The 57671-nt window shown below is 74.0% G+C and carries 49 protein-coding genes (2 of these 49 only partly in view); 25 read left to right on the top strand and 24 right to left on the bottom strand.

The features are described from left to right. Positions 1-556, bottom strand: partial view of a cytochrome P450 family protein gene (locus ACY0MR_RS06195; protein ID WP_451059266.1) — the 5' portion only. The gene continues 530 nt to the left of window position 1, outside the view; only the first 556 of its 1086 coding nucleotides appear in the window; it begins with the start codon at positions 554-556; its stop codon lies off the left edge, out of view. Positions 557-952: 396 nt separating this feature from the next. On the opposite strand from ACY0MR_RS06195, the gene ACY0MR_RS06190 reads away from it, so the two are divergent. Then, on the top strand, positions 953-2125 hold the full coding sequence (locus ACY0MR_RS06190) for a cytochrome P450 (RefSeq protein ID WP_392863974.1): 1173 nt from the start codon (positions 953-955) through the stop codon (positions 2123-2125). A gap of 139 nt (positions 2126-2264) precedes the next feature. Here the strand turns inward: ACY0MR_RS06190 and ACY0MR_RS06185 are convergent, their stop codons facing one another. Continuing rightward, the gene (locus ACY0MR_RS06185; RefSeq protein WP_392863973.1) at positions 2265-2747 is read right to left on the bottom strand and encodes a hypothetical protein; all 483 of its coding nucleotides are present in this window, start codon (positions 2745-2747) and stop codon (positions 2265-2267) included. 184 nt (positions 2748-2931) lie between these two features. After that, a complete protein-coding gene (gene surE, locus ACY0MR_RS06180) occupies positions 2932-3840 on the bottom strand; it encodes a 5'/3'-nucleotidase SurE (RefSeq protein WP_404078314.1) in 909 nt (302 codons plus the stop codon). Between the two features lie 375 nt (positions 3841-4215). Here surE and ACY0MR_RS06175 point away from each other — a divergent pair, with 375 nt between their 5' ends. Beyond that, a complete protein-coding gene (locus ACY0MR_RS06175) occupies positions 4216-5946 on the top strand; it encodes a right-handed parallel beta-helix repeat-containing protein (protein WP_473559661.1) in 1731 nt (576 codons plus the stop codon). Between the two features lie 514 nt (positions 5947-6460). Here the strand turns inward: ACY0MR_RS06175 and ACY0MR_RS06170 are convergent. The 5 genes from ACY0MR_RS06170 to ACY0MR_RS06150 all read right to left on the bottom strand — a co-directional run bounded on the left by ACY0MR_RS06170 (position 6461) and on the right by ACY0MR_RS06150 (position 13304). Further along, complete coding sequence (locus tag ACY0MR_RS06170; protein ID WP_473559659.1) at positions 6461-7873, bottom strand: UDP-glucose dehydrogenase family protein; 1413 nt, start codon at positions 7871-7873, stop codon at positions 6461-6463. Positions 7874-7937: 64 nt separating this feature from the next. Then, positions 7938-8960 (bottom strand): UDP-glucose 4-epimerase GalE, encoded by a 1023-nt coding sequence (gene galE, locus ACY0MR_RS06165; RefSeq protein ID WP_473559657.1) that lies wholly within the window; start codon positions 8958-8960, stop codon positions 7938-7940. A 36-nt stretch (positions 8961-8996) separates the two neighbouring features. Beyond that, positions 8997-10886, bottom strand: a complete 1890-nt coding sequence (locus ACY0MR_RS06160; RefSeq protein ID WP_404078322.1) for a glycosyltransferase family 2 protein — start codon at positions 10884-10886, stop codon at positions 8997-8999. A gap of 139 nt (positions 10887-11025) precedes the next feature. Continuing rightward, positions 11026-12123: a UDP-glucuronic acid decarboxylase family protein gene (locus ACY0MR_RS06155; protein ID WP_473559655.1), complete on the bottom strand. Its 1098-nt coding sequence runs from the start codon at positions 12121-12123 to the stop codon at positions 11026-11028. Positions 12124-12437: 314 nt separating this feature from the next. Further along, the gene (locus ACY0MR_RS06150; protein WP_473559653.1) at positions 12438-13304 is read right to left on the bottom strand and encodes a glycoside hydrolase family 26 protein; all 867 of its coding nucleotides are present in this window, start codon (positions 13302-13304) and stop codon (positions 12438-12440) included. A gap of 302 nt (positions 13305-13606) precedes the next feature. Between ACY0MR_RS06150 and ACY0MR_RS06145 the strand changes: the two genes are divergently transcribed. Continuing rightward, on the top strand, positions 13607-15022 hold the full coding sequence (locus ACY0MR_RS06145; protein ID WP_473559651.1) for a hypothetical protein: 1416 nt from the start codon (positions 13607-13609) through the stop codon (positions 15020-15022). 18 nt (positions 15023-15040) lie between these two features. Further along, a complete protein-coding gene (locus ACY0MR_RS06140; RefSeq protein WP_361855722.1) occupies positions 15041-15244 on the top strand; it encodes an EF-hand domain-containing protein in 204 nt (67 codons plus the stop codon). A 302-nt stretch (positions 15245-15546) separates the two neighbouring features. On the opposite strand, the gene ACY0MR_RS06135 is transcribed toward ACY0MR_RS06140, so the two are convergent. After that, positions 15547-16551 (bottom strand): hypothetical protein, encoded by a 1005-nt coding sequence (locus ACY0MR_RS06135; protein ID WP_473559649.1) that lies wholly within the window; start codon positions 16549-16551, stop codon positions 15547-15549. A gap of 8 nt (positions 16552-16559) precedes the next feature. Next, positions 16560-21290, bottom strand: coding sequence for a DUF6531 domain-containing protein (locus ACY0MR_RS06130; RefSeq protein WP_473559647.1), 4731 nt, complete (start codon positions 21288-21290; stop codon positions 16560-16562). A gap of 392 nt (positions 21291-21682) precedes the next feature. On the opposite strand from ACY0MR_RS06130, the gene panD reads away from it, so the two are divergent. From panD to ACY0MR_RS06110, 4 genes are all read left to right on the top strand, one after another. Continuing rightward, complete coding sequence (gene panD / locus ACY0MR_RS06125; protein WP_473559645.1) at positions 21683-22126, top strand: aspartate 1-decarboxylase; 444 nt, start codon at positions 21683-21685, stop codon at positions 22124-22126. A 27-nt stretch (positions 22127-22153) separates the two neighbouring features. Then, positions 22154-22498: a GNAT family N-acetyltransferase gene (locus ACY0MR_RS06120; protein WP_473559643.1), complete on the top strand. Its 345-nt coding sequence runs from the start codon at positions 22154-22156 to the stop codon at positions 22496-22498. Further along, positions 22495-23175 (top strand): aspartate/glutamate racemase family protein, encoded by a 681-nt coding sequence (locus tag ACY0MR_RS06115; RefSeq protein ID WP_404078342.1) that lies wholly within the window; start codon positions 22495-22497, stop codon positions 23173-23175. Before ACY0MR_RS06120 ends, ACY0MR_RS06115 begins: the two co-directional genes overlap by 4 nt. 385 nt (positions 23176-23560) lie before the next feature. Next, positions 23561-24952, top strand: coding sequence for a transglycosylase family protein (locus ACY0MR_RS06110; protein ID WP_473559641.1), 1392 nt, complete (start codon positions 23561-23563; stop codon positions 24950-24952). Here ACY0MR_RS06110 and ACY0MR_RS06105 read toward each other — a convergent pair. Then, entirely contained in the window at positions 24833-25837 is a 1005-nt protein-coding gene (locus tag ACY0MR_RS06105; RefSeq protein WP_473559639.1) for a DMT family transporter, read from the bottom strand. The genes ACY0MR_RS06110 and ACY0MR_RS06105 overlap by 120 nt on opposite strands. Positions 25838-26094: 257 nt before the next feature. Between ACY0MR_RS06105 and ACY0MR_RS06100 the strand changes: the two genes are divergently transcribed. The 3 genes from ACY0MR_RS06100 (at position 26095) to ACY0MR_RS06090 (ending at position 28844) form a co-directional block, all read left to right on the top strand. Next, positions 26095-26808 carry a (2Fe-2S)-binding protein gene (locus ACY0MR_RS06100; protein WP_473559635.1) on the top strand — a complete coding sequence of 238 codons (714 nt, stop codon included), beginning with the start codon at positions 26095-26097 and terminating at the stop codon, positions 26806-26808. A gap of 88 nt (positions 26809-26896) precedes the next feature. Next, positions 26897-28381: an SDR family NAD(P)-dependent oxidoreductase gene (locus tag ACY0MR_RS06095; protein WP_388795300.1), complete on the top strand. Its 1485-nt coding sequence runs from the start codon at positions 26897-26899 to the stop codon at positions 28379-28381. Positions 28382-28673: 292 nt separating this feature from the next. Then, on the top strand, positions 28674-28844 hold the full coding sequence (locus ACY0MR_RS06090; RefSeq protein ID WP_361861679.1) for a hypothetical protein: 171 nt from the start codon (positions 28674-28676) through the stop codon (positions 28842-28844). A gap of 93 nt (positions 28845-28937) precedes the next feature. On the opposite strand, the gene ACY0MR_RS06085 is transcribed toward ACY0MR_RS06090, so the two are convergent. Genes ACY0MR_RS06085 through ACY0MR_RS06075 form a run of 3 tightly spaced genes read right to left on the bottom strand, consistent with a single transcriptional unit; the run spans position 28938 to position 31823 of the window. Beyond that, a complete protein-coding gene (locus tag ACY0MR_RS06085; RefSeq protein ID WP_473559633.1) occupies positions 28938-30344 on the bottom strand; it encodes a lipase maturation factor family protein in 1407 nt (468 codons plus the stop codon). 22 nt (positions 30345-30366) lie between these two features. Further along, the gene (locus tag ACY0MR_RS06080) at positions 30367-30918 is read right to left on the bottom strand and encodes a DUF1990 family protein (RefSeq protein WP_473559631.1); all 552 of its coding nucleotides are present in this window, start codon (positions 30916-30918) and stop codon (positions 30367-30369) included. Continuing rightward, a complete protein-coding gene (locus ACY0MR_RS06075; protein ID WP_388796226.1) occupies positions 30915-31823 on the bottom strand; it encodes a YndJ family protein in 909 nt (302 codons plus the stop codon). The genes ACY0MR_RS06080 and ACY0MR_RS06075 overlap by 4 nt, the downstream gene beginning before the upstream one ends. Before the next feature lie 198 nt (positions 31824-32021). Between ACY0MR_RS06075 and ACY0MR_RS06070 the strand changes: the two genes are divergently transcribed. From ACY0MR_RS06070 to ACY0MR_RS06035, 8 genes are all read left to right on the top strand, one after another. Next, positions 32022-33209 carry a DUF6777 domain-containing protein gene (locus ACY0MR_RS06070; RefSeq protein ID WP_473559629.1) on the top strand — a complete coding sequence of 396 codons (1188 nt, stop codon included), beginning with the start codon at positions 32022-32024 and terminating at the stop codon, positions 33207-33209. 160 nt (positions 33210-33369) lie between these two features. Then, positions 33370-35349: a SpoIIE family protein phosphatase gene (locus ACY0MR_RS06065; protein ID WP_473561709.1), complete on the top strand. Its 1980-nt coding sequence runs from the start codon at positions 33370-33372 to the stop codon at positions 35347-35349. Positions 35350-35610: 261 nt separating this feature from the next. Next, entirely contained in the window at positions 35611-36957 is a 1347-nt protein-coding gene (locus ACY0MR_RS06060; RefSeq protein WP_388795286.1) for a wax ester/triacylglycerol synthase family O-acyltransferase, read from the top strand. Positions 36958-37041: 84 nt separating this feature from the next. Further along, positions 37042-37914, top strand: coding sequence for an Fpg/Nei family DNA glycosylase (locus ACY0MR_RS06055; protein WP_388795284.1), 873 nt, complete (start codon positions 37042-37044; stop codon positions 37912-37914). Between the two features lie 39 nt (positions 37915-37953). Further along, positions 37954-38712, top strand: a complete 759-nt coding sequence (locus ACY0MR_RS06050; RefSeq protein WP_404078362.1) for a LytR/AlgR family response regulator transcription factor — start codon at positions 37954-37956, stop codon at positions 38710-38712. 99 nt (positions 38713-38811) lie between these two features. Continuing rightward, positions 38812-39228, top strand: a complete 417-nt coding sequence (locus ACY0MR_RS06045; RefSeq protein ID WP_404078364.1) for a DUF485 domain-containing protein — start codon at positions 38812-38814, stop codon at positions 39226-39228. 101 nt (positions 39229-39329) lie between these two features. Next, complete coding sequence (locus tag ACY0MR_RS06040; RefSeq protein WP_392863959.1) at positions 39330-41069, top strand: sodium/solute symporter; 1740 nt, start codon at positions 39330-39332, stop codon at positions 41067-41069. Then, positions 41066-42265, top strand: coding sequence for a histidine kinase (locus ACY0MR_RS06035; RefSeq protein WP_388795273.1), 1200 nt, complete (start codon positions 41066-41068; stop codon positions 42263-42265). Before ACY0MR_RS06040 ends, ACY0MR_RS06035 begins: the two co-directional genes overlap by 4 nt. 49 nt (positions 42266-42314) lie before the next feature. Here ACY0MR_RS06035 and ACY0MR_RS06030 read toward each other — a convergent pair whose 3' ends face one another. The 3 genes from ACY0MR_RS06030 to ACY0MR_RS06020 all read right to left on the bottom strand — a co-directional run bounded on the left by ACY0MR_RS06030 (position 42315) and on the right by ACY0MR_RS06020 (position 44054). After that, positions 42315-42818, bottom strand: a complete 504-nt coding sequence (locus tag ACY0MR_RS06030) for a hypothetical protein (protein ID WP_388795270.1) — start codon at positions 42816-42818, stop codon at positions 42315-42317. Positions 42819-43078: 260 nt separating this feature from the next. Further along, positions 43079-43492, bottom strand: coding sequence for a PaaI family thioesterase (locus tag ACY0MR_RS06025; RefSeq protein ID WP_388795267.1), 414 nt, complete (start codon positions 43490-43492; stop codon positions 43079-43081). 4 nt (positions 43493-43496) lie between these two features. Then, a complete protein-coding gene (locus tag ACY0MR_RS06020; RefSeq protein WP_388795264.1) occupies positions 43497-44054 on the bottom strand; it encodes a sigma-70 family RNA polymerase sigma factor in 558 nt (185 codons plus the stop codon). Between the two features lie 270 nt (positions 44055-44324). On the opposite strand from ACY0MR_RS06020, the gene ACY0MR_RS06015 reads away from it, so the two are divergent. Next, complete coding sequence (locus ACY0MR_RS06015) at positions 44325-45539, top strand: CapA family protein (RefSeq protein WP_388795261.1); 1215 nt, start codon at positions 44325-44327, stop codon at positions 45537-45539. A 75-nt stretch (positions 45540-45614) separates the two neighbouring features. On the opposite strand, the gene ACY0MR_RS06010 is transcribed toward ACY0MR_RS06015, so the two are convergent. Continuing rightward, positions 45615-46019 carry a universal stress protein gene (locus ACY0MR_RS06010; protein ID WP_473561707.1) on the bottom strand — a complete coding sequence of 135 codons (405 nt, stop codon included), beginning with the start codon at positions 46017-46019 and terminating at the stop codon, positions 45615-45617. Positions 46020-46166: 147 nt separating this feature from the next. Here ACY0MR_RS06010 and ACY0MR_RS06005 point away from each other — a divergent pair, with 147 nt between their 5' ends. Then, entirely contained in the window at positions 46167-47027 is an 861-nt protein-coding gene (locus ACY0MR_RS06005) for a polysaccharide deacetylase family protein (RefSeq protein WP_404078374.1), read from the top strand. A gap of 65 nt (positions 47028-47092) precedes the next feature. On the opposite strand, the gene ACY0MR_RS06000 is transcribed toward ACY0MR_RS06005, so the two are convergent. Beyond that, a complete protein-coding gene (locus ACY0MR_RS06000) occupies positions 47093-47743 on the bottom strand; it encodes a class F sortase (protein ID WP_388795255.1) in 651 nt (216 codons plus the stop codon). A gap of 558 nt (positions 47744-48301) precedes the next feature. Between ACY0MR_RS06000 and ACY0MR_RS05995 the strand changes: the two genes are divergently transcribed. Next, positions 48302-48820, top strand: coding sequence for a hypothetical protein (locus tag ACY0MR_RS05995; RefSeq protein WP_361863308.1), 519 nt, complete (start codon positions 48302-48304; stop codon positions 48818-48820). Positions 48821-48927: 107 nt separating this feature from the next. Here ACY0MR_RS05995 and ACY0MR_RS05990 read toward each other — a convergent pair whose 3' ends face one another. The 3 genes from ACY0MR_RS05990 to ACY0MR_RS05980 form a co-directional block, all read right to left on the bottom strand. Further along, positions 48928-49485 (bottom strand): hypothetical protein, encoded by a 558-nt coding sequence (locus ACY0MR_RS05990; RefSeq protein WP_392038477.1) that lies wholly within the window; start codon positions 49483-49485, stop codon positions 48928-48930. Positions 49486-49652: 167 nt separating this feature from the next. Next, positions 49653-50417 (bottom strand): bestrophin-like domain, encoded by a 765-nt coding sequence (locus ACY0MR_RS05985; protein ID WP_473559623.1) that lies wholly within the window; start codon positions 50415-50417, stop codon positions 49653-49655. A 76-nt stretch (positions 50418-50493) separates the two neighbouring features. Next, complete coding sequence (locus tag ACY0MR_RS05980) at positions 50494-50625, bottom strand: hypothetical protein (protein WP_361860124.1); 132 nt, start codon at positions 50623-50625, stop codon at positions 50494-50496. 25 nt (positions 50626-50650) lie between these two features. Between ACY0MR_RS05980 and ACY0MR_RS05975 the strand changes: the two genes are divergently transcribed. The 3 genes from ACY0MR_RS05975 to ACY0MR_RS05965 all read left to right on the top strand — a co-directional run bounded on the left by ACY0MR_RS05975 (position 50651) and on the right by ACY0MR_RS05965 (position 54777). Beyond that, positions 50651-51016 carry a hypothetical protein gene (locus ACY0MR_RS05975; RefSeq protein WP_473559621.1) on the top strand — a complete coding sequence of 122 codons (366 nt, stop codon included), beginning with the start codon at positions 50651-50653 and terminating at the stop codon, positions 51014-51016. Between the two features lie 786 nt (positions 51017-51802). Further along, positions 51803-52615 (top strand): SAM-dependent methyltransferase, encoded by an 813-nt coding sequence (locus tag ACY0MR_RS05970; protein WP_388795242.1) that lies wholly within the window; start codon positions 51803-51805, stop codon positions 52613-52615. Continuing rightward, positions 52612-54777 carry a putative bifunctional diguanylate cyclase/phosphodiesterase gene (locus ACY0MR_RS05965; RefSeq protein ID WP_388795239.1) on the top strand — a complete coding sequence of 722 codons (2166 nt, stop codon included), beginning with the start codon at positions 52612-52614 and terminating at the stop codon, positions 54775-54777. The genes ACY0MR_RS05970 and ACY0MR_RS05965 overlap by 4 nt, the downstream gene beginning before the upstream one ends. 141 nt (positions 54778-54918) lie before the next feature. Here ACY0MR_RS05965 and ACY0MR_RS05960 read toward each other — a convergent pair whose 3' ends face one another. After that, complete coding sequence (locus ACY0MR_RS05960) at positions 54919-57096, bottom strand: hypothetical protein (RefSeq protein ID WP_473559618.1); 2178 nt, start codon at positions 57094-57096, stop codon at positions 54919-54921. A 129-nt stretch (positions 57097-57225) separates the two neighbouring features. Next, a protein-coding gene (locus tag ACY0MR_RS05955; protein ID WP_404078385.1) for a LysR family transcriptional regulator crosses the window boundary here: on the bottom strand, positions 57226-57671 show its 3' end. The gene runs 466 nt beyond the window's last position; only the last 446 of its 912 coding nucleotides appear in the window; its start codon lies off the right edge, out of view — the gene reads right to left on this strand; the stop codon is at positions 57226-57228.

Genomic DNA, 57671 nt, shown 5'->3' with positions numbered 1-57671 from the left:
TCAGTTCGCGGTCGCTGATCCGCTCCTCGGCCTGCGCGGCGCAGAGCGCGCTCAGCAGGTCGTCCTTCGGGTCGGCCTTGCGCTGTGCGATCAACGGCTCGAAGAACTCCGTGAGTTCGGCGCGCGCTCGGGCACCCTTGGCGAGACGTTCGGGAGTGTTCGGCGGCATGATCAGACCGACGGCGAGACGGGCGAAGTCGGGCTGCCCCTCGGCGGGGATGCCGATGAGCTCGCTGAGGACGGCCATGGGGAGCGGCAGCGCGAACTCGGAGACGAGGTCGGCGGTTCCGCGGGCGGCGAAGGCGTCGATGAAGGCGTCGGTGTGCGCCTGGACGCGGGGTGCCAGCTGCTCCACGCGGCGGAAGGTGAAGGCCTTCGAGACCAGGTTGCGCAGCCGGGTGTGGTCCTCGCCGTCGGCGACGAGCATGCTGGCCATCAGCACGTTGGTGCGCTCCTGGTGGGCCATCTCCTCCTCCAGGCCGGTGACCCCGACGGGGCTGCTGCTGAGCCGCGTGTCGGTCAGCGCGGCCACGGCCTCGTCGTAACCGGTGACCATCCAGACTTCAAGGGTGGGATTCAGCCGGACACGCTGGACGACGCCGTGCTCACGGATGCGCTCGAAGAGCGGGTAGGGGTTGGGCTGTTGCGCAACGTTAACCGGGACATCGTGAACGATTGTCTGCTCTTGACCGGTCATCTTCCGTAACTCCCCGATGATTTGTGAAAGATCTCTGGCAAGTAGTCATACCAGCCACCCCAGTTGCGTGGTAGCGTCACCGGCGCTCGGCTCGGATCGATGTTCGGAGAAGGACCGGCGAACCGCCGGTGACAGATCAGCGAGGCGCCCCGCCCACCGGTGACCGGCGCCCCGTACCGCACGACTCGGTAGCAGCCAAGGCCTCAACCAGGCCCGATGCGCAGGGGGATGTGTTTCGTGGAGCAAGCGGCAGCCGTGGACCCGATTCTGGATCTGGCCCGCCCGTCGGTCCTGCGGAACCCCTACCCCGCGTACGCCCGGATGCGCGAGACCTCTCCCGTCCTCTGGCACGAACTGCTCGGCTCCTGGGTCCTGACCCGGCACGCCGACTGCCTCGCGGTGCTCACCGACAGCAACGGGTTCGCCTCCGACTGGCGGCGTGCGGGGGAGGAGATCCCCGCCCCGCTGCTCAGCGTGCAGACCCTCGATCCGCCGGAGCACACCGCCGTCCGGCACCTGCTGCTCGACGGATTCCGGGCACAGGACCGCCAGGCCCTGCACGACGACCTGGAAGGCCGGATCACCGACCTGCTGGCGGAGTCGGCCCGACGCCCCTCCTTCGATCTCGTCGGCGACCTCGCCGAGCCGATCGCCCTCCGCTTCGTGACCGCGTTCCTCGGTGTGCCGGCCCCCGAGCTGGACTGGTTCGTGCCCATGTCCCGTACCGTCGTCGACGGCATGGACGCAGGCCTCTGGCCGGAGAAGCACGAACCGGCCGTCGCGGCCCGCGCCCGGCTCGCCGAGTACGCGGGCGGCTGGCTGGCCGACCCGCCCAAGGAGGGGCTCATCGCGTACGTCGCCGCGCACGCGGCGGAGAGCGGCGTCGCAGAAACGGTTCTGCGCAACAGTCTGCGGGCCGTCCTCCACGCCGGCTACGAATCCGCGTCCCGGCTCCTCGGCAACGCGGCGGCCGCGCTCCTCACCACCCCCGGCGCGCTCGACGCGTTCCGGGCCGCCCCGGCGACGGCCGTGGACGAACTCATCCGGTACGACGCACCGGTCCAGGCGGACGCCCGGGTCTGCGTCACCGACACCGAACTGGGCGGCGTCGCGATGAAGGCGGGTGATCCGGTCACGCTCTTCCTGGGCGCGGCCAACCACGACCCGCTCCGCTTCGCCCACCCCGCAGAGCTGCGACTCGACCGCGCCCCGAACCCGCACCTCGGGTTCGGCCGCGGGGCCCATGCCTGTCTGGGCGCGTCCATGGCGATCCGGCTCACCGGATCGGTCCTGGGCGCCCTGGCGAGGGAGTACCCCCAGGCGCGGCCGGTCGCGGAACCGGAACACCGGCGCAATCTGACCCTGCGCGGTCTCGACCGCTTCGAGGTCACCCTGCGTCCAGACACGGGGGAGGAGGTACGACCATGAAGTACTGGCACTGAGCCCAGTGAGCGCGGTGCCGTCCGGGGGACGGGCACTACGCCGGTGCACGACACCCGTGCGCCCCGCCGGAGCCCGAGCCCGCTGCACGGCTCGGGCTCCGGCCCTTCCCGGCAGCCGTGCCCGGCTACCGGTCGACGGCCGGCGGGATCCGCGCGTCGTCGACGAGCAGGCCCAGCGCCCCGTCCTCGGGACACCGGAGGCCGACCCGGAGGCGCCGGAAGCGCGCCCCCGGCCCGAGCGTGTACGCGGCGGCCACCTGGAACAGCTCGTGGCCCGCGGGACAGCCGACCATGCCGGCGGCCGCGCCGGCACGCGCTGCGCCGGGCGGCCGGAGCTCCCGCGCCACCGGGCCCCCGCCGCCCTCCACGTCCTCGACGAGCACGTCGAGGGGCAGGCAGCACCCCTCGCAGAAGCACTCGTCCACCACGACCTCGAACCGGTCCCACCGGCAGTACGGACAGGCGAGCGGCCCGGTCACGACGAGCGCCCCGTCCTCCTCCCCGGCACCGACGCCGCCGAGCAACCGCCGCAGTTCCTCGCTCCCGTCGACGCCGTCACCCACCGGCCCCTGGCTCCATGCCCCCATGTTCTCCACGTCGGAGATCATTCCACTGCCGCACCGGGACGGAACGGACGGGGAGGCGCTACCGGGACCGGCGACGAGGAGGGGCCGCCCAGCAGGACGGCCCTGGGACGGGAGCGACGACCGGACTCGCCTGCTGCCGGCCCGTGCCCGCCGGCCCGTGCCCGCCGTCCCGTGCCCGCCGGGTGGTCCGGTTGTGGCGGTGGGGTCACGGGCGCAGGCCGGCCACGAGGAGGGCGATCCTCGTCGCGTCCGCCGTGTCCGTGTTCCAGTCGGGGGAGATCGGGGCGATGGACACCCTGTCCGCCGTGACCGCCTCCGCGTCGCCGCCCCTCCGGTTCGGCGCCGGGGCCAGGGCGACGCCGACCTTCCACGTGCCGTCGCCCGCGTCCGTGTACGTCGCCGCCAGCACGGGCTGAGGGTCCTGGCTGGTGACGGCGGCGCCCCGGGCCGTGCCCCGGCCGTCCGCACCCACCACCGGGTGGTTCACGTTCAGGCCCACGCCCGCCGGGAGGAGCCGGCCGTTCCCGGCCCGCGCCCGCAGCCGGTCGATGAGCTTGACGGTGAAGTCGTTGGTGGGACGCATGGCGTTGAGGATCTGCTCGGGTACCGGGACGGCCAACTCGCCGGTGCTCACGGCGATGGCCGGCACGCCGCGCTCCAGGGCGGCGATCGCGCCGCCGACCGTGCCCGAATGGGTCGCCAGGGCCGCCACGTTGGGCCCGAAGTTCGTACCGGACACCACCAGGTCCGGGGCGCGGTCCCGGAAGACCGCGGCGAGACCGAAGGACACGGAGTCGCCGGGCGTGCCCTCCACGGCCCACACCCGCGGCTCGGGGTGCTCGACCCTGACGGTGCCTCCGCTCGTCAGCCTCGTCCCGGCCCCGCTCTGGTCGGTCAGCGGGGCGACGACGGTGACCTCGTGCCCCGCGGCCGTCAGCCGCTGGAACAGCATGCGCAGGCCCGGCGCGGCGTAGCCGTCGTCGTTGGTCAGCAGGATGCGCAGCGGCCGGGCCGCGTCGCCCGCGCCGGGAGCGGCTCCGGCCGAGGCCGTGCCGGTCAGTGCGGGGGTGCAGAGCAGCAGGGCGGCCAGGGGGAGAACACGCGTGCGTCTCATGAGAGGGCTCCTTCGGGGAACGGCGTACGGGCGCGAAGGGGTGGAACCGGCCTGTGGTTCCAGGGGTCCATCCGGTGTGGTTACACGTGTAACACGCCGTCTGTGGCGGCGTAAACACCTCTGTCGCACATCCGTCGCGGCCGACCCGGCGCCGTCACGGACCGGCGCCCGGTCGCCCGCGCCGCCGCAGGCCGTCGCCCGCCCGCCCGGATCGCCACGGCCCGCCCCGCGCCCCCGAGGCCGCGCCGGGTCGCGTACGGAGCCGTGCGGATGACCCGTATACCGCACCGCCGTCGGCGTTTCGCGCCCGTCCTTCCCGGTGGCCTATGACCCAATATGGGGGCATACCGTGGTGGCGCCGGCACGATCCAAGGGGTGACAGTGAGAGCGGTCAAGCGGAGCCTGACCTCGAAGACCGCCGCGGTGGCCTCGGCCACCGCGCTCCTCCTGCTGACCGGCTGCGACGTGCCGGGCGTCTACCGCCCCGCCCGCCCGGTCACCGGAGGCCCCTTCACCTTCTACGTCAGTCCCGACGGCGACGACGCCAACGACGGCCTGTCGCCGGACCGGCCCTGGCGGAACCTCGACCACGCGAACAGCGTGCGGTTCCAGCCCGGCGACCGGCTCCGCCTCCGGGGCGGCGCACGGTTCCCCGGCAGCCTGACCCTGGACAGGGGCGAGGCCGGCAGCGCCACCGAGCCCGTGATCGTCGAGTCGTACGGCACGGGCCGCGCCGTCGTCGCCCCGCGCGGCACCTCCGCGATCACCGTGCTGAACACCGCCGGGGTCGAGATCCGGAACCTCTCGCTGGTCGGCGACGGAAAGGCCCTGCGCTCGGGGGTCGGCGTCGCCTTCCGCAACACCCTGCCCGGCGGCCGGCGCCTGGAGCACGTCAGGATCACCAACGTCGAGGCCAGGGGATTCCAGAACGGCATCAGCGTCGGCGCGGACCGGTCCGTCTCGGCCGGCTTCCGCGACGTGCGGATCACCGACGTCTCGGTGCACCACAACCTCGAGTCCGGACTCGCCTTCTACGGGCCCGAGTTCGACGGCGACCGGCCCGCCTACGCCCACGACACGCTCCGGATCGAGCGCGTCAAGGCGTACGCCAACTCCGGAGACCCGCGGAGCACCGACCGGAACACCGGCAGCGGCATCGCCCTCGGCAGCGTCCGGAACGCCACGGTCGTGCGCTCGGTCGCCCACGACAACGGCGCGAAGTCGGCCGCCGACGCCGACGAGGGACCCGAGGGGGTCTGGGTGTACGACTCCGACCGCGTCGTCCTGGAGCACAACACGTCCTACCGCAACCGCACCGGCTCCCACGTGGACGGCGGCGGCTTCGGCCTCGACAACAACGTCTCCAACTCCGTCATGCAGTACAACCTCGCGCAGGGCAACGACGGGCCGGGCTTCCTCGTCTACTCGGGGAAGCCGACCGGCGCCCACAGGAACAACGTCGTCCGCTTCAACATGAGTTGGGACGACGCGAGGAAGCTGCCCGAGTACGGCGGGATCGTCGCCTACGGAACCCGGCTGAGCAACCTGGACATCTACCACAACACCGTGGTGATGCGGTCCGAGGACCTGGCCTCCGCCGCGTCCGCCGGCAACCGGCCGCCGGCGCTCCGACTGCGCGACGGCATGAGCGACGTCCGCGTGCACAGCAACATCCTCGCCACCGACGGCGGTCCGCTGATCGAGGCCGAGTCCGCCTACGACCCCTCCCGGCTCCGCGTCCAGGGCAACGACTACTACAGCACCGGAGAGTGGTCGCTGCGCTGGGGCGGGCAGCGCCACACCAACCTGGCGGGCTGGCGCGCCGCGTCCCGGCAGGAGACCGCCGACGGGGAGCCGGTCGGCACCGACGTGGACCCCTGCCTGCGGGGGCTGGCCGCGCCGGTCACCGACGGTGCCGCGGGCGCCGCGAACCTGGTGCCCGGTTGCGGGGACGCGATCCCCTTCGCCCGGGGCGCGCGCGCCTTCGGCGTCGACCCCGGCCCCGTCGACTACTTCGGCAACCGGCTCGGGGACACGCTGACGGCCGGGGCGGCGCAGATCCCGTCGGAGGCGGCGGAGGCCACCGGCCCGAACGCCACCGACTGAACCGCCCTCCCGAGGAGGACGCCTTCCGGCCGCGAGCCACGCTCCCGGCCGGATCGAGGCGGTCGGGGCATGGAACGGACCCCCAGATGCCTCCTGCCCTGTCCCCGCGAAGGGTTTCCGCGGGGACAGGGCAGGAGGAGGGCGGCCGACCGCCCCGCGGGCCAGGCCGTCTCTTCCGGATCCTGCCTGACCCACGTCGTCCGGCACCCCACCTCGCCGCGTTGTCGGGGTACCCCGTGCGTCCCGTACGCGGGTACCTCTCCGCCTTGCGATGCACGGCACCGGACGACGTGGGCCTGACCGGCAGGATCCGAAAGAGACGGCCTAGGGGGTGTCTTGCCGATCATGCCGGGCTCGCGGGGTCTGGCACGCACGCTCGCCGCGTTGTCGTCAGTCGCCAACGTCCCCCAGCTACCGCTGGGAGGTGCCCCCACCGCGTTGACTCCCTCCTCCGCCTTGCGATCGCACGCACCAGACCCCGCTCCCTGATCCGGCCTGATCGACAAGACACCCCCTAGGCCAGGGCCGTCGTGCGGTCCGGTGTCGCCGCCGGGGAGGCGATCGTGGTCCGCAGCCGGTCGTGCGGGCGGTCCGGGTCCGTGGGGCCGGTCGGCGACGGGCGGCCCAGGGCCTCGACCGTCCAGCCGGCGGCCCGCCACTGCTCGTGCGCCAGTGCGTTCCGCGCGTCGACGAGCAGCGGCTCGCGGACCACGCGCGCCAGCTTGACCGGGTCCAGTGCTCGGTACTGACCCCACTCGGTGAGGTGCAGCACCAGCTCCGCGCCCTGACACACGCCCATCAGGTCGGTGCCGTAGCGGAGTTCCGGGTGGGCCAGGTGCGCGTTCGCGGTGCCCTCCGGGTCGTGGACCCGGACCTCCGCACCCTCCCGGTGCAGCGCGGCGGCCACCGCCAGCGCGGGCGAGTCGCGTACGTCGTCGCTGTCCGGCTTGAACGTGGCGCCCAGCACGGCCACTCGACGACCCGTCAGGTCTGCGCCCGCCAGCCGGCGGGCGAGCGCGACGGTCCGCGTCCGCTGGCGCTCGTTGATCTCGTCCACCTGGTCGAGGAACGCCACCGCCGACCCGACGCCCAGCTCCTGCGCCCGGGCGGTGAACGCGCGGATGTCCTTGGGCAGGCAGCCGCCGCCGAATCCCAGGCCCGCGTTCAGGAAGCGCCGGCCGATCCGGCTGTCGTGCCCGAGCGCGTCGGCCAGGGTGACCACGTCCGCCCCGGCCGCGTCGCAGACCTCGGCCATCGCGTTGATGAACGAGATCTTCGTGGCCAGGAAGGAGTTCGCCGCGACCTTCACCAGCTCCGCCGTGTTCGGATCGGTACCGATGTACGGCACGCCCGCCGCGATCATCGGCGCGTACACCCGGCGCAGCGCGGCGTCGGCCTCGCGTCCGGTGGCGCCGACGACGAGCCGGTCCGGACGCAGGGTGTCCTCGACGGCGAAGCCCTCCCGCAGGAACTCCGGGTTCCACGCCACCTCGGCGCGCACCCCGGCCGGTGCGAGGCGGGCGACGCGGTCGGCCAGCCGGGCCGCCGTGCCGACCGGCACCGTGGACTTGCCGACGATCAGGCAGTCCGCGGTCAGATGCGGCGCGAGCCCGTCGACGACGGCGTCCACGTACCGCAGGTCCGCGGCCCGGGAGCCGGGCTGCTGCGGGGTGCCCACGCAGACGAAGTGGACCTCGCCGTGCGCCGCGGCCTCGCGCAGGCTGGTGGTGAACCGCAGGCGCCCGGAGGCGAGGGCCCGGGTCAGGACCTCGTCGAGGCCCGGCTCGTAGAACGGTGGTCGGCCTTCGGCCAGGGCGTCGATCTTCTCGGTGTCGACGTCGACACCGAGCACGTCGTGCCCGATGTCGGCCATGCACGCGGCGTGCACAGCTCCCAGGTAGCCGGTGCCGATGACGGTGAGCCGCATGCGCGGTGCTCCTGTCTCTGGGGAGGATGCGGGGAGGGTGAGGGGGAGGTCCGGCACGGCGTGCTCAGGGGGCGTAGCCGTGCGGGTTCTGCTGCTGGAAGGTCCAGGCGTCGCGGCACATCGCGGCCAGATCGCGCTGTGCCCTCCACCCCCAGGCCGCCGCGACCTTCGCGGAATCGGCCACCAGCTGCGCGACGTCGCCGGGCCGCCGCGGTGCGATCCGGTGCGGGACCGGCCGGCCGGACGCCTCCTCGAAGGCGTGGAGCAGCTCCAGCACGGACGAGCCGCGCCCGGTGCCGAGGTTGAAGACCTGGAGGCCCGGCTCGTCGTCGAGGTGGTCGAGCGCGGCCACGTGCCCCTCGGCGACGTCCATGACGTGGAGGTAGTCGCGTACGCCCGTGCCGTCGGGCGTCGCGTAGTCGTCGCCGAAGACGCTGAGCTCCTCGCGGCGGCCCACCGCGACCTGGGTGAGGAACGGCATGATGTTGTTGGGCACACCCCTCGGGTCCTCGCCGAGCAGTCCGCTGGGGTGGGCGCCCGCCGGATTGAAGTACCGCAGCGCCAGGACCCGCAGTTCGGGGACGTGCCGGCACAGGTCCGCGAGGATCCGCTCGCAGGTCCACTTGGTCGTCGCGTACGGGTTGGTGGGTGCGGTCGGGGACTCCTCGGTGAGCGGGACGACGGTGGCGTTGCCGTAGACCGAGCAGGACGACGAGAACACCAGCCGGTGCACGCCGTGGTCGTGCATCGCGGAGGCGAGCGCCGTGGTGCCGCCGACATTGATGTCGTAGTACGTGAGCGGGATCCGCACCGACTCGCCGACGGCCTTCTTCGCCGCGAAGTGGACGACCGCGTCGATCGGGTGGCCGGTGAAGACGGCGTCCAGGGCCCGGCGGTCGCGGATGTCCGCGGTGTGCACGGCGGCGATCGGACGGCCCGCGATCTTCGCGACGCGTTCCAGGGCCTCGGGGGAGCTGTTGGAGTGGTCGTCGAGGACGACCACCTCGTGACCGGACCGGAGGAGTTCGACGCAGGTGTGGCTGCCGATGAAGCCGGCGCCGCCGGTGACCAGGACGGTCGTGGGCACGGGGGACCTCGATTCTCGAATGGCCGCGAACGGCCGTCACCAGGCGTAGAAGCCGGTGAGGTACGTGGGGAAGACGGCGATGGCGAGTGCCAGGGGGATCAGGCAGAGCAGACCGGCGGTCAGCGGGACGGCCGCGGTGCGCAGCGCGCGGAACGCGGGAACCCCGGTCGCCCGGGCGGTCTCCCTCGTGTGCAGGGCGCCGACGGCGAGCGTGACGACCGCGTACGAGGCGGAGCCGAGGATGCAGAGGAAGACGTACCCGACGGCGGGGCCGGTGAACTGGCCGACGAGGGCCGCGCCCGACAGGAACAGGGTGATGACCAGGTACGGCGCGACGGTGCGCAGCGGCAGCGGCTCCAGTCCGTCGCGCTTCTTCGGCGTGACCTTGAAAGTGATCTGACGCGGCCTCACCTTCTGTGTGACGGCCGCCAGCACGCCCCAGGCGACGTACGGCCAGCGGGACAGTCCGAAGAGCCAGATCTCCCAGCTGAGGATCGGGGAGTCCGCCGGTCGCAGCAGACCGCGGCGCCGGCAGAGCAGCGTCAGCAGGATCAGCCAGACCGACATGCTCCAGAAGTGGGCCAGGAACTCCAGGTAGTTGACGTTGATCCACGGCGCTCCGGTGATCGCGGCGATGGGCGGCAGCAGGACGCCCATGACGGTGGCGACGGCGAGCAGCGGGTAGTACAGCAGGGCGGCGGCGAACCGGATCCGCAGCTTCAGCGGCATGCGTCCCAGATGGCGCGGCAGCATGCCGAGGAGCATCACGGCCAGGCTGCGAGACCACTGGAACTCCTGCGTGATCATCGCTCCGAAGGTGATCGGGCCCTCCCCGTGCGCCTCCGCGTCGATCGCGAACGCGCCCTGCCAGCCGGCCGAGGTGAGCAGGAACGTGGTGGAGAAGTCCTCGGCGAGCTCCGGGCCCAGGCCGCCGATGTCGCGGAGCGCCCGGGTGCGGACGGCGTAGTGCGATCCGATGCACACCGGGGCGAGGCCGCCCGAGTGGCCGAGCTGCACGGGGCCGTGGAACATGGCCTCGCGCTGGAGCCGGCCGCGGGCCGCCCAGGACTGGCCGGCGTTGGAGTCGCAGACACTCGGCGCCGCGACGTAGCCGACGCTCGGATCCGCGAACGGCCGGACGACCTCGGACAGGTAGTGCGGGCCGGGCACGTGGTCGCAGTCGAGCTGGGCGACCACGTCGTACCGTTCGTAGCCCCAGTGGTCGTAGAAGAAGGCGAGGTTGCCCTCCTTGCACCGGGTGCGGCGCGGCCACTCGGCGCGGTGGTAGTCGGCACGGCCGTACCGGCAGGAGACGGCGACGCCGTGCGCCCGGCACCAGGCGGTGATCTCCTCGGTGGGGTCCTCGTCGCACAGCCACACGTCGTAGGGGTACGGGAACCGCTGGTCCAGCATCGCCTCCAGGGTGGTGCGGGCGATGTCCCACCCCTCGGACGGGGCGCGGGTCACGACGAACGCCGTGCGGACCTCGGGCACCTCCACCGCCGGGTCGAAGCGCCGCATCCGGATCAGCGCGACGAGGAAGTGGACCGGCAGGTACGTCAGATAGAGCAGCAGGGCGCTGTTGACGATCAGACCGAGCAGGCCGATGCGGTGCGAGGGCTCCAGCCACCACGCCCAGAACCAGACGAGGCAGGCCGCCCAGCCGAGGGAGAGCAGCGCGACCAGGAACCGGTCGAACGGAGCGAAGGCCTTCACGAAGCTGGTGCGGCGCGGGACGAGCCCGCGGGCCGGCCGCGCCAGGACCGGGCCGTCCGGTCCGATGGAGGCCACCCGGCCGTACGAGAGGGCCTTGATCTCACGGCCCAGCCGCTCCCACTCCTCCGGGGAGCCGGGGGCGGGCGCGTCGAGCGGGGGGTCCTGGACGGGGCCGGTCCTGCCGAGGGGACTGTGCTCCAGCGACGTCATGGCAGCGGGTTCTCCAGGCGGTGCGACAGCGGGGCGCGGGGGAGGGCGTGCGGAAGGGGGAGGGGCGGCGCGGGAGGGGGAGGAGGAGGGCGACCGCCGCGGCCGGCCGGAGTCGCTCCGGCCGGCCGCGGCGGTCGGGTCAGCCGCCCGCGGCCGGCGCGCCGGGGGCGACGGCCGCCGCGCCGGCGGCGGCGAGGGCGGGACCGGGGATGGTCTGGACGGCCGGGCCGGCCGTCCCCGTGACGGCGGTCAGCGGCACGGTCTCGTGCTGGCCGCCGCGGATCGCCCTGGCCGAGGTGCGCAGCCGGTCCGGGCGGGCCGCGAAGTACTCCACGGTGCGGCGCAGCCCCTCGGTGATGTCGACCTCCGGCTCCCAGCCCAGGATCTCGCGGGCGCGGTCGATGACCGGGCGGCGGCGGACCGGGTCGTCCACCGGCAGGGGGTGGTGCCTCACCTCGGAGGCGGAACCGGTCATCGCGAGCACCAGCTCGGCCAGCTCGGCCACGGTGCGCTCGACGGGGTTCCCCAGGTTGAACGGCCCCATCTCGGTGGAGTCCAGGAGTGCGAGCAGGCCGCGGACCAGGTCGTCGACGTAGCAGAAGCTGCGGGTCTGGGTGCCGTCGCCGTACAGGGTGAGCGGCTCGCCGGTCAGCGCCTGGGTGATGAAGCTCGACACCACGCGGCCGTCGTGCGGCCGCATCCGCGGACCGTAGGTGTTGAAGATCCGGGCGATGCCCACGTCCACGCCGTGCGTGCGCCGGTACGCGGCCGAGACGGCCTCGGCGTAACGTTTCGCCTCGTCGTAGACGCTGCGCGGGCCGATCGAGTTGACGTTGCCCCAGTACGACTCCTCCTGCGGGTGGACCAGGGGGTCGCCGTAGATCTCGCTGGTCGAGGCGAGGATGAAGCGCGCCGTGTGGCGCTGGGCCAGCCGCAGGGCGTTCTCGGTGCCGCGGCTGCCGACCGCGAGGGTCTCCAGGGGGTGCCGCAGGTAGTCGGGCGGGGAGGCGGGGGACGCCAGGTGGGCGACGGCGTCGACGCGGCCGGAGACGTTCACGGCCTCGCTCACGTCGGCGTGCAGGAACTCGAAGGAGGGGTGGTCGAGGAGGTGGGCGATGTTCTCGGGGTCGCCCGTGGAGTAGTCGTCCAGGCACACCACCGAGTCGCCGCGCCGCAAGAGCGCCTCGCACAGATGGGACCCGAGGAATCCACCGCCACCCGTCACAGCAACGCGCATGTGTTACTCCAGGAATGGGAACCGGATCGGCTTCACGCCCCGCTGTCCGGGTGATCGCGGGGGGTGATCACCGGACGGATTGAACAGGTGAAGCCTTCTCAGAAAACGCAAAAGCGAGCATAAGGTCATAAGTTCGTATCCCTGGGAGGGCCAGTCGAGCTCTGGGCCGTTCGGCGACGGGCGCGCGGGGACGCGAGGGCGCCGCTGCCCAGTCCTCCGGGCCTCGTGGGCGGAGGACGCGTCCGCGCGGGCGTCACACGTACGTGTGAGCCGGTCGCGGGCGCGCCACGGGGTGGGGAGCCCGTGACGCGCCGTCATCCGCCCGTGGGCGCCCCGAACCGCCGTACGTACGCGGCGCGCCCCTCCGGGAACTCGGCCAGGGTCCCGCCGCCCCAGTCGTGGTCGAAGTACGCCTGGTAGTCGACGTCGCCCCACGCGAAGTACTCCGCCATGCGGTCGATGAAGTCCGCGTCGTCCCCGCCGCCGGCGAAGGCGTCCCCGCGCCGGTACAGCCCCCACTCCGAGCAGACGTTCCGCTTCCCCCGCGACCGGGTGAAGGCGACGTGCGCGTCGAGCCCCATCTCCTGGGTGCGGATCCAGGCCCAACGGTCGGCGGCGGACACATGGGGGTCGCCCCACTTCAGGTCGTACGCGTTCATGCCCAGCCGGTCGACGTACTCGTCCCCGGGGTAGTAGTCGGCGAAGCACCGCAGCCGCCGGCCCGGCTGCAGCCCGAGCGCACTCGACAGTTCGAAGGTGAAGGTTGCGCCGGGCGCCGCCCGGAACACCCCGACGACCTGGCGGAACAGGGCCGCGTAGCCGGCCGGGTCGTCCGTCGCCTGCCACGGACCGATGGCCCGGTTGTTCGGCTCCCAGCCCAGCCGGACGATCGCGTCGCCGTGTCCCGACTCCACCAGGGCCCGGGCCGCGCGGGCGTACGCCGCGTCGAACTCGCCCCGCACGCCCCGCTCGAACGCCCCGGCGCAGCCGTCGACCAGCGGCGGGATGCCGTACGCGAACATCGACCAAGGCCGCTCGTCCCGCCACCGCCGCCAGGGATCGAGCTGCTCGGCACACATCACCGCGGGATCGAAGGCCGCCCAACTCCCGTGCGGCAGATAGTCGGTGCCGACCTCCACCGGAACGCCGAGCAGTCGCTCGTGGTCCACCGCGGCGGACACGGCCCCGGCCCCGTACCCCTTGTACACGCCCAGCGCGGGACGAGCGGACCTGTCGACGGGGCACCTCCCGGCCTGCGGCGCACCGGACCGTCCGGGCGTCCTCCAGCATCCCCGGGAAGGCCGCCCCGCGGAGGCACTCCGCCGCGTGTGTCGGCCTCCGGGCAGCGGCGCACCGCGCCGGAGGCCAACCGCTGCCCCGCGGGACTCGGTTGGCCGCCGTCGGCGTGATCCGGGGAAAAGCGGAATCCGTCGTCGGCGCGGGCCGGCGGCCTTAGGGTGTGCGAGGGAAACAGGGGGAGAGAATGATCGACTACCGCAAGACCACCGTCCCGGTGTGGGCGCTCGCGACCCGTGACGTCCGGGTGGCCCCGTTCGACGGCGAGCAGCGGATGACGGCCGGGCGACTGGCGGAGCTGCGCACCGTGCTGGCCGCCCTCGCGGACGAGCCGGTCGCGACGCTCGAAGCGCACCCCCTGCCGGAGCGGCTCGACCGCGCCCGGGGCATCCCCCTCGACGCCGTGAGCCCGCTCGCGCAGCACCTCTCGCAGCTCGTCACGGCATCGGCGCGGAGCTCTTCCTCGGCGGCCACGGTGGCGGGCGAGGGGCTGTACCGGATGGTCGTCCCGGCGAAGGTCGCCGGCGCCTTCGGGCAGGGCCTCGTTCGCCCGATGGTGTCGAAGGCCGTGACCTGCGGCTTCCGAGGGCCGCTCGTCGACACCACGGGCCGCGTCGTCGCCGGTGCGACGTTCGTGCCGGTCGGGAAGGCGGCGGCCGCGGGCGCCGCGGGCGGGGCCGGGGCCACCGCCGGCGTCGCGGTCGCCGGCAGCGCGGCCCTCACCGTCGCCGCCCCCCTCGTACTCATGGCACTGGCGGTGGGGGTGAGCGCGAACGCCGACACCAAGCGCCGGGAGGCCATCGAACGCATCACGGACCTGCTGGAGCAGCTGCACGAGGACAGGCTGGAGGCCGAACACAGCGAACTCGACGGCTGCCGCGACGCCATCGACAAGGCCACCGCCATCCTCCTCGACCAGGGCAAGATCGGGGCGTCGCTGGGGCTGGACTCGGCCGTGCACGCGATCAACTCGGCGCTCGGCGCCGCCGACCGCCGGCTGGCCCGGTGGCGGAGCGCCCTCGACCGGCTGCCCGACGGCGAGGCCGTCGACATCGCCACGCTGGCCAAGCCGTTCCCCGGGATCGACGACGACGGCGGCGAGTTCCGCGCGCACCTCGAACTCGCCTCCCTCGCCATCGCGCTGAAGCAGCGGGTCAACGTCCTGCAGGCCGTCGAGCACGCCCAGAACGACCCCGGCAACCTGTTCGAGAACTTCACCCGTGCACTGAAGCGCGACCAACAGCGCCTCGACGACATGGAGTCGGGCATCGCCGAGGTCCTGCTCCGCCTGTCGGCCCTGGAACTGGCCCGCCCGCAGGGGCTGCGACCGGTCTTCACGACGGGCGAGGTCGACCGCCTGATGCGGGCGACGCACCGCATCCACCAACTGGCCGACGCGGCCCCGACGAACGGCCGCCCCTCGGACGTGGCGATCGAGATCGCCCGCGACAAGGACGGCTCGGTCGTCGTCTTCCCCGCGCTCCCCGCCGAGAACTGGGGCGGGATGGATGGCGGCCGACGGTCCCGTCCCGGGGGCACGGTCGCCGGCGGGCCGTCGACGGTGTGGCAGGGTGGTGGGCACGTGGGCCTTCGGGTCCTGTGAACGTGAGAGAGGTATGTCGTGAACGAGACCGAGCTCAGGGCGCTGTTCGACGAGATCGACAAGGACGGCGACGGGCGGATCAACATCGTCGAGCTGGCGGAGGGCTTCAAGGCCGAGGGCGCTCATGGGCACCTGGCGGACGAGGTCAGGAAGGCCATGGAGGCCGACGCGAACCACGACGGTGTCCTCGACTTCGACGAGTTCCGCACCCTGCTGAAGTAGCGTCGGGCCCGACGGCGCGAGCCCCCGCGACCGCAGCTGTGCTTCTCCGGACCGGGGGGCTCGGGCGGTGTGCCACCGCGCCGTCGGCAGCGGCGCTCCGGCCCCTGGTCCCGTCGGTGACGTCAGCGGGGCCGGCGCGGGACGTGACCGAGCGGGGCTGGTCGGCGGCGGCCGTGGAGGCCGGAGCCGACCACTCCCGTGAACGGCGAGGTATCCGACCGGGCGGCGTCTCCTGGGCTGGATCGGATGGAGGGCGACATGGCCCGACAGCTCGCCCGAGGCGTCCGGACGCCAACAGTGCGTCAGCCGGTACGCCAGCGCCGGACCGTGTCGCCGTCGAAGGTGAGCCAGGTTCCGTCGCCGAGGGGCAGCGTGCGGTCCGTCACCTCGACACCCGGCGGATACGCGACCTCGGCCCGGAGGCGCAGGTCGTCGGCGCCGAGCAGGGCGTGACGACACTCCTCCTCCCAGGGGTCCTCGCCGACCGCCACCAGGACCCGTTCCTCATCGAGGAAGCCCGGCCGCCCCATGAAGACGAGCTCCTCCGGGAGGACCGCAGCCGCTTTCGCCGTCGTCCGGCGGCGGGTCGGTGTGTCGTACCGGGTGAGCTCCTCCCCGGCGACGGCGAGCGTCAGGAAGGCGCCGGAAGGGAGGCTGCTGCCCGTGAAGGGTTCGTCGTGATCGCCGACCTGCGCGATCGCCACGTGCTCCCGCGTGGCGGTGACGATCAGGGAGTAGGCCTCCTCCTGCCCCTGGGCCGCGTTGAGGAAGACCTCCTGCGCGGCGGCCGGGCCGATCGGCTGCTGGAACTCGTACGTGCCCCAGCGTGTCGGGAGTTCCGTCGTGGCCAGGACCGTGCCGGTGGCGAGGTCCAGGTTCAGCAGCACCTCGGTCGGCTCGGTGTCGAGCGCGGGCCGGACGACCGCGAGCAGGGCGGTGCCGGTGGGGTCGGGGGTGCAGGCGCCATGGGCTCCGCTCGGCCACGCGGGGTGCGGGAAGGTCCAGCGGATGCTTCCGTCCGCCTCGTGGAGGGTGACGGAGTCGCTGCCGCTCACCGCCAGGCCGCCGCCCGGTTCCGGGGTGGCGTACACGCGGTCCGCCCCGGGCAGCCGCCAGCTGTGCCGGACGCCGAAGACCGTGCCGGTGTCCGGCGAGATCCGGCCCGCTTCGACCCGCGCTCCGTCCCGCGCCACGATCCAGTGGGCTCCGTCTCTGACGAGGAACGTGTCGAGCCGGCCCAGCGCCGAGCCGATGCCCGGCAGCTCCTGGGTGGCCGTGAGCTGGGCTGGAACGGCTTCGTACTCCATGCTGGTTCCTACTTCTTCTTGAGGTAGTTGTCGGGCCAGTAGAACTTCAGGTAGTTGCCGCTGGGCTCGTACAACTGCACGATCCGGCCTTCGCCCGCAGCCGCGCGGATGATCGGCGGGCAGATGTCCGGGCAGACCGGCCGGGACGCCGCGCCGTGCGTCGGCAGCCAGCTCTCACGGCCGCTCGCCTCGTGCCTCCTGTGGAGGAAGTGGAGGATGTTCTGTTCGGCGTGGCCGCCCCGCTCCTTGGGCGGAGGTTTGGGCAGGTACTCGTCCGCAGGGATCGGGATGAGGCCCATCTCCTTGGCCAGTTTCAGCTGCTCCTTGTTCAACGGCACCTTACTGGTTCCCGCGACGAACATCCGGGGTCCCTTAGGCGTGATCGCGTGGATGACCGCGACGGTCTGGTACCGCCGCTTGTCCTCCGGGAAGACGTGCGCGATCTTCGTGGCCATGTCCTGGAGGGCCTGGAGGCACGGCGCGAGGCCCAGGGGGTCGGCCTCGGTGAGCGGGTCGGCGACGTAGCCGACGGGATTCGGGGCGGGATCGAGCCCCAGGGGGTCCGGGGTGAGGTACCGGCCTGCCTCCGGGTCGTAGTGCCGGAAGTAGTTGTAGTGGAGACCGGTCTCCGGGTCCGCGTACTGGCCGGGGAAGCGGAGCGGCGTGTAGGCGTCGGCGTCCTGGTTCCAGCTGGTGACGCCCCAGTGTGTGGCGCGGCTGTGCCACGCGATGCGGCCGGTCTCGTCGACCAGTTCCGTGGGCGTGCCGATCAGGTCGGTCACGACGGCGAAGAACCGCGAGTCGATCTCGGTCTGGTCGGCGCGGGCCGCATCGGCGCCCAGGGCGGGTGCGCGGTGTTCGATCTGGGCCAGCGGCCGCTGACCGTCGTGTTCCCAGGTGAGGGTGGTGGCGCCGACGCTGTCCGTCTGTTCCGCCAGGCGCGCGTCGTCCCAGGTGAACACCGTCTGCGCGATGACCGTGCCGTCTGGACCGTGCCGCCGCTTCGCCGTCCGCCGGCCGAACGCGTCGTAGAGATACGTCCACAGCACACCGTCGGGCGTGGTGCAGGAGGTGAGCCGGTCCTCGGCGTCCCAGGTGTAGCGCCATACGTCGGGCTTGCGGGAGAGCCGTTTCCTGCGCCGTTCGACGACCCGCCCCGCCGCGTCGTGGACGTAGCTCATCGCCCCGGCGGAGCGGACGGCCGTCCCCTCGATGTCGCGAGGGCCCCGGGACTCGGGGTACGGCGCGCGGTCCGGCCAGTGGGCGGCGGTCTGGTTGCCCTCGATGTCGTAGGCGTACGTCTCGCTCCATCCGGGGGACTCGATCCTCGACGCGCGCCCTGCCGCGTCACGTTCGAAGGTGCGGGTGTGCCCCGTGAGGAGGTCGGTGAGAGAACGCACCCGGTCGTCGGGCCGGTAGTCGTACGCCTGCGAGCGCACCAGGCGGCCGGGCACGGCCAGCGTCTGTTCCCTGATGCGGCCACAGCCGTCCCACTCGGTGGAGAGGGTCAGTGGCTCGTCCGGCGGTCCGAGGGAGCGGCGGACCTCCCGGCCGAGCGCGTCGTGGGTGAAGGTCAGGGTGTGACCGCCGAGGTCGAGCGCGGAGCGGTTCCCGTTCGCGTCGTAGGTCAGCGTGGTCGTCACGCCGCTCGGGGTGATCCGGCCGGTGCGTCGGCCGAGCGCGTCGTGGTGGTAGCGCGTGGTGCGCCCGTCGACCGTCTCGGCGGTCACCCGGCCCCGGTCGTCCCGTTCGATGGTGAGGGTCGAGTACGGCGACCTGGCCGAGGTCATCCGCCCCATCACGTCGTAGGTGAGGCGTGTGACGGTGCCGTCCGCCTCCTTGGCGACCAGCAGGCCGTCGTCGTCGAATCGATGCGTGACGACCTGTCCGAGGACGTTGGTCCGTGAACTCCACCGGCCTGCGGCATCGTAGGCGTAGCGGACCGTCCGGCCGTCGAAGTCGGTCTCCGAGACGATGCGGCCGACGGTGTCGCGCGCATAACTCCAGCGGTGACCGGCCGCGTTGCGGACCTCCGTGAGCCTGAGTTCCGTGTCGTAGCCGAACTCGTGGCGTGCGCCGTCCGGTGTGGTGCGGGCCGACGGGAGGTCGAAGTGCGTGTACTCATGGAGGGTGCGGCCCCCGGTGGCGTCGACCTCGGCCACGCAGTTGCCCTCCCCGTCGTACTCCCAGGTGTGCGTGGTGCCGTCGGGAGCGGTCCGCCGCGCCGGCAGGCCCTCGACGGTCCATTCGAGCGTGGTGACGGCGCCGCCGGCGTCGGCCGTGACGGGGCGGCCGAAGGCGTCGCGCGTGAACGTGACGGTGTTCCCGACCTCGTCCGTCCGGGAGAGCGGGAGACCCGCGCGGTCCGGTACGAACGTCTCCGTGCGGCCGTCGATGTCGGTGATGGAGAGCAGGGCGCCGTTCTCGTCGTAGGTGAAGTGCACCGTCGCGCCGTCCGGGCCCACCAGCGCCAGCTGATTGCCACGCTCGTCGTACGTCCTCGTCCAGCGAGCGCCGTTCGGCGCGGTCGTGGCGACCGGCATGCCGAGGTCGCCGTACTCGGCCGTGGTCACCGCGCCGCCCGGCGTCGTCACGGCGGTGAGGTGCCCCTCCTCGTCCCAGGTCCAGGTCGCTGTCCTGCCGTGGGTGTCGGTGCGGCTCAGGAGGCGGTCGTACCGGTCCCAGTCCTGGCTGACCGTGTTGCCCAGCGGGTCGGTTTCGGCGACCGTCTGGAGGCGCTCGTTGATCAGGTAGACCGTGGTGGCGCCCATGGAGTCGGTGTAGTGGGTGGTGCGTCGTTCGATGTCGTAGGCGAAGGTGGAGGAGAGGCAGCCGTCGGGGCCGACGGTCTCGACGACCCGTCCGTCGCCGTCGTACACGTAGCGGAACGTCGAGCCGTTGCGATCGGTCCAGGACGTCACGCGGTCGGAGTGGTCGTAGGTGAAGCGCAGGGGCAGCCCCGAGGAGTTGACGACGGCGTCGAGGTTCCCCGAGACGTCGTACCCGTAGGACATGACGTCCACCGGCCCCTGTGGCGTGTCCATCGCGAGGGAGACGACCCGGTCGTCCTCGGCCGTGACCCGGACCCGGTAGCCGCCGCTGTGCGCGACGGCGATCGGGGCGCCGTCCGAACGGCGGGAGAACGTCACGGAGTTGCCGTTGCGGTCGGTCAGATCGCTCAGCCAGTACGCCGTCGACGTCAGGTACGGGCTGCCGGTGAAGGAGCGGGTGAGGCCGGTGTCGGGCTCCGTGACCGTGTACGTGGTCAGATCCTCGTGCGTGCCGCCGTGGGCCAGCGGGATGCGGGGGCCCTCGACGGGCAGGACGTCCTCGCCGTCCGGCCGGGGGAGGCGCGGATAGACCAGCAGGGAGCCGTCCTCCCGCGCCCAGACGGCGCCGCCGCCCACGGGGTCGGGTTCGATGCGTTCGTCGAGGGTGGAGGCCCAGCTGCGACCGAACCACTGCCCGTGGCGGTAGGCGGAGAGGTGGGTGCGCTCCAGGACGAGGGGCAGGGTGCCAGGAAGCGTCAGATCCGTCTGCGGCAGCGTCATGACACCGGTCGCCACGTCGACCGGGTCGTTCTTGCAGGTCTTCTTGTCCAGCGGGATGCCGTTGCGGCGGGGATCGTCCTTGGCGTTCCGCAGCGGTTCGGGGCGGGTGCGGCGCTCCCCGTCGGAGCGCGAGGGACCGCGTCCGTTCCCCTTGCCGTCGTGGTCGTCCTTGCGCTGACGGGCGAGGCGATCGCGGGTGGCGTCGTCGTTGTTCTTGTGGTCGGTGGATATGCGCCTGACGGCTTTCGGCAGCGTCTCGCCGACGTGGTCGCCCATGGTCTTGGCGGACTTCACCAGGGCGCCCATGGCCTTCTCGATGACGGGGTCCAGGGCGTCGGCGATGTTGTCGCGCCCCTTGTTGCGGCCCTGGGCCGCTTTGGCCTTGGTCAGCCTTCCGGTGGTCTTGCCGTGGATCCCGGCGCTCACGCCGTTCAGCTTCGTGCCGGCGCTGTCGTGTTCGTCGTGCTCGATGTGGAAGCCCTTGCCCTTGCCGCCGCCACCGCCGCTTCCGGCGGAGGCGAGGTTGAGGCCCTCCTTCGCGCCCTGCACACCCTCGTCGAAGCCGTCCTTGCCGGCCTGTTTCGTCTGGTCGAGGTTCACACCGTTCTGGACGCCCAGGGCGTCCATGCCGACCTGGACGACCAGATCGGCGGCCATGTCCTCCAGCGCCGCCACCGCCGGCTCCGTCATCACCGAGACGATGTGGCCTACCGCCTCCTCCATGGCCCCCGTGATGAGCTTCAGCAGCTGCTTCTTCGTGAACGCGATCGCTCCGGCGCCGAGCAGCGCGGACAGGCCACCGGTCACCGGGATCAGGGCCATGGCCAGGCCGGTTTGACCGGCCAGAATGCCGAGCTCCGCGACCGCCTTCCACTTCATGGCCTCGATCGCGTCCGCCGCCATGTCGAGGGCGCCGGCGATCGTGCGGCCCGCCGAGACGAGGTCCTTGAGGTGTTTGCCCTTGACCTTGGACCAGTGCTCGTTCAGAGCGTCCATGGCCTCGCCGTGGCCCGACGACAGCAGGCGCTCCATGTGGTTGTTGGCGAGCTGCCCGTCGTCGGCGAGGTCGTCGGCGAACTCCCGCAGGGCGTCCGCCATTTCCCGGTAGGCGTCCTCGTCGACGTTGGGCCAGTTCACTCCCACCAGGTCCAGCAGCGTATCCGCCCAGTCCGGCACCGTGACAGCCATGAATCCGTTCCCCCGTCAGATGATGGTCGGTCAAACAGACAGTCCTACCATGCTGATTGACCGACCTGTCATCGGCTCGGCCGTGAGGGGGTCGCCGGTCTGCCGCGCGGGGTCACCGAGATGCCTCGCTTCTCGCGGACTCAGCGCCTCAGGGGCGGCCATGGGTACCCGCCACCCGGGCAGGCCGCCCGGGTTGCCGAACCGGCTTCGGCCGGGCCGGGTCGGGGACGGTTCTCCGGTGACGCCCGAGTGAAGGGAAAGCCCAGGGGGGAAGCCGTCTCGTCTGCCGGAGCGATGTTCCTCACAAACGTCGTCCGGAGGTGTCGGTGTAGGCTCGAGCCCGCCCTTGACCTGCACAAAGCAGGCAGGGAGCCGTCTCAGAGGAGTCCACCGTGCTGCGCACTCTGTTCAAGTCCAAGATCCACCGGGCCACCGTGACCCAGGCCGACCTGCACTACGTCGGGTCCGTCACCGTCGACGCCGAGCTGATGGAGGCCGCCGACCTCCTGCCCGGTGAGCTCGTGCACATCGTCGACATCGACAACGGCGCCCGCCTGGAGACCTACGTCATCGAGGGCGAGCGCGGTTCCGGCGTCATCGGGATCAACGGGGCCGCCGCCCATCTGGTGCACCCCGGCGACCTCGTGATCCTCATCAGCTACGCGCAGATCGAGGACTCGGAGGCCCGCGCGTTCGTGCCGCGCGTCGTGCACGTCGACGCCGACAACCGCATCGTGGAGCTGGGGACCGACGCCTCCGCGCCCGTCCCCGGCAGCGACACCGTCCGCGGCCCGCACGCCGTGCCCGCGTCCGCGCCGGTGTCCGTGTCCGGCTGACCACACCACACCGAGGAGCGCCCCCGCATGGCAGAGCCGCAGATCCGTGACGACCGCGCGAAGGGGCGCCTCGAGGCGTTCGAGGACGGCACGTACGTCGGGGTCGTCGTCTACTTCGTGCTGCCCGGCGAGCCCCACGCCCTCGTCGCCGTCCACACGGTCGTCGAGGACGGCCACGAGGGCAAGGGCGTCGCCGGGGCGCCCGTCCGCGCGCTCTACGCGACGGCCGCCGCGGAGGGCGTGCCCGTCGTCCCGCTCTGCCCCTACGCCGCCGCCTGGGCCGAGCGTCACCCCGACGAGGCGCCGGCCGCCCCGCCCGCGGTGGTCGCCGCGGCGAAGGCCCGGCTCAAGGGCAGCCCGGAGCTGTGGTGACCGGGACGGGAACCCTCGGGCTGCTGCACACCTCGCCGGTTCACGTCCCGGTCTTCGACGGGCTCCGCGACCGGCACCACCCCGGGCTCGGGCTGCGGCACCGCGTCGACGAGGACCTGCTCGCCCGCGCCCGGGCGGAGGGCCCCGACGCGGTGGCCGGGGAGGTGGCGGCGGCCCTCTCGGCGCTCGTCGCGGACGGAGCCGACGCCGTGCTCTGCACCTGCTCCACCATCGGAGGGGTCGCCGAGCGGCAGGCGGCCGCCGCGGGCGTCCCGGTGCTCCGGGTCGACCGGCCGATGGCCGCCGAAGCCGCCCGGCACCGCCGGATCGTCGTCGTGGCCGCCCTGCGCTCCACCCTCGACCCCACCGTCGCGCTCATCGCGGAGGAGTCGGGACCCGAGCCCTCGCTCATCGGCACCGTCGTCGTCGACGGGGCCTGGGAGCTGTTCGAGGCGGGGGACCGGGACGGCTACCTCGACGCCGTCGCGGCCGCCGTGGACGGCGCGCCCCCGTCGGACGGCGTCGTGGTGCTGGCACAGGCCTCGATGGCCGACGCCGTCGACCGGACGACCACCTCCCGCCCGGTGCTGGCGAGTCCGCGCCTCGGGCTCGCCGCCGCGGCCCGGGCGGTCACCGCGCGGCACACCGCCGAGACGGACGGACGGCCGGAGGACTGACCCGAAGGACGGGATCCGGCGGGCGCCCCGCCGCCCGCCGGGTCACCCTGGGGAGGGACGAAACCCGTCGACCGAGAGGTCCGTGATGACCCACCCGACCCCCGATCCGCTGCCCCCCTCGCCCATCCCGCCGCCGGTCCCCTCACCGCCGCCGGTCCCCCCGCCGAACCCGGTCCCGGCCCCGCCGGCCCCCGATCCGAGCCCGGCTCCGCAGCCCGGCGGACCCGTCCCGGAGCCCGAGCCGCAACCCCAGCCCGGCCCCGCCTGACGGGTCCCCGCGTCAACGGGAAGGTGACATACGGGCCTTGGGGTTCGGCGAATCGCTTGTCACGGAGCGTGCGCACGCCCTAACTTGGACGGCTGTCGCAGTGTTCAAGGGGGGCCCATGGCCGTACGCGGACGTCACCGCCGCCACCAGCCGAGCCGGATCAACCGTGCCTCGCTGACCGTCACCGCGGGAGGCGCCGGAATGGCGCTGCCCCTCATCGGCGCGGGCACCGTCCACGCCGCCTCGCTCGACGTCTGGGAGAAGGTCGCGGCCTGCGAGTCGACCTCCACCTGGCACATCAACACGGGCAACGGCTACTTCGGCGGTCTGCAGTTCAGCCAGTCCACCTGGGAGGCCTACGGCGGCACGCACTACGCGCCGCGCGCCGACCTCGCCTCCAAGGACCAGCAGATCGCCGTCGCCGAGCGGGTCCTCAAGGGCCAGGGCCCCGGGGCGTGGCCGTCCTGCGGACCGAGCGCCGGGCTCGCCCGCGGCGGAGACGCCCCGGACACCGCCCCCGCCACCGCGAAGGCGTCCCGGGGCGGGAACGCGCCCGCCACCGCCGGCCTGCCCGGGCAGCGCGTCCTGTCCGAGCGGCCGGCCAGGAACGTCGGCCCGACCGCCGTCCCCACCGTCCGCGAGATGTACACGGTGACCCCGGGCGACTCCCTGTCGAAGATCGCCCGCGAGGAACGGGTCCCGGGCGGCTGGAAGCGCCTGTACGACACGAACCGCCCCGTCGTCGGCGACGACCCCGACCTCATCCACCCCGGCCAGCGCCTGACCCTGCGCATCGCCGCCCCGAAGAAGCCCCCGACGAGGACGCCGGCGGCGAAGACGCCCCCGCCGAAGGCCTCCGGACCGACCACCACGCCCCGGCCCGTCACCCAGCCGAGCGCCGGGCCGAGCACCCGCCCGGTCGCGGAGCGGCCCACGGCGAAGCCGACGGCCAAGCCCGCCCCCAAGCCCGCGCAGACGACCCGGCCCGCCGCGAAACCCCCGGTCAAGCAGGTGGCCAAGCCGGCCGCGAAACCCGCGGCGAAGCCCAGCACGAAGCCCGCAACCCGGCCCGCGACCAAGCCGCGCCCGCCCGCCACGGAGGAGCGCCGCTACAGCGCCCCCGTCTCCGCCGGCATCGGCACCCGCTACGGCAAGCCCGGATCCTCCTGGTCCAGCGGCTACCACACCGGCGTCGACTTCCCCGTGCCCACCGGGACCTCCGTGAAGGCCGTCGCCGGCGGACGGATCGTCTCCGCCGGGTGGGGCGGCGCGTACGGCTACCAGATCGTGCTGCGGCACGACGACGGCCGCTACAGCCAGTACGCCCACCTCTCCGCGCTCGCCGTCCGCGAGGGCCAGCGGGTCACCGCAGGCCAGCGCATCGGCCGCTCAGGCTCGACCGGCAACAGCTCGGGACCGCACCTGCACTTCGAGGTACGGACGGGTCCCGGGTACGGCTCCGACATCGACCCCCTGGCCTACCTCAGGGCGCGCGGGGTCTCCCTCTGACCCCGCGCCTGGTCCTGAGCCCTGACCACCTCCCGGACCCGACGCCGGGAGGGACCCGGCCGGCGTCATCCGGTCGAGCGTGAGCTGGATCAGGCCACCCGCGGCCACCGCGCCGCTGATCAGCGCGGCGACGGTGCCCGCCGTGCCGTAGCGGAAGCTCTCGCCGAACAGGGTCAGGCCCACCGCCGCGGCCACCACCGGATTGACCACCGTGACGGTGGCCAGCGGGGCCGCGAGCCCCGCACCCCGGTACGAGGCCTGGGACAGCAGCAGACCCGTCACGGCGAGCGCCGAGAGGACCAGGAGCGCGGTCCACTCGGCGAGCGGGGCCGAGGACGTCCACTCCTCCGCCACCGACTTGGTGAAGACGGAGGCGATGCCGAAGGAGACGCCCGCGGCGGCGGCCAGGACGACGCTGCGGAGCACGGACCTGCCGATCAGGTGCGCGGCCGCGAACAGCGCGGCCACCACGCCGAAGGTGCAGCCCGCCAGCAGCCACCGGTCGCCGTCGGACAGGGTCCGCGCCTCGGCGCCGCTCGTCAGGCTGAGCAGCCCGGCCAGGCCCGCCGTGGCCATCACCGCGCCGCGCCAGGCCCGCGAGCCGGCCCTGCGGCCGACGAAGAGCGCCGCCATGGGCAGCGCGAACACGATGGTCAGGGCGCCCAGCGGCTGGACCAGGCTGAGCGGCCCGTACGCGAGGGCGGCGACGTGCAGGGCCGCCCCGAGGCCGTTGAGCAGGACGGACCCCCACCAGGCCGGGCTGCGCAGCGGCGCGTAGCGCGGGCCCGCGGCGGAGGCGGCGACCCGCTCCTGCACGATCGCCGCGGCCGCGTAGGCGACCGCCGAGACCAGGGCCAGGAGAACGGACAGCAGGAGGGGACTCATACCTTCCACGATCTCTCTTCCCGGCCGATCGCGTCGTCGTACCAGGGGACGTCTTCCCGGGTACACCGCACGCAGTAGTTCGCCCCCACGTACGCCCGGAGATGTACACCCGTGCAGGTCAGAACGGGTGCAAAGCGACTTTTCCGCGCCCTGTCGGGGACCCTCGTACGCCGGATACGGTGGTCGGAAACCGGGACGGAGAACCCGCCCGGCGACACTCCGGCGCACGACCGGGACCGGAATCAGGGGGAGCTCGGGTGGATCTCGTCGAGAGCGCGTCCGTGGGCGGCTTCTTCGCCCTGCGCACCAGCGCGCCGGAGGGCGGCGGGGCGCACCGGCCGCTCGCGCGGCTCTACGCGGGCGACGACGGGCCTCTCCACGCGCGCGTGAACCGCGTCGCCGCCAGGCTCGGCGCCCCCGAGCGGCGCGTCGGGGCGTCCGTCGCCCACCTCGGGCTCGCCGCCCGGCTCTGGTCGACCGCCCTCGGGCCCGCCGCCCTGCACGGCCGCTTCCCCGCCCTCGACCCCACCGAGCTCTCCTGGGACGGGGCCCTCACCTCGCCCGACGACCTCTGGTGGGCGGGCTCCGACACCCGCCCCGCGACCGTCGAAGCCCTCCGCGCGGCCGTCCAGGAGGCCCACCTGGTGCCCCTCCACGCGGCACTGGGCCGCGACGGGCGCATCTCCCCGCGCCTGCTGTGGGGCAACGCCGGCTCCGCCCTGGCCGGCGCCCTGCGCGAGCTGACCCGCTGGGCGCACGCCCACGGCCGCCCGGACGCCGCCGCACGGGCCGCCGGCCTCGTCTCGGGACTCCTCGACCACCCCGACCTCGCCGGGACGGTCCGCGGCCCCCGGCTGCGCCGTGCCAGCTGCTGCCTCTACTACCGCTGCCCCGCCGGGGGGCTCTGCGGCGACTGTGTCTTCGACCACGCCCCCGGAACGGGTTTGGAGGGGCGGCCCGAGGCTCCGTAAAGTTGCGTGGGTCGCCGTCTCGTGAGTACCCCCGGAGGGCGGCGCCCCACCCACGGTGACGAACGAGCGAACGAGGAACCCGAAGGCCATGACGGTGACCGAAGAAGACCAGGACTACGGGCCGGGTATCGACCCCGAGCGCCTGGCCGTCTGCCTGAGCGTCCTCGACGAGCTCGACCGGCTGGACGTCGACCACCCGGACGCGATCCGAGTCCGGCGCGCGACCGCCGGGATCTACCGGACCGTGAAGCAGCGCCGCCGCCAGGAGCGCCGGGCGTCCAAGACCGCCAACGACAAGGCGGTCACCGAGGCCACGGCCACCGGATCCGCGCAGCGCATCGACGACGAGACCGAGGGCATCCTGCCCACGTCGGTCACCGAGGAGGGCCGGATCGCCGGGATACTCCAGCGTCCGCGCTCCTGCTACGTCTGCAAGACGCGGTTCGTCGAGGTCGACTACTTCTACCACCAGCTCTGCCAGAAGTGCGCCGCCGAGAACCGGGCCAAGCGGGAGGCCCGCGCCGACCTCACCGGCAAGCGCGCGCTCCTCACCGGCGGCCGGGCGAAGATCGGCATGTACATCGCGCTGCGGCTGCTCCGCGACGGCGCGCACACCACCATCACGACCCGCTTCCCGAAGGACGCCATCCGCCGTTTCAAGGCGATGGAGGACTCCGCGGACTGGATGCACCGGCTGGAGGTCGTCGGCATCGACCTGCGCGACCCGGCCCAGGCCGTGGCCCTCGCCGACCGGATGACCGAGGCCGGGCCCCTGGACATCCTCATCAACAACGCGACCCAGACGGTGCGCCGGCTGCCCTCCGCGTACGCCGCCCTGGTCGAGGGGGAGAACGCCGGGCTGCCGGCCGGCGAGCTGCCCGCCCACCACGTCATCGGCGCCTTCAACTCCGGTGCGGTCGGCGAGCTCGTCGGCTCGTCCGAGCTCCCCGTCGGCGTGCGCGACCTGGAGGCCCAGCAGGTCGCCGACCTCGCGCTGGTCGCGGGCAACGCGACCATCGCCAAGCACCTCGACGGCACCGCGATCGACGCGGGCGGCCTCGTGCCGGACGTCGTCGAGTCCAACACCTGGGTGCAGAGCATCGAGCAGATCTCCCCGGTCGAGCTCCTCGAGACCCAGCTGTGCAACTACACGGCGCCGTTCATCCTGATCAGCAAGCTGCGCCCGGTGATGGCCGAGGCGGCGAAGAAGGCGGCGAGCGGCCGCTCGTACGTCGTGAACGTCTCCGCGATGGAGGGCGTCTTCAGCCGCGGCTACAAGGGCGCCGGACACCCGAACACCAACGCGGCGAAGGCCGCGATGAACATGGTGACGCGGACCAGCGGCGAGGAGATGTTCAAGACCGACGGCATCCTCATGACCTCGGTCGACACCGGCTGGATCACCGACGAGCGTCCGCACTTCGACAAGCTGCGCCTGGCCGAGGCCGGCTTCCACGCCCCGCTCGACCTGGTCGACGGCGCGGCCCGCGTCTACGACCCGATCGTGCGCGGCGAGGACGGCGTCGACCTCTACGGCTGCTTCCTCAAGGACTACGCCCCCGCGAACTGGTAGGAGCCGGCCGCGCGGCGGTCTCCCCCTGTCCTGACAAGAGCGCCCCACCGGCCAGGTGGGGCGCTCTTTCGGCTCGGTTCACCCGTTCGCGTCACACTTCGGAGCCCGGTAGAGCGCATGTGCGCTCATTTGGTTAGTCTGAGGGTCACGGTCGGCCACCGAGGAGACACACCATCCTCACGGCCTTCCAGGGACAGGCCTTTCACCGGGGCCGCGGTCCCGCCCGACGAACGGCGCCACCGCGACCGAGCGGCATCTGTCCCACAGGTAGCGCGACACGAAGGAGTGCGCGGTGACACCAGAACTGACGAAGCAGGAACCGCGGCCGTCCGAACCCAAGGAACGGCCCCGCAGGAACGGCGAGCTGGGGAGCCTCGACGTGTGGGCCCATGCGGCCCCGATCCGTCTCGCGGGGTACGAGGACGACCTCGCCGAGCCCCACATCCTGCCCGGCATCGACTGATCCCCCCCCGCTTCACCGGGTGCCCCCGGCCGCCGCGCGGCGGCCGGGGGCACCGGCACGCGCGGCGCCGGAACCCCGCCTCTCCCCTGGTGCTCACCGCAGCCGGGTCGGCGGGAGGTACTCGCGGACCAGCGTCCGGTGCCACCAGGCGCCGGTCGCCCGGAGCTCGCGCCAGGTCGTGTAGCGGTACCGGTAGAGCCGGGCGCGGACGTGGACCGGCGGGGCGTCGGGGAAGGGGTTGCGGGCGAGCAGCCGCAGGGTGTCCCGGTCGCCTTCGAGCAGCCGCTCGACGAACGGGCCGAACCAGTCGCGCGCGTATCCCGGGCTGAGGGCCGCGAACCACATCAGCCAGTCGAGCCGCAGGTGGTAGGGGGCGAACTGGCCGGGCAGCCGCCGCGGATCGCCGGGCTTGCCCTTGAACGCGTACTCCCGCCACTCCGTGCCCGCGTGCGGCGCCGGGTCGGCGGTGCCCTCGACCACGATCTCGTCCCTGGTCCGCCCGACGGTGCCGAAGGCGCCGTAGCTGTTGACCAGGTGGTACGGGTCGTAGGAGCGGTTCATCGCCTGGTGGCGGGAGAGCAGGTTGCGGACCGGCCGGTAGCTCCGGACCAGGACGAACACGGTGGCGGCCACCACGAGGACCACGTACCAGAGCGGCGGATCGGGCCGCGGGTGGGTGCCGGTGACGGGGGAGGCGTCCACGACGGACAGGGCGAGCACGATGGTGAGCCAGTTGAGCCAGGCGAAGTTGCCGGACAGCACCAGCCACAGCTGGGTCGCGATCATCAGTCCGGCCGCGACGGTGGCCACCGGCTGGGGAGCGAACAGCAGGAACGGGACGAGGAGCTGGACGACGTGGTTGGCCGCCGCCTCCGCCCGGTGCAGCGGGCGCGGCAGGTGGTGGAAGAACCAGCTCAGCGGCCCGGGCATGGGCTGGGTCTCGTGGTGGTGGTAGAGGCAGGTCAGATCGCGCCAGCACGAGTCGCCGCGGATCTTGATGAGCCCGGCGCCGAACTCGACCCGGAAGAGCAGCCAGCGCAGCAGGAAGAGCACGAGGACCGGCGGCCCGGTGTCGTCGTTGCCCAGGAGGACGGCGAGGAACCCGGCCTCCAGGAGCAGGGACTCCCAGCCGAAGGAGTACCAGGTCTGGCCCACGTTCACGATGGACAGGTACAGCCCCCACAGCACCAGCCACATCAGCATCGACACGGGTAGCGGCACCGCGTCCCCGGCGCCGGCGAGGAGGGCGAGGGCCAGGGCCGCGCCCGACCAGGCGACGGCCGCGAAGAGCCGGTCGGAGTAGCGCCAGTGGAAGAGCGAGGGCGTGTGCCGCGGCCGGGTCGCGCGCACGTACTCCGGTACGGGGAGCATGCCGCGCTCCCCGATCAGCGCCCGGAACTGCAGGGCCGCCGACAGGAACGCCACGCAGTACAGCCCGGCGAGGCCCCGCTGGAAGAGGATCCGGCTCAGCCAGTGGTCGGGCGCGGTGAACCACTCCATCCCCTCCAGTATCGGCCCGGGGTCAGGTCCTGACGAGGCGCCGGAGGACCGCGCCCAGTCGGCGCGCGTACGCCCGCTGGAGGAGGGGCACCACGGGGCCGCCGAGCCGGGTGTACCAGACGGCGGGGCGGCTGAAGGCGGTGACGGCGAAGCGGACCGTGCCGTCGGGCTCCAGGTGGACCATGAAGGACTCCTCGCCGCACTCGGGATGCCCGGTGAGGGTTCCGTAGGCGAAGCCGATGCGCCGGTCCTCGTGGGCCGTCCAGACCACCGAGCAGGCCGCGCCGATCCGGAGCGGGCCGAGTCCGGCCGAGATGTCGACGGCCACGCCGGGCGCGGCCCGCTCGGCGTCGGCGAGGAGCCGGGCCCCGGTGGCGCGGTGCATCCGCCAGGTGGTGACGGCGGTTCCGGCGGTCTCGAAGGCGGCCCGGCCGTGGCCGACGACCGTGCTGTACCGCAGGTGGTGGTAGCCCTCGGGGAGGGTGGACGGGGTGCGGGTGGCGCCGACCTCGCGGTAGCTGAGGGTCGGGCGGGGGCGGTGGGGCCGGGACAGGCTGCTCATGAGGCGGGTCATGCCGGGGACTCCGTTCGCGGGCGGGCGGTGGGGACGGCGGTGGTCGTGGCGGCGCTGCGGGCCGGGGGGTGCGCCGGGTCCTGCGGGTCCCGGCGGAGGCGGCGGTGGGCGAGCAGGGCGCAGACGGCGAAGCCCAGGGCGTTGCCCAGGCCGTGCGTCGCGGCGGTCCAGGTGAGGTCGAGGTGCGGAAGGCCGGTCGCCTCGCCCAGGGCCCAGCTCAGCGCGAGCAGCATGGTGGCGAAGAGGACCAGGGCCGAGACGGCGAGGAGTCCCCGGGTGAAGCGGTCCGCCGCCCAGGCGCGGCGCTCGCGCAGGGTGAGGACCGCGACCGCCGTCATGCCGGCCGTCAGGACGACCGCGCCGAGCAGCTCGGCCCAGTCGTCGACGAAGTAGCCGAGCAGGACGAGCAGGGTGCCCGCGGGGACGCTCAGGGCGGCGAAGCGGGCGGTGGGGCCGTCGGAGGCGCGGCAGAGGAGACCGGCGACGAGCGCGGCGGCGAACCCGGCGAAGTGGAAGTGCGGGACGGTCAGCGCCAGGATGTCCAGGTCGAAGCCGAAGAGCGGGTACGAGGCCCGCTCCGCGACCAGGGCGAGGCCGGCCACCGAGGGGGCCACCAGGGCGGTGAGGACGGCGATCTCGCCCGGGGCGAGGGAGCGGGTCAGGACCAGCCGGGCCGGGGCCTGGAGGGCGAGGGCCAGGGTGGCGAGGGCGTAGACGGCGGCGAGCGCGGTCGCGGGGCCGGAGCGCGGCAGCCAGAGGGCGAGCACGCCGGGCGCGGCGAGCAGGGGCCAGGCGCGGCGGAGCGGGTCGAGTCCGGGCGGCCGCGGGCCGTCGAGGAGCGCGAGTCCCGTCGGGACCACCCAGAGCATGCCGATCGTGACGACCGTGCCCACCAGGACCGACAGTGCGGTCATTGCTCATCCCCCCACTTGAACGTGTTCAACTGGACGTTCCGAGCGTAGAGCGTTTCTTGAACGCGTTCAAGCCCGCGGGTGGACACGGTCGGCGGCGCTCCGCTTGCGGGGGCCCGCGCACTGCGAAAGACATGGAGGACTGGCCGGAGCCGGGCGCAGCGGCCCGGGGAGAGAAAGCGGGACAAGCAGGTGCGCTCACCCCACCGCCGGACGCGGCGAACCCCCACCGCCTCCCGGACGACCCCCCGTGCCGCCGCGGCCCGGTCCGCGCTCGCAGCGCTCGCCGTCTCCCTCCTCCTCGCGGGGTGCAGCTCCGTCTGGGAGGGCTCCCGCGGCGGCGCCCAGCCCGCCGCGGCCGGCGCGCCGCAGGACGTCCTGCTCCAGCCGCTCGCCGCCCAGGGCCCCGACCCCTTCACCGAGTCCTCGGCCCGGATCACCGGGCGGCCGCCCGCCCCGGCCGGCGGCCCGCAGTCGGCGGGCGAGCGCGTCCGCGAGGTCACCGGCTCCACCCCCGGCCTCTACGGCGGAACGCGCGCGGAGGGCAGCTGCGACGTCGAGCGGCAGGTCGCCTTCCTCACCGCCGACCAGGACCGCACCGGCGCCTTCGCCGAGGCCGCCGGGATCCCCGAGAGCAACGTCTCCGACTGGCTGCGCGGCCTCACTCCCGTCGTCCTGCGCGCGGACACCCGGGTCACCAACCACGGCTACCGCGACGGCCGGGCCAACGCCTTCCAGTCCGTCCTCCAGACCGGAACGGCCGTCCTCGTCGACCAGTACGGCTCCCCGCGCGTCCGCTGCGCCTGCGGCAACCCGCTCCGCACCCCGGCCGCCGCCCGGGAGGGCATCCACCAGGGCGAGCCCTGGGACGACTTCGACCCCGACCGGGTGATCGTCGTCCGGCCGACCACCACCGTCGTCACCAGCCTGGTCATCGTCAACGCCGCCGACCGCAGCTGGATCGAGCGGGCCACCGGCAGCGACGGGGCCCAGGACCGCAAGCCAGCCGTGGAGCCGGACTGCGACCCGGACACCTGCGCCCTCGCCGAAGGCACCGCGCCCGACCGCAGCGCGTCCCCCGACTCCACCTCGCCGGACGCCCCCTCCAGGGCGCCCGTCCCGTCCGCGCCGCAGGACCCGCTCCCCGACTCCTCCGGGACCGGAGGCACCGGTACGAGCCCGGCCGACCCCGACCCGTACCCCGTGCCCGACGGCGACCCGTACGCGGACCCCCGCACCGACCCCCGGACGCAGCCCGACCCCGCCGACCCGTACGCGGAACCCCCCGGCGAGCCGACCGTGCCGGACGGCGAGCTGCCGCCGGAGGAGCTCTTCCCCGCCGACCCGGTGCCGGACCAGCCCGAGACCTTCGAGGGGTGAAGCGGATCTTCATGGTGCGCACGGGCGGGGCTGCGCCTAGCGTGGCCCCATGAACGCGGGCAGCGGGGGCGGGGATGCGGCCGAGCGGCTCAGCCGCGCCCTGGCGGGAGAGGACACCGGGGCGGCGCGGATCCTGGCCTCGTTCGGGACGGTCTTCCGCATGGGCGGCTTCGACTGGGACCTGCTCACCGGCACGATGACCATGGACGCGGCCGCCCTCGACGTCTTCGACATGGACCCCGCGCAGTACGACGGCCGCCCCGAGTCGCTCGCCTCCCGGGTCCTGCCGGACGAGGCCCGCCGCCTCGACACCCTGGTCGCCCAGGCGCTGAAGGACGGCAGCACGGAGTACGGCGCCTACCTGCGCATCCGCCGGCGCGACGGCGCGCAGCAGTGGACCCACACCCAGGGGATCGTCCACCGCGACGCCGCCGGCCGCCCGGTCCGCATCATCGGCGTCGTCCGGGACGCCACCCACGAACTCTCCGAGTCCGCCGCCCGGCTCGGCCTGGACGAGGGCCGCCGCCGCCGCGCCGGGGTCGTCGAGGGCACCACGGCCGCCCTCGCCTACGCGCGGACCGTGCAGGACGTCATCGACCTGCTGAACGACTCGCACGCCCTGGAGCACTTCGGCGCCGCGAGCCTCGTGATGGGCCTGCTCGACGCCGGCCGGATCCATCTGGTCGCCGAGGGGCCCGAAGGGGCCTTCGTGCCGGGCACCCGCTTCACCCGGGTGGACGAGCCGTACCCCATGAGCGAGGTGATCCGCACCCTGCGGCCGCGGTTCATCGAGTCGCCCCGGGACTTCGCCGCCTCCTTCCCGGTGCTCTGGCCGCACATCAGCGGCCTCGGCATCACCGCGGCCGTCTACCTGCCGCTCATCGCCCAGGCCCGGCCCATCGGCGCGCTCGGACTCCTCTACAGCGACAAGAACGGCTTCAGCGAGGACGAGCGGACCCTGCTCGTGGCCCTGGGCAGCAGCATCGCCCAGAGCCTCCAGCGGGCCATGCTCTACGAGCAGGAGCACGACCTCGCCGAGGGACTCCAGCAGGCGATGCTGCCCCGCCGGATCCCCGAGGTGCCCGGCGCGCAGACCGCCGTCCGCTACCGCTCGGCCCGGCTCGGCCGCGACGTCGGCGGCGACTGGTACGACCTCATCGCGCTGCCCGGCGGCCGGGTCGGGGCGGTCATCGGGGACGTACAGGGCCACGACACCCACGCGGCGGCCGTCATGGGCCAGCTGCGCATCGTGCTGCGCGCCTACGCCGCCGAGGGCCACACCCCGTCCACGGTGATGGCCCGCGCCTCCGTCTTCCTCCACGAACTCGACACCGACCGCTTCGCCACCTGCACGTACGCCGAGGTCGACCTCGGCACCGGAGTGGTCCAGGTGGTGCGCGCGGGCCACGTCGACCCGCTGATCCGGGAGGTCGACGGACGGTGCCGCCGGATCCCGGTGGAGGGCGGTCTGCCGCTCGGACTCTCCGCCGAGTTCGGCCGGCTCGACTATCCGGCGACCACCCTGGAGCTGGACTCCGGCCAGACCCTGATGCTCTACACCGACGGCCTCGTCGAGAAGCCCGGAGCCGATCTCGACGAGGGGCTCCAGTGGCTCTCCGCCCTGGTCCGGCGCGGGCCCGCCGACCTCCAGGAGCTCGCCGACCACCTGTGCGACGTGGTCGCCGACCGGGGCGGCGAGGACGACGTCGCGATCCTGCTGCTGCGCCGCGAGAGCGCGAGCGCCGCACCCGGGGCGGGACGCTTCCGGCAGCACGTCGCCCAGAGCGACCCCGAGGCGCTGAGCTCCGCGCGGCACATGATCCGGGCCGCCGTCCGGGCCTGGGGCGCCGGCGAGCGCGCCGACGAGATCGAGCTGGTCGCCGACGAGCTGATGACCAACGCCCTGATGCACACCGACGGCGGGGCCATCGTGACCCTGCGGATCCTCGGCGGCTCCGGGCGGCGGCTCCGGGTCGAGGTCGAGGACCGCTCCAGCGCACTGCCCCGGCGCCGTGAGGCGGGGGAAGCGGGCGTGTCCGGCCGCGGCCTGCTGCTCGTCGACCAGCTCTCCGACGCGTGGGGCGTGGAGCCGCGGGGGAGCGGCAAGTGCGTCTGGTGCGAGTTCACCGTGCCGGACTGAGCGCGTCACGCCCGCCGGGAGTCGAGCGCCCCACCTGCCGGAAGCCGGCCGCCCCGCCCGCCGGGAGCCGAGCGCCCCGCCCGCCGGGAGTCGAGCGCCCCACCCGCCGGGAGTCGACCGTCCCACCCGTCCGGGGGCGACTTTTTACACAAGACCGCGACTGTTAACAGAGCGTGCACTGATCGTACTTGACCGTAACTGTCGGTGCGCGATTGACTTCGTGCTTCCGGCTCTCCGCGCCGCATGTACGTGAGGACACCCGTGAGCAGCGAGCTACTGGCACCGCTAGACCTGGCCTTCTGGCACCTGGAATCCACCGCGCACCCCCTGCACCTCGGGGCGCTCGCCCACTTCGGCCCCGCCCCCGAGGGCACCGGCCAGGAGCCGCCGGACGTCCTCGGCCTCCTCGCCCGCCGCGCCGCCGCCGTGCCCCGGCTCCGGATGCGGGTCCGCGACGTCCTGCTGCCCGTCGGCGGCGCCGCCTGGAGCGCCGACCCCGACTTCGACGTGCTCCGGCACGTCCACGAGATCACCCTCCCCGGCGCGGACTTCACCGCCGAGGCCGCCCACCTCGCCGCCGAACTCATGGAGCGCCCCGTCGCCCGCGGCCTGCCGCCCTGGGAGATGTACCTGCTCAGCGGCGCCCCCGACGGCTCCTTCGCCGTCCTCGTGAAGCTCCACCACGCCCTGGCCGACGGGATGCGGGCCGTCGCCATCGGCGCCGGCATCTTCGACGAGATCGCCGCGGGCCGCCGCCCCGCCGGCCGCGCCCGGCCCGTGCCCCCGAGCTCCTGGCTCCCCGGCCCCGGGCGCCTCCTCGGCCTGGCCCGCGACCGGCTCGGCGACCTCGGCCGGGCCGTCGAGGTCGGCGCCTCCGTCGTCCGCGCCAGCCGCCTCGACGGCCGGCCCACCGCCGCCCTCGCCGCCGAGTCCAGCGGCACCCGCCGGATCGCCACCGCCTCGCTGCCCCTGGAGCGGGTGCACCGGATCCGCCGCACCACCGGCGGCACCGCGAACGACGTCCTCCTCGCCCTCGTCGCCGGGGCGCTCCGCCGCTGGTTCGACGGGCGCGGACGACCGCTCCCCGGAGCCGACCCCCGGGCCCTCGTCCCCGTCTCCCGGCGCCGCCCCGGCACCCCGGCCCGCTCCGGCAACAGCCTCTCCGGCTACCTCCTCGACCTGCCCGTCACCGAGGCCGACCCGGCGGCCCGGCTCACCGCCGTCCGCGGCGCCATGGACCGCAACAAGGCCGCCGGCCCCCTCAGGGGCGCCGGCGCCGTCGCCCTCCTCGCCGACCAGCTGCCCCCGCTCGCCCACCGCTTCGGAGCACCCCTCGCCGCGGGCGCGGCCCGGCTCCTCTTCGACCTCCTGGTCACCCAGGTGCCCCTGCCCCGCTCGGCGCTCTCCCTCGGCGGAGCGCCGCTGCGCGCGCTCTTCCCCATGGCCCCGCTCGCCCGCGGCCAGTCGCTCGCCGTGGCCATGTCCCCGTACGGCGGACAGGTCCACATCGGCCTCGTCGCGGACGGCGAGGCGGTTCCCGACCTCGACGCGCTGGCCCGCGCCCTCACGGCCGAACTCGACCTCCTGGACCCGCCCGGGACGCCGTAGCCCGGTGACGTGCCGACCCCCGGGGGACCCGGACCCGCACGGGTCCGGCAGGCGTCCCGGTCACCCGTGCGGCAGGGTGGAACCATGCCCGAACTCCCCGAGGTGGAAGCCCTCCGCGCCTTCCTCGACACGCACCTGGTGGGCAAGGAGATCGCCCGCGTGCTGCCCGTCGCGATCAGCGTCCTCAAGACGTACGACCCGCCGCTGAGCGCCGTCGAGGGCGCCGAGGTCACCGCGGTCGGACGGCACGGGAAGTTCCTCGACCTCACCGCCGCCGGGCCCGCGGGCGACCTGCACCTCCTCTTCCACCTGGCCCGGGCCGGCTGGCTCCGCTGGCAGGACCCGCTGCCCTCGGGGCCGCCCAAGCCGGGCAAGGGCCCGCTCGCCCTGCGGACCGCGCTCACCGGCGGCGACGGCTTCGACCTGACCGAGGCGGGCACCACCAAGCGGCTCGCCGTGTACGTGGTGCACGACCCGCAGGAGGTCCCGGGCGTCGCACGGCTCGGACCCGACCCGCTCGCCGAGGACTTCGGCCCCGAGGAGTTCGCCGCCCTGCTCGCCGGCGAGCGGCGCCAGATCAAGGGCGCCCTGCGCGATCAGAGCCTCATCGCCGGCATCGGCAACGCCTACAGCGACGAGATCCTCCACGCCGCCCGGATGTCCCCCTTCAAACCCACCCGGAACCTCACACCGGAGGAGACCGCCGCCCTCTACACGGCGATGCGGACCACCCTCCACGACGCCGTCGAACGCTCCCACGGCCTCGCCGCCGGCCGGCTCAAGGCCGAGAAGAAGAGCGGCCTCCGCGTCCACGGCCGCACCGGCCACCCCTGCCCCGTCTGCGGCGACACCATCAGGGAGGTCTCCTTCAGCGACTCCTCCCTCCAGTACTGCCCCACCTGCCAGACCGGCGGCACACCGCTCGCCGACCGCCGGCTGTCCCGGCTCCTCAAGTAGGCCGACACCCCCCGGCCGGCCCCCGTTACACTCCGCCGCATGCTGCGCGTACTGGCTGTCGACGACGAGGCGCCCGCCCTGGGGGAGCTGCTCTACCTGCTGCGCGCCGACCCCCGGGTGCGCTCCGCCGAGGGCGCGGGCGACGCCACCGCCGCCCTCCGCCGCATCGGCCGCGCCCTGGAGGCCGGGCCGGACGGCGACGAGGCCGTCGACGTCGTCTTCCTCGACATCCACATGCCCGGCCTCACCGGACTGGACGTGGCCCGGCTGCTCGCCGGCTTCGCCCGGCCGCCGCTCGTCGTCTTCGTCACCGCCCACGAGGGCTTCGCCCTCCAGGCATTCGACCTCAAGGCCGTCGACTACGTCCTCAAACCCGTCCGCCGCGAGCGCCTCGCCGAGGCCGTCCGCCGGGTCCACGACCTGGTGCACGCCGCCCCCGCACCGGTCCCGGCCGTGCCCGCCGCGGCCGAGCAGATCCCCGTCGAGCTGGGCGGCGTCACCCGGTTCGTCCCCGTCGACGACATCGCCTACGTCGAGGCCCACGGCGACTACGCCCGCCTGCACACCGACCACGGCAGCCACCTCGTCCGCATCCCGCTCTCCACCCTGGAGGAGCGCTGGGCGGCCCGCGGCTTCGTCCGCATCCACCGCAGCCACCTCGTGGCCCTCGACCGGATCGACGAGCTCCGCCTCGACGGCGGCGCCACCTCGGTGCGGGTCGGCGGCACCGACCTGGCGGTCAGCCGGCGGCACGCCCGCCCCCTCCGGGACCTGCTGATGCGCCGGGCCGGCGGCTGAACCCTCCCCGGCCGCCCCCTACCGCGGCTGCCCCCACCTGCGTAGACTCCACGCGATCCGGGCCCCGAGGGCCGCTGAAGCCGACGGAAGCGGACGCCGATGTCCGAGCAGCACCTCCCCCCGGCCCCCGACCGGGGGGACGCCCCGCGCAGGCCCCGCCGCGAGACCGTCACGTACGCCTCCGCCCACGGCGACGGGACCACCGTCCCGGGCCCCGCCCGGCGCCGACCCGTCCACCCGCCGGCCCGCTCCGAGATCGACGAGCAGACCACCCTCGGCCACACCTACGTCCGCTCCCTGATGCGCAGCCAGCTGCGCGCCGCGCTCACCGCCCTCGGCGCCCTGGCCCTGCTCGTCGTCCCGCTCCCGCTGCTCCTCGCCCTGCCCGCCCCCGAGGCCTTCGTCTGGCTCGCGCTCGGACTCGGGGTGTACCCCGTCGTCTGGGGGACGGCCCACTGGTACGTGCGCCGCGCCGAACGCAACGAGCGCGACTTCGCCGGCCTCGTCGAACGCTGAGACCGCCCCGTGAACGATCCCCGCCCGTACGCACCACCCCGCCCCGCCCGGCCCCAGGAGTCCCCGCGGCACCGTCCCCCCGGATCCCGCGCGGGCGCCGCGTGAACCAGGCCTACGCCGTCGCCGCCGTCACCGCCGTCGTCCTCGCGACCGTCCTCATCGGCGCCCTGGGCCTGCGGATCTCCCGGACGACCTCCGACTTCTACGTGGCCTCGCGCACGGTCCGGCCCGGCCTCAACGCCGCCGCGATCAGCGGCGAGTACCTCTCGGCCGCCTCCTTCCTCGGCATCGCGGGCCTCGTCCTCGTCCAGGGCCCCGCCATGCTCTGGTACCCGGTCGGCTACACCGCGGGGTACCTGGTGCTGCTGGTCCTCGTCGCCGCCCCGCTGCGCCGCTCCGGGGCGTACACCCTCTCCGACTTCGCCGAGGCCCGCCTCGAATCCCCGCAGGTGCGCCGCCTCGCCAGCCTCTTCGTGGTCGGCGTCGGCTGGCTCTACCTGCTGCCCCAGCTCCAGGGCGCCGGACTCACCCTGGAGATCCTCACGGGAGCCCCCGACTGGGTGGGCGGGCTGCTCGTCGCCCTCGTCGTCACCGGCACGGTCGCCGCGGGCGGGATGCGCAGCATCACCTTCGTCCAGGCCTTCCAGTACTGGCTGAAGCTCACCGCCCTGCTCGTCCCCGTCCTCTTCCTGCTCGCCGCCTGGTACGGCGACGAGGCGCCCCGGGCCCGTTTCGACGCCCCCGCCGTGCTGCGCGGCCACACCGTCGTCAGGCTCGCCGACACGGTGCGGATCGGGCTCGACGCCCCCCTCACGGCCACCGTCACCGGCACCGTCGACGCGGTCCCGTACGAGCGGCGGTCCGTGACCCTCGCCCCCGGCACCCACGAGGTCCTCGGCGGCACGACCCTCGCCCTCGACCCGGGGACGCCGCTGCCCGAGCGGGTCGCCGGCGGCACGGACCCGCTCGGCTGGTCCCAGCCGCTGGCCGGCGGCCGCGACGGCCACCAGCTGTACGCCACGTACGGGCTGATCCTCGCGACCTTCCTCGGCACCATGGGCCTGCCGCACGTCGCCGTCCGCTTCTACACCAGCCCGCACGGCCGCGCCGCCCGCCGCACGACCCTCGTCGTCCTCGGACTCGTCGGCTGCTTCTACCTCCTGCCGCCGCTCTACGGGGCGCTGGGCCGGATCTACGCGCCCGAGCTGGCGCTCACCGGCTCGGCCGACGCCGCCGTGCTCGTGCTGCCCGACCGCATCCTGGGCGGTCTCCTGGGCGACCTCCTCGGCGCGCTCCTCGCGGGCGGCGCCTTCGCCGCCTTCCTCTCCACCGCCTCCGGGCTCACCATGTCGGTCGCGGGCGTCCTCACCCAGGACGTGCTGCCGTCCCGGGGCGTACGCCACTTCCGCCTCGCGACCCTCCTCGCCACCGCCGTCCCGCTGGCCGTCGGGGTGGTCGCCTCGAAGGTGCCGGTCGCCGACGCCGTCGGCCTCGCCTTCGCCGTCTCCGCCTCCTCCTTCTGCCCGCTGCTCGTCCTCGGCATCTGGTGGCGCCGCCTCACTCCGCCCGGCGCCGCGGCCGGCCTGCTGCTCGGCGGCGGCTCCGCGCTCGCCGCCGTGATGGCGACCCGGGCCGGACTCGCCCCCGAGGGCTGGCCGCACACCCTCATGGCATGGCCGGCGGTCTGGTCGGTCCCGCTCGGCTTCCTCACCATGGTGCTCGTCTCGCTGGCCACCCCGCGCCGCGTCCCGCCCGGCACCCCGGCGCTCCTCGCCCGCCTCCACCTGCCGGAGGAGATCACCGGAACCGTCCCCGCCGGCGCCGAGGAGGCGCGCCGATGAGCGGCGCCGCCCTCGCCGCCGCGGCCGCCGTGCTGCCGGCCGCGGGCTTCCTCCTCGGCCGGTTCACCGCCCGGCGCGGCGGCCGCGCCGCCGATCCCGGCCTCGGCACCCCCGTCGAACGCGCCACCTTCCACACCCTGCACACCGCCTCCCTCGCCGCGCCGCCGCTGCGCGCCGGGCTCACCGAGGACACCGCGCGCCGGGCGGCGGGCACCCTCCGCTCGCTGCTCGGCACCGAGGCGCTGTGCCTCACCGACCGCGGGGCCGTCCTCGCCTGGGACGGACCCGGCGAGGACCACCACCGGGCGCACGTCCCGGAGCAGGCCGCCGAGACCCTGGAGACCGGTCGCAGCCGCTCGGTGCACACGGACTGCGCCGACCCGGCCTGCCCTCTCCGCTGGGCGGTGATAGCCCCGCTGGCCGGGGAGGACGGGGTCCTGGGCGCACTCGTCGCCTACGGCTCGCGGGAGTCGGCGGTCCTGGTCCGGGCGGCGACCGAGGTGGCGCGCTGGGCGTCCGTCCAGCTGGAGCTCGCCGAACTCGACCGCTCGCGCACCCGGATCGTGGAGGCGGAGATCCGTGCGCTGCGGGCCCAGATCTCGCCGCACTTCATCTTCAACTCCCTCGCCGCCATCGCGTCGTTCGTCCGCACCGATCCGGAGCAGGCGCGGGAACTCCTCCTGGAGTTCGCCGACTTCACCCGCTACTCCTTCCGCAGGCACGGCGAGTTCGCCCAGCTCGCCGACGAACTGCGCTCCATCGAGCAGTACCTGGCGCTCGCCGGCGCGCGCTTCGGGGACCGGCTCGAGGTGACCCTGCAGATCGCCCCCGAGGTGCTGCCGGTCACGCTGCCGTTCCTCTGCCTCCAGCCCCTCGTGGAGAACGCCGTGAAGCACGGCCTGGAGGACCGGGAGCGGGGCTGCCGGGTCACGATCGCCGCCCGCGACGCGGGAGCGGAGGCGGTGGTGACCGTCGAGGACGACGGCATCGGCATGGACCCGGAGCTGCTGCGCGCGGTCCTGCGCGGAGAGCACCCCGCCGGCTCCGGCATCGGCCTGTCCAACGTGGACGAGCGGCTGCGCCAGGTCTACGGGGCGGAGTACGGGCTCGTCATCGAGACCGGGGTCGGTGCGGGCATGAAGGTGACCGTGCGGATCCCCAAGTACCGCCCCGGTGTGCATCGTTCACCGTCGTGACCGCCCGCGGGGAACCGGAGCCGGCCGCGGGCCGCGGGACGGGCCGGAGTCAGCGCAGGTGCAGCGAGAGATGGGCGAGCGGCAGGCCCAGCTTCCAGGCGGGCAGCCAGATCTGCTCCTCCTCGTCGACCGTGCAGCCGGACTCCTCGCCCGGCGGGCCGTCCAGGTCGGCGGCGCGGACCCAGGTGTCCCGCAGGCGGCGCCACGCGGTCTCCGCGAGCACCAGGTCGGGCCCGTCGCCGCAGGCCGCGCGGCGCGCCGCGAGCCGCTCCTCGACCCAGGGCGGCCACGGGCGGTCGTACGCGGTGTGCCGCAGCCACGTGTCGATCCCGCCGGCCGGCCGGTCGGCCGCCGGCCCGTCCGGCTCCTCCGAGAGGTGGACGGTGAGGGCGAGGGCCTGGAGGCCCGCCCGGTACTCCAGTGAGCCGGGGGCCACGAGGGCGGCGGCCCGCAGCACCTCGTCGGCCAGGTACTCGGCGCACAGCCAGGCCATCGGGACGGCGAGTTCGCCGCCGCTCGTGCCGCCGGCGCCGTTCGTGCTCTCGGGGCGCAACACTCCCACCTTCTCCCGGAGATCGGGGACCCGGACGTGTGGGACCCGGGGGAGAGCTTCCTCCGTGGAGGGCGCCCGCGTGTCCCGCTTTGCTCAACTCGCCGGTGTGGATTCGGATACGTTTCCCGGCCGGATCGGTGCCGGTGGGATTGCCGGTGCGCGGGGAGGCGGAGGGGGCGGGGGAGGCGCGCCGGGCGGCGGGCGCGCCGGTTCCCCGGGCCGCCCGCGCGGCCGGCCCGGGGAGCCGGGGGCGTGGCGGTTCAGCCGAGCAGCGCGTACACCGCGGTGGCGTGGGCCGCGGTCTCCTCCGTGCCCTCGGCCGTCATGGTGATGTCGGCGAAGGCCATCCGCTTCCCGGTCTTGGTGAGCCGGGCCCGGACCAGGACGTCGGCGCCGACCACGGCCCGCTGGAAGCTGATCGACTGCTGGACGGTGGTCATGGGCACGAAGCCGCCCCGGGACGCGGCGACGGCGATCACCGTCGCCGTGTCGGCGGCGGCCATCAGGGCCTGGCCGGAAAGACCGCCGCCCTCCCGGGCCAGCCGTTCCGACCAGGGGAGCCGGAGCAGGGCCTCCTGGGCGTCGACCGAGGCGACGGTGAGGCCCAGATCGAGCACCCAGGGCGCGAAGTTGTCGGCGAGGATCTTTTCGGCGGCGGCGAGGGTCAGCGTCACGGCGTCATTGTGGGGCCGCGGCCCGGGGTCGGGCAACGGCCGCGCGGTGCGGCCGGTAGCCGGGCAGCGAACGGCCCAGCTGCCGCAGCGCGTAGTGGGAGCGGGACTTGACGGTGCCGGCCGGGATGCCGAGGTCGTGGGCGGCCTCGTTGACGGTCAGGCCGTGGAAGTAGATCCGCACCAGGACCGCCCGGTGCTCGGGGCTCAGCTCGCGGACGGCCGCCCGGACGTCGAGCGCGGCCTCGGCCGAGGCGGTGGCGTCGGCGGGGTCGGGGGTGACGGCGAGGACCCCGTCCCCGACCTCGGCGGGCCGGGCGAGACGTGAGCGCCGGGCGTCGATGGCGAGGCGGCGGGCCACGGTGAAGAGCCAGGGGCGCATCGAGTCGTAGGGGCCGTCGAAGGCCTCGGGGTGGAGCCAGGCCCGCACCAGGGTCTCCTGGGCGAGGTCCTCGGCCCGCTGGCGGTCCCCGTAGGTGAGGCCGAGCAGGAAGGAGAGGAGCGCGGGGCCGTGGTCCCGCTGCAGCTCCTCCAGGGTCCGTTCGTCGGTGGTCGCCGTGGTCATGCTCCCCGCCTCTCTGCGGCTCGTCGTCCGGGGCGTATCGCAACCCATTCGGGCGGCGGGGGACAGGGAACGGACATCGGTCTGCGACGAACGGTCGCACCGAGCGGCGAGTGGTACGGCGAGCGGTCGCACGGCGGTCCGCCGGAGCCGCTGCGTCCGTTTCAGCGGGGTTCCTGGCGTTCCGCGGCCTTGACCCTTGACTGCGGCTTTCCTGCGAGATGAATTCGTATGAATACATGTTCATCTTAGGAATCGGGCGGAGTGCCGCACATGACCTCACGCACCAGACCGGCGGGCGTGGTCGCGCTCGCCGCCGTCCTGCTCGCGGCGGCCGGCTGCTCCGGCGGCGGCTCCGCGGGCGGCGGCGCCCCCAGTGCCGGGGCGAGCTCCGGGCGACCGGGCTCCGAACGGCCCACCGCCCCGTCCGCAGCCCCCGGCGGTGCGTCCGCGCCCGCCGGGTTCACCCTCGTCGCCTCCGGGGACGTCCTCCCGCACGACTCGATCATCCGCCGCGCCGCCCAGGACGCCGGCGGGGACGGCTACGACTTCGCGCCGATGTTCGCCGGGGTGCGGTCCGTGGTCTCCGGGGCCGACCTCGCCCTCTGCCACATGGAGACCGTGTACGGAGAGGAGGGCGGGCCCTACACCGGCTACCCCGCCTTCACGTCGCCGCCCGAGGTGGCCGCCGCGCTCGGCGCCACCGGCTACGACTCCTGCTCCACGGCCTCCAACCACACCCTGGACGACGGGGCCGCGGGCCTCGGCCGCACCCTGGACGCCCTGGACCGGGCGGGCGTCCGCCACGCGGGATCGGCCCGCACCGCCGAGGAGGCGGCGCGGCCCACGCTGCTGGAGGCGGGCGGAGCCACCGTGGCCCAGCTCGCCTACACGTACGGCACCAACGGCTACCCCCTGCCCGAGGGACGGCCCTGGGCGGTGCGGCTGCTCGACGAGCGGCAGGTGGTCGCCGACGCGCGCGCCGCCCGCGCGGCCGGCGCCGACGTGGTCGTGGTCAGCCTCCACTGGGGCACCGAGTGGCAGACCGAACCCGACGAGCGGCAGCTCTCGCTCGGCCGCTCGCTCACCGCCTCGCAGAGCGGCGGCCGCCCCGACATCGACCTGATCCTCGGCACGCACGCCCACGTCCCGCAGGCCTACGAGAAGGTCAACGGCACCTGGATCGTCTACGGGATGGGCGACCAGATCGCCGGGGACATGATCAACCACGAGGGCGCCCACGACCCCCGCGGAAACCAGGGCAGCATCGGCCGCTTCACCTTCGGCCCGCCCAGGACCCCCGGCGGGCGCTGGGAGGTGACCAAGGCGGAGTTCGTGCCGCAGTGGTTCGACACCGGGCGCGGCCGGGTGGTCAACCTCGGCGCCGCCGACGGCTCCGATCCGCGCCACGCCGAGATCCGGGAAGGGATCCGACAGGTGGTCCTCAGCCGCGGCGCCGCCCGGCACGGCCTGGTGATGGGCCGGTAGTCCGCCGCCCCCGCATCCGGCCATGGGGCACGCTGCCGGCCGTTCTCGGTGCCGTCGACTCCCGCGCGCGGTCGGTCACGGGACGACCGTGACCGGCCAGCGGCCCGCCTTCACGAGGCGGATGGCCACGGAGCCCGCGATCCGGTGCCCGGCCGACTCCGAGGCGCCCACGACCACGGCGTCCGCCGTCAGCTCCTCCGCGGCCCGCACCAGGCCGGTGTAGGCGTCGCCCCGGAAGGTGTGGAACTCCCATCGGATCCGCCAGAGGTCCTTCACCTGCTCCGCCGACCTGCGGATCTGCGCGACGAGGTCCTCCGCGATCTCCTCGGTGGTCCCGGCCGTCGGCGCGCCCAGGGCGGCCCCCGCGCCGAGCACCGGCTGCACGTAGACGAGGGCCAGCAGGGCGTTCTGCCGGCGTGCCAGCCCGGCCGCGTAGGCCGTCGCGCGCAGCGAGGAGGCGGAACCGTCGACTCCCGCCATGATCACCTTCGGACCGTCGGTACCCCGTTCGAACCCACCGGGCTGCTGTTCGCTCACCCGTCGAGGCTATCGGCTCATCGGGTGCATTCGACGGGGTGGGCGGTGTCGATGAGCCGCACGGGAACTCATCCGTAGGGACCATTGGTCATGAAAAAGGATCAGATGCCCAAGGGGCGCCGCGCGGTGCTGCGGCTGGCCGCCGCCCTCGGCGCCACCGCCACCGTCGGAGCCATCGCGGCCGACCGGCTGGTGGCACCCGACCCGCCGGGCGGCGCCGCCGGACCGCCGGGCCGTGGAGCCGGCCCCGCCGCGGGCCCCCAGGCGCAGAGCGCGCGGCTGGGCCCCGCCTCCTACCGCCTCCAGCCCATGACGGCGTACGCGCCCCCGGCGTACCGGCGGGGGACGCCCCCGGTCCGGCAGCGGCCGTTCCTCAGCATGTCCGGGGTCGGGCGCTCGATGGTGCTGAGCTTCGACGACGGGCCCGACCCCCGCTACACCCCGGGGATCCTGGAGACCCTGCGCCGCCACGACTGCCGGGCCATGTTCTTCGTCTGCGGCGAGATGGCCGTGGAGAACCCCGACCTGCTGCGGGAGATGGCCGCGGACGGCCACGTCGTCGGCAACCACTCCTGGTCGCACCCGCTCATCCCCAAGCTGCGGCCCTCCCGCATCCGGGACGAGCTCGGCTCCACCAGCGAGGTCGTCGAACGGACCCTGGGGACGGCCCCGCTCTGGTACCGCGCGCCCTACGGCGCCTGGAACCGGCACTCCTTCGAGATCGGGGCCGAGCTGGGCATGGAACCGCTCGCCTGGACCGTCGACACCCTCGACTGGAAGGAGCCGGGCACCGACACCATCGTGCGCCGCGTCCTCGACGGAGCCGCGCCCGGCGCCGTCGTGCTCTCCCACGACGCCGGCGGCGACCGCGCCCAGAGCGTGGCGGCGCTCCGCCGCTATCTGCCCGAACTCCTCGACGCGGGCTACCACATCACCGTTCCCCGGCGCTGACCCCCGAGGTACGGGAAAGGGCCCCCGCACCCGAGACGGGTGCGGGGGCCCTTCGCCGTGCCGCGCTAGCGCGAGCCGACCATGCGCGCGTACACGACGACGTTCCCGTCGTAGCCACGCGCACGCGTGTAGCCGCCGCCGCAGGTGATGACCCGCAGCTCGGGGGCGCCGGTGTCGGCGTACACCTGCACGCCCGGGAAGTCGTCCTTCGCGTACACCTCGACCCCGTAGATCTCGAAGACCGCGATGCGGCCGTCGTACCGCTCGACCTCGATGTGCTGGCCCTTCTCCAGCGACCCCAACCCGTAGAAGACCGCGGGGCCCTGGGCGTTGTCGACGTGGCCGACGACCACGGCGGTGCCGCGCTGGCCGGGGGCGATGCCGTTCTGGTACCAGCCGGCGAGGTTGGTGTCCTGCGGCGGCGGGGCCGCCACCCAGCCGTCCGGGTCCAGACCCACGTCCATGATCGGCGCCGCCACCTGGATCGCGGGGATCTTGATCCGGGAGGCGGGCGCGAACGGCAGCGGCTCCAGGCCCTCGGTCGCGCCGTCCTGCGGCGGCGTGACCGGGCGGGCCGCCGCGGCGGGCTGCGGCGGCCCCTGCGCGAGGTCCACGCCGTTGCGCATCATCGCGATCCCGGACAGCATGGCGAGGGCCAGGACGCCCCACGGCCGGCGTCTCCTGCGCGGGAAGACGCGGAAATCCTTCGGGGGCATGGTTCTCCCTTCGTGGCGTCGTCAGAACGGTAAGGGCGGGCCGACGGGCCGTCGCGCCGGACGGCGCGAACGGGTGGGGGCCGCGTCCGGACGGGTGGCGGAGCGGGGCGCGGCGGCCTCGAAGGCACCCCTCGCGGCCCCTTCGCCGCCCTTCCTCGACCGGGGTTCGATCGACCCTCGACCGGTCTTCTACCGATCCTCGACCGGTCTTCGATCAGTCCTCGACCGGTCCTCGGCCGGTCTTCGGCCCCTCGCTCCGGGACCCGCGCGGAGGGTGCCCGGGCGGCTCGTGGAGCGCGCCGCCGGGGGTGTCCCCGGCCGACAGGCGGGTGACACGGGGCTGACCCATCCGAGTAATCGTCAGATAAGCGACCCGCTCCGCTCTGACCTGCGGTTCTGGCGGCTGCAAGGGTCGGATTCCGGGCGTGTCGCCTCACCGGGGTGGACCAGTCACAACATGCACGGCTTGCTTCGATTTGTGATGGTTCGTCATGGAAGGCGTACTCGTCGACACTCCCGGAGCACCGCTTTGGGGCGTCTTCCACTGGAGGTTCAACCATGCGTGCTGCACGCACTCTGGCGGTGACCGCCACCGCGATCGCGGCGGTCGGCCTCGCGGCCCCCCTCGCCGCCGCCACCTACGGCCCGGGCAACGTCCTCAGCGGTGGGTCCAACAACAGCCCGACCAACGTCACCGTCAGCCCCTCCGAGGTCCACCCGGGGTCGACGCTCACGATCACCGCCAGGGGCTGCAACCGGGGCGGCACGGTCACGTCCAACGCCTTCCCGGACGCCACGCTGTCCGGCGGCCCCGGCGTCTCCACCGCCGTCGCCCGCGTCTACAACAACGCCACTCCCGGCAACTACAACCTGGCGGTCCGCTGCAACGGCGGCTCCTCCGTGGTCACGGAGCCGTTCCGGGTCCTCCCGGGCCGCGGCGCCCAGGGCGGCCTCGGCGGCTCGCTGGCTCCCAGCTCCGCGGAGATGGCCGTCGGCGGCAGCCTGGTCGCCGCCGCCGCGCTCGGCGGCGGGCTCTTCATCGTCCGCCGTCGCCGCATGACCGGTGCGGGCGTCTGACCGGTCGAACCTCCCGGTCGACCCGCCCCGCCCGTCGCCCCCGAGTCCCTGCAGGGACTCGGGGGCGACGGGCGTTCGGGACGTCCGCCGCGCACCGGGACGTCCGCTCAGTGACGCCGGGCCGCACCGGAGCGGCGGCGCAGCACGTACACGCCGCCGGCCGCGGCGGCCAGCACCAGCGCACCGCCGGCGGCCAGTTCGAGCGGCTCGAAGCCGCCGACCGAGCCGCCCAGACCGCCCCGCACCCCGCGCGGGGGAGTGAGGATGGTGGAGCTGATCGTGGGGGTGGCGGTCGGAACGCCGCTGATCGTGAGGTTCACGGTCTCGGCGATGCCGCCGGTGCAGTTGAACGACACCGTGTACACGGCGCCGCGCCGGGCGTCCGCGTCCACGGTGGCGATGGCCGCCGACCCCGACGCGATGGTGACGGTGTCGAAGATGCCGGCCGAGGCGGTCGCCGTGCTGGCGCAGCCGGGGGCGCTCAGCGTCACCCGGCCGCCGGGGGCGACGACCGAGGGCGACACGACGAAATCGCCCGGTGCCTTGGCCCGTGCCGCGCGCGGGTTCGGCGCGGGAGCACCGTCCGCCGCGACGGCGGTGGGGGCGGCCAGGGCGAGGGCGGCCGCCCCCAGCAGGGCAGTGGACGCGGCACGTATCGCGCGCATGGTGAATCCTCCGGGTCCCGAGGGGCAGCCGCGGAAGGGGGTTTCCGCGAAAGACCGTGCGTACACCTCGATGCCGGAAACGCTAGGAGCGCACTATCACAGCCGCGATCCCAGACGTGCGAATGGGGCACGCATGTCCCCCGATCGGCTCACCCGGTCGTGTCGCCTCAGCGCCTGAGCTGCGGGAACAGGTCGGTGAACGGCGCGGCGGTGGCCGAGATGCCGCGGCCGAACGGCGCGTCGAAGTCCCAGATCAGGAAGAGCAGGAAGGCGATCAGCACGCTGAAGAGTCCGGCGAGCAGCAGTTCGCGGCCGGTTCTGCGGATCTGCAGCGTGAAGATCAGGCCCACCGTCACCAGGGCCCCGATGATCAGGCCGAACCACACCACCCCCGGCATCGTCGCGCCCGCGTTCTGCCCCCGGGCCCCCCGCGCGTCGTCGGCCACCGCCACCTGGTCGACCAGCGGCTGGTACGCCTGGCCCTCGAAGTCGTCCGCCGGCCGGTAGTCGGTGACGCTGCGGCGCACCTTCTCCAGGAGCGCGGTGCCCCCGTCGCTCAGCTCCCCGTGGTCCGCCATGTACCTCCACTCGTCGTCGATCACGTAGGAGACGTACGCGTCGACGTCGGCGCGGATGCGCTCGCGGACCGCCTGCGGGTAGACCTCGGCGCGGGCCGAGATCTCGTGCATCGCCTGGGCCTCCTGCCGCACCGTCTCCTGCGCGGCGCCGCGGGCCTCCCAGACGCCGGCGATGGCGAGGCCGAGCACGATGGCGTAGATCACGCCGATCATCATCGTCATGTACTCGATGACGTCCGGGGTCTCGCTGGGGTCGTCGTCCTCGGGGATCCGGCGGTTGTTGATGACGACGATGGTCAGGACGACCGCGCACGCGGCGGCCATCGCAAGGGTGAGAACAAGCCATTCGGACATGGATTCCTCGGGTGGGACTCAGAGGGGCAACGGGGCCGTCGGGACGACGGCTCGCGTGGTTCGCCGGGACGACGGCTCACTTGGACCGGGCGCGCAGGATCGCCGTCGCGAGGACCGCGGGCGCGGTGATCATGAGCGTCGCGGTGACGACGGACGGGGTGCTCTTCGGCTGGGGCCGCGCCGTACGGCGGTAGTGGGGCAGCGCCACGGGGGCGAGCGTCGGCGGCCGCACGGTGGGCGAGGGCGTCGGGCTCGGCGGCGGCGGGGGCGGCGGTGCCGGTGCGGGCGCCGGGGGCCTCGTCGTGGCGGGCGGCGCCGGCGGCGGTGGCTCGGGACGAGGCGCCGGCCGGGCGGCCGGGGGCTTCGGTGCGGGCCGGGGCGGCTTCGGCGCGGGCGGTGGAGGCGGCTCGGGTTTCGGCGCGGGCGGCGGCGTCGGGGAAGGCGACGGGGACGGCGGCTCGGGGGTGGGCGTCGGCTTCGGGGTCGGCTTCGGCGTGGGCGTGGGCGTGGGAGTGGGAGTGGGAGTGGGAGTCGGCGTCGGCGTGGGGGAGGGGCACGGCGGAGGCGGCGGGGTGGGGCACGGCTTCGGGTGGTGGTGATGGCCGTGCCCCTTCCCCTTGCCCTTGCCGTGCCCCTTCCCCTTGCCGTGGCCCTTGCCCTTCCCGGAGCCGCCGTGACCGTCGCCGGCGATCGCCACGGCGACGTGGGAACCGCCCGGACCGGTCGAGGCGTAGGCGCAGGCGTCCGCGGCGGCGGGCACGGGAGCGGCGAGCAGCCACACCAGTCCGAGGGCCGCCAGCGGCCGCGCGAGGAGTGATCCGTACAGAGACACGCCGTCGAGCTTGATCAGAGGCGCCGCGCGCCGGGGTGGAAACGCCTCCGATTCGCCGGATGGAGCGGATCTCGGGCCGCATCGGTTTGACCTTTCGCCCCCTCCGGCACAGTCCCGGTGGCGCGTCGGTGCGCAATGCCCCCGTACCGCGGGGCCGGTGGTTTCCGGAAGGAGGCGGACCGGGGCCGTTCCGGCCTCGGATCGATAACTGTCCGGTTGTCGCCCTGTCGGAAGGGAAGAAGAAGGAGGCATCCTGCACCGGCGACCAGCCCCCTCCCCGGGCAACACCCGAGGTACGGGCGGGACCTGAGCGCCTGTCGCGGGAGGCCGCCCAGGACCGAGGAGCCGACGCACACTCATATGCACGTGAATTTGCACAGCCTGAAGGCGTGAACTCTTCGTTCCCGAGAGCACGTGCCAAAGGCGTGTGACCAAGAACGGATCGCGAATTTCCGTTTCCACTCGCTCTCTCGGCGGGCGATCAGTAGCCTCACCTCGAACACCGGCCGCGAACACATGGCCGCATCCCCGTGGCGACTTGTTGGAGACATTGATGGAGCGTCCCGCCTGGGCTCCGCCTGGTATCGACATTTCGGTGCCGAGCGTGTCCCGTATGTACGACTTCTATCTGGGCGGCTCGCACAATTTCGAAGTGGACCGGGAAGCGGCGCGCAAGGCCATGGAGTTCATGCCTGGCCTGCCCAAGGTCATGCAGGCGAACCGCGCCTTCATGCGCCGTGCCGTCCGGCACGCCGTTGACAACGACGTCACCCAGTTCCTCGACATCGGCTCCGGCATACCGACCTTCGGCAACGTGCACGAGGTCGCCCGGGCCGCGGACCCCGCCGCGCGCGTCGTCTACGTCGACCACGACCCGGTCGCCGTGGCCCACAGCCGCGCCGTCCTGGACGGCGACGAGGGCGCCGCGGTCGTCGCCGCCGACCTCCGCAAGCCGGCCGACATCCTCCGCAGCCCCGAGGTGTCCCGACTCCTCGACCTGGAGCGGCCGGTGGCGCTGCTCCTCGTCGCCGTCCTGCACTTCCTGGAGGAGGAGGACCGGCCGGACGAGGCCGTCACGGAGCTCCTGGACGCGCTCGCCCCCGGCAGCCTCCTCGTCATCACCCACGCCTCGTACGAGGGGATCCCGCTCTCCGAGGAGCAGGCCGGCGGCACCGTCGGGGTCTACCGGAACATCCGCAGCCCGCTGGTGATGCGCTCCGGCGCCGAGATCACCCGCTTCTTCGCGGGCACCGAGCTGATCGAGCCCGGCCTCGTCCCGATGCCCCTCTGGCGCCCGGACAGTCCGGTCGAGGAGGAGGATCCCTACGCCTTCTCCGGTTTCGCAGGGGTGGGGCGCAAGGCGTGAAGGTCCCGTCTCAGCCGCCCGGCAGGGGTGCCGAAGCCGACGGCCCGGAGGACAGACTCAGGCGGTTCGTCACCATCTGGAGCCGTGCGATCTTCCCGGTGACCGCCACCTCGCTGACCCGTGCGGAGTTCGAGGGCCATCTGCTGCCGCTGGCCCGCACCCTGAACGACGCGCTGCACGCCCGGCCCTTCGACACGGCCCCGGCCCAGCGCGCCGGCGCGGCACTCGTCGCCGCCCACTGCACCGACCCCGACGCCCTCGGCCGCAGCCTCGGGGTCGTCGACTCGTACCTGGTGCTCTACTGCGGTACGGAGTCCGAACTCCCCGCCGAGGAGCTGCGGGCCCGCTGCGCCCGGCTCCAGCACGCCATGGCCGCCGGCTACGCCCAGGCCCTGCGCGAGCGCACCCGGGCCGAGCAGGAGGCCATCGCGCGCTCCGCGCTCTCCGCCCGCAGCGCCGCCGAGATCGCCCTGCACGCCACCGAGAGCCGCTTCCGCGCGGTCTTCGACGGCGCGGCCATCGGCATCGGCATCGCCGACCTCGACGGCAACGTCCTGGAGGTCAACGAGACCCTCACCCGCATGTTCGGCGGGATGGAGGGGCCGCTGCGCAGCCGCAAGGTGAGCGAGTGGGTCCACCCGGAGGACGGACCGCACGTCTGGAAGCTGTACGAGGAACTCGTCCGCGGCGACCGCGAGCACTACCGGGTCGAGAAGCCGTACTACCGCGGCGACGGGACGGTCCTGTGGACCAATCTCACCGTCTCCCTCCTCCGGGACGCCGAGGGCAACCCCCAGTACCAGCTGGCCCTCATGGAGGACACCACCGAGCGCCGCCTGCTCCACCTGCGCCTGCGGTACGAGGCCACCCACGACGCGCTGACGGGCCTGCCCAACCGGACGCTGTTCTTCGAACGGCTGGAGAAGGCCCTCGCGCCCGGCGACAACGCCCGCTTCGGCCTCTGCTACCTGGACCTCGACGGCTTCAAGGTCATCAACGACAGCCTCGGCCACTCCACCGGCGACCGGCTCCTCGTCGAGGTCGCCGACCGGCTCCAGAGCTGCGTCACCGGATCCGGCGAGATGGTCGCCCGGCTCGGCGGGGACGAGTTCGTCGCCCTCACCACCGGCGCGGGCGGCGAGCAGGACGTCACCGAACTCGCCGACCGCATCCTCGCCGCCCTCGCCACGCCCCTGCGGATCGACGGCCGCGAACTGACCGTCCGCGGCAGCCTCGGCGTCGTCGAGGGCCCGGCCGGCGAGCGCACCCCGGCCGAGGTCCTGCGGAGCGCCGACATCACCATGTACCGGGCCAAGTCCGCCGGCGGCAACCGCTTCGAGCTCGCCGACCCGGAGGCCGACGCCCGGGCCATCACCCGGCACGGCCTCACCACGGCCCTGCCGACGGCCCTGGAACGCGGCGAGTTCTTCATCGAGTACCAGCCGCTCGTCCACCTCGGCGACGGCAGCGTGCACGGGGCCGAGGCGCTCGTCCGCTGGTGCCACCCGCAGCACGGGGTGCTCGGTCCCGACCGGTTCATCCCGCTCGCCGAGGACACCGGCCTCATCGTCCCGCTCGGCCGCTGGGTGCTCCAGGAGGCCGTGCGGCAGGCCCGGTTCTGGCAGGCCCGGCACGCCGACGGCGGGCCGCTGCGGATCAACGTCAACCTCTCCCCGACGCAGCTCCACCACCCGCGCCTGGTCGCCGACACCGTCGACGTCCTGGAGCGCTCCGGCCTCGAACCGGGCGCGCTCTGCCTGGAGGTGACCGAGTCGGCCCTCATAGGGGCGGACGAGGGCCTGCTCAAGCCCCTGCGCCAACTCGCCGAGATGGGCGTGGACATCGCGCTCGACGACTTCGGCACCGGCTACTCGAACCTGGCCAACCTGCGGCGGCTGCCGGTGAGCGTCCTCAAGCTCGACCGCTCCTTCACCCGGGGCATGCAGCAGCACCCGGTCGACCCGGTCGACCTCAAGATCGTCGAGGGGATCGTCTCCCTGGCGCACAGCCTGGAACTCGCCGTCACCGTCGAGGGCGTGGAGACCGGAGCCCAGGCCCGCCAGCTCCGCGACCTCGGCTGCGACACGGCCCAGGGCTGGTACTACGCCCGTCCCGGAGCGCCGGACCGCATCCACTCCCTGCTCCTGGCCGACGCGGTCTGAGACCCCGGCCGACGAGACCGGCCTCCCCGCACGGAGCGGGGAGGCCGGGAAGAGGTACGGGGGAGGAAAGCGGAGAGACTGTTCATGGAGTGAGGAGAAGGAAGCCTCTCCATGGCCTCGCCCCGGGAACGACCGTAGCACTCAGGCGGGCAGCAGGTCGCGGAGATTCTCCGGGGTGAACACCCGCGAGCCGGGGGCGAGCCCCTCGGGCCGCTCCAGACCGACGAAGGTCACCGGGGCCTCCGGCACGGTCCGGCCGTCCCACAGCGCCGTCACCGCCCCCGACTCCTCCATCAGCGCCACCAGATGCCGGACCGTCAGGTGGCGGCGCCCCATCAGGGCCCGCATCACGGCCGCGATCGTCACCCGGTGCCCCTCGACCCGGTTCGCCGAGGGCGCGCCCCTCAGATACAGGTGCAGCCAGTGCGCGCGCCAGCGCCCCTCGGCGTCCCGCCGGAAGGCGAGCGGCAGCGCCACCCGGCCGGCGCCGCGCAGATCCGACTTCATCCGCACGGTGCGCGGCTCGAAGGGCCGCCCCCGCTGCTCCCCCTCGCGGAGCATGAACCCGAAGAAGCCCTCCGCGACCTCGTCGAAGCCCTCACCCGAGTAGACGTGCACCTGCGGGACGATGTACGTGCCGCGCACCGCGCCGAGCCGCAGGTCGATGAACTCCGACGCCCCGTCGGGCGCGTCGGTGACATCGCCCGAGTGCCGGCCCTCGACGTCGGTCAGCGCCGTGTACGACAGCCAGGTCACCGTCGCGTACTCCTCGTCCAGGACCAGCGCCGACAGGTCCAGGTCCGTGGAGCGCCGCGCCTGCCGCCAGTACGTGAAGAAGCGCAGCAGCTCCCCTTCCACGGGCGAGACCGATCCGCGCGGCAGCACGCCGAGCCCCGCCGACGCGGCGCGGCCGCTCAGCGGCAGTGCCACGTCCAGCACGTCGGGGTCGATCAGCAGGCGCCCGGGAGACGGCAGGCGGCGCCGGGTCTCGGCGTCGAGGACCGCCATGACCCGCACGCGGTCGGCGTCCTCCAGCGCCGGACGCGTGTCCTCGGCGACCCAGCCCCTGGCGTCCCGGTTCACGAACACCCGGGGCACCCCGGAGCTCCCGCCCGCGCGGTTGCGGACGTGCTCGCGGACCGAGAGGACGACCCGGCCCGACACCCGGGGCGCGGCCCGTTCGACGGCCGCGAGGACCGCCTCCCGCTCCTTGTCGCCGTGCGCCGTGCGCAGCAGCCGGTCCAGGGCGCGGAACAGCCGCCCCGGGGCGTGGTCGGCGAGCAGCTCCGCCGCACCGGCGACCTCGCCGCGGGCCAGCAGCTCCTCCACCCGGCTGTCGAGGGACGGGACCCGCCGCTCGCCGCGGGCCACCGCGAACACCTCGGCGGCGTGCGGCCAGTGCGGGTACTCGTGCGGGTGCAGCCGCTCCCCGAGGCGCTTCCACGCCTCCCCGTGCGCGGACACGTCCGACAGCTTCGCGGGGGAGGCGGCCACGAGGGCGTCGAGCCCCGCGAGCAGGGCCCGGCGGTGCCGGCGCGGCAGCGCGCGGAACCGGGTCGAGTCGCGCAGGGTGACGTCCCCGCCCGTGAGGGCGCAGGCCAGCCGCAGGACGTCGGTCACCGTGTCGAGCAGCGGCGCGGCGCCCCTCCGCAGCCGGGCCCGGTTGACGACCGCGCGGATCTCCCGGACCGGCATCGCCTCGGGCTGCGGGCCGTCGGCGCAGTGCTCGGCGAGCACGGCCAGATCGCCGAGGTGCTCCTCGCCGAGCGGGGTCGTGCTGCCGGCCAGGGCCAGGTAGAGCGCGCCGACCTCGGTGTCCGCGTCGGCGCCGAGGTGCAGCACCGTCAGCCGGTCGCCGGCCGCGGCGATCAGCTCGTCGTGGACGGCGAGCATGTCCTCGTAGCCGTGCCGGTAGCGGCCGTACGACGGGAGGGTCAGCAGGTCGAGGACCCCGGCGCGGAGCAGGTCGACCGTACGCGCGCGGGAGTCGTCGTCGGCGAGCGCCTCGGTCACGCACTGGCGCCAGAAGTCCAGGGTGTCCGGCACGTTGGCCGGGAAGTCGATGAAGTAGACGTTGTGCCGGACGTGGTCGCCGACGATCTCGCGGACGGTCGCGAGGGTGCGGACGGCGGTCTCCGCGACCGAGGGTCCGGACAGTCGCGACAGGTGCCCGACCAGCTCTCCCGACAGCTTGAACCCGACGCTCATCAGGGCCGCGTCGAACCGGTGCGCGAGCGCGGCCCCGTCCCCGGCCGGTCCGGCGGGCGCGGGAAGACGACGGGTGTGCTGGACGACCAGATGTTCGAGGGCGTGGACCATGGGGGAATGCTCGCAGTCGGCGGAGCCCCGCCGCACATGGATTTACCGGCCGCGGCCGCCGGCCGGTCGTGCCGCGCGTGGTGCCCGCGAGGCCGGCGGGTCGCGGGCCGAGCGGCCCCGTGCGGCCGGTCAGCCGACGGCAGTGGTCCGGCCGGGGCCGCCCCGCCGCGACGCCAGCAGCATCCGCTGGAGCTCCCGGGCGGCCCTCGGGGGCGCGACGTCGCTGCGGTGGGCGAGGGCGATCGTCCGCCGCAGGCCCGGCCGGGCGAGGGCGGTCACCCGGAGGTCGCGGCCCGCCCGCGACGCCACCATCGCGGGGACGACCGCGAGCCCCAGCCCGGCCCGGACGAACCCGAGGACCGCGTCCAGCTCGCCGCCCTCGACGGTGAACGTCGGCTCGAAGCCCTCGGCCCGGCAGGCCGCCACGGTGAGTTCCCTCAGGTCGTAGCCGTGCCGGAACATCACGAGCGGCTGCTCGCGGAGGTCGGTGATCCGCACCGGGCGGCGCGGCGCCGGGGCCGAGGCGGAGGAGACCACCACGAGGTCCTCCCGGAGCAGCTCCACCGTCGTCAGCG

Source organism: Streptomyces sp. JN8, assembly GCF_055808075.1.
This window is presented reverse-complemented; position numbering and strand designations above follow the sequence as displayed.

Coding starts and splice junctions, on each gene's coding strand:
- ACY0MR_RS06185 (WP_392863973.1), bottom strand. CDS start 2,747: ATGATCTCCGACGTGGAGAACATGGGGGCATGGAGCCAGGGGCCGGTG.
- surE (WP_404078314.1), bottom strand. CDS start 3,840: ATGAGACGCACGCGTGTTCTCCCCCTGGCCGCCCTGCTGCTCTGCACC.
- ACY0MR_RS06170 (WP_473559659.1), bottom strand. CDS start 7,873: ATGCGGCTCACCGTCATCGGCACCGGCTACCTGGGAGCTGTGCACGCC.
- ACY0MR_RS06160 (WP_404078322.1), bottom strand. CDS start 10,886: ATGACGTCGCTGGAGCACAGTCCCCTCGGCAGGACCGGCCCCGTCCAG.
- ACY0MR_RS06155 (WP_473559655.1), bottom strand. CDS start 12,123: ATGCGCGTTGCTGTGACGGGTGGCGGTGGATTCCTCGGGTCCCATCTG.
- ACY0MR_RS06145 (WP_473559651.1), top strand. CDS start 13,607: ATGATCGACTACCGCAAGACCACCGTCCCGGTGTGGGCGCTCGCGACC.
- ACY0MR_RS06135 (WP_473559649.1), bottom strand. CDS start 16,551: ATGGAGTACGAAGCCGTTCCAGCCCAGCTCACGGCCACCCAGGAGCTG.
- ACY0MR_RS06130 (WP_473559647.1), bottom strand. CDS start 21,290: ATGGCTGTCACGGTGCCGGACTGGGCGGATACGCTGCTGGACCTGGTG.
- ACY0MR_RS06120 (WP_473559643.1), top strand. CDS start 22,154: ATGGCAGAGCCGCAGATCCGTGACGACCGCGCGAAGGGGCGCCTCGAG.
- ACY0MR_RS06110 (WP_473559641.1), top strand. CDS start 23,561: ATGGCCGTACGCGGACGTCACCGCCGCCACCAGCCGAGCCGGATCAAC.
- ACY0MR_RS06105 (WP_473559639.1), bottom strand. CDS start 25,837: ATGAGTCCCCTCCTGCTGTCCGTTCTCCTGGCCCTGGTCTCGGCGGTC.
- ACY0MR_RS06095 (WP_388795300.1), top strand. CDS start 26,897: ATGACGGTGACCGAAGAAGACCAGGACTACGGGCCGGGTATCGACCCC.
- ACY0MR_RS06085 (WP_473559633.1), bottom strand. CDS start 30,344: ATGGAGTGGTTCACCGCGCCCGACCACTGGCTGAGCCGGATCCTCTTC.
- ACY0MR_RS06080 (WP_473559631.1), bottom strand. CDS start 30,918: ATGACCCGCCTCATGAGCAGCCTGTCCCGGCCCCACCGCCCCCGCCCG.
- ACY0MR_RS06065 (WP_473561709.1), top strand. CDS start 33,370: ATGGGCGGCTTCGACTGGGACCTGCTCACCGGCACGATGACCATGGAC.
- ACY0MR_RS06055 (WP_388795284.1), top strand. CDS start 37,042: ATGCCCGAACTCCCCGAGGTGGAAGCCCTCCGCGCCTTCCTCGACACG.
- ACY0MR_RS06050 (WP_404078362.1), top strand. CDS start 37,954: ATGCTGCGCGTACTGGCTGTCGACGACGAGGCGCCCGCCCTGGGGGAG.
- ACY0MR_RS06045 (WP_404078364.1), top strand. CDS start 38,812: ATGTCCGAGCAGCACCTCCCCCCGGCCCCCGACCGGGGGGACGCCCCG.
- ACY0MR_RS06035 (WP_388795273.1), top strand. CDS start 41,066: ATGAGCGGCGCCGCCCTCGCCGCCGCGGCCGCCGTGCTGCCGGCCGCG.
- ACY0MR_RS06020 (WP_388795264.1), bottom strand. CDS start 44,054: ATGACCACGGCGACCACCGACGAACGGACCCTGGAGGAGCTGCAGCGG.
- ACY0MR_RS06015 (WP_388795261.1), top strand. CDS start 44,325: ATGACCTCACGCACCAGACCGGCGGGCGTGGTCGCGCTCGCCGCCGTC.
- ACY0MR_RS06010 (WP_473561707.1), bottom strand. CDS start 46,019: ATGGCGGGAGTCGACGGTTCCGCCTCCTCGCTGCGCGCGACGGCCTAC.
- ACY0MR_RS06005 (WP_404078374.1), top strand. CDS start 46,167: ATGAAAAAGGATCAGATGCCCAAGGGGCGCCGCGCGGTGCTGCGGCTG.
- ACY0MR_RS06000 (WP_388795255.1), bottom strand. CDS start 47,743: ATGCCCCCGAAGGATTTCCGCGTCTTCCCGCGCAGGAGACGCCGGCCG.
- ACY0MR_RS05995 (WP_361863308.1), top strand. CDS start 48,302: ATGCGTGCTGCACGCACTCTGGCGGTGACCGCCACCGCGATCGCGGCG.
- ACY0MR_RS05990 (WP_392038477.1), bottom strand. CDS start 49,485: ATGCGCGCGATACGTGCCGCGTCCACTGCCCTGCTGGGGGCGGCCGCC.
- ACY0MR_RS05985 (WP_473559623.1), bottom strand. CDS start 50,417: ATGTCCGAATGGCTTGTTCTCACCCTTGCGATGGCCGCCGCGTGCGCG.
- ACY0MR_RS05970 (WP_388795242.1), top strand. CDS start 51,803: ATGGAGCGTCCCGCCTGGGCTCCGCCTGGTATCGACATTTCGGTGCCG.
- ACY0MR_RS05960 (WP_473559618.1), bottom strand. CDS start 57,096: ATGGTCCACGCCCTCGAACATCTGGTCGTCCAGCACACCCGTCGTCTT.